Origin of the sequence: Neisseria sp. P0020.S003, assembly GCF_051957095.1 — a bacterium.
In the GTDB taxonomy this organism is placed as follows: Bacteria; Pseudomonadota; Gammaproteobacteria; order Burkholderiales; family Neisseriaceae; genus Neisseria; species Neisseria subflava.
The window spans coordinates 1-57,358 of sequence record NZ_JBQCWU010000004.1 but is presented as its reverse complement, the minus strand read 5'-3'; the positions used below and the strand labels follow the sequence as shown (position 1 = coordinate 57,358).

54 protein-coding genes and 3 pseudogenes (1 of these 57 cut by a window edge) are annotated in these 57,358 nt (G+C 50.4%); 25 read left to right on the top strand and 32 right to left on the bottom strand.

Features of this window, described 5'->3' with window-relative positions:
- The 3 genes from ACTHTQ_RS04065 to zwf all read right to left on the bottom strand — a co-directional run.
- Window positions 1–52, bottom strand: the 5' end (the start) of a protein-coding gene (locus ACTHTQ_RS04065; protein ID WP_070632210.1) for a glucokinase. Its footprint begins 929 nt before the window's first position; the window shows 52 of its 981 coding nt (coding positions 1–52); it begins with the start codon at window positions 50–52; the stop codon falls past the left edge of the window.
- Window positions 33–728 carry a 6-phosphogluconolactonase gene (gene pgl / locus ACTHTQ_RS04060; RefSeq protein WP_250601710.1) on the bottom strand — a complete coding sequence of 232 codons (696 nt, stop codon included), beginning with the start codon at window positions 726–728 and terminating at the stop codon, window positions 33–35. Before pgl ends, ACTHTQ_RS04065 begins: the two co-directional genes overlap by 20 nt.
- Window positions 729–791: 63 nt before the next feature.
- On the bottom strand, window positions 792–2,237 hold the full coding sequence (gene zwf / locus ACTHTQ_RS04055) for a glucose-6-phosphate dehydrogenase (protein ID WP_440363166.1): 1,446 nt from the start codon (window positions 2,235–2,237) through the stop codon (window positions 792–794).
- 481 nt (window positions 2,238–2,718) lie between these two features.
- On the opposite strand from zwf, the gene edd reads away from it, so the two are divergent.
- Both edd and ACTHTQ_RS04045 read left to right on the top strand, forming a co-directional pair.
- Window positions 2,719–4,554: a phosphogluconate dehydratase gene (gene edd, locus ACTHTQ_RS04050; protein WP_440363165.1), complete on the top strand. Its 1,836-nt coding sequence runs from the start codon at window positions 2,719–2,721 to the stop codon at window positions 4,552–4,554.
- A gap of 89 nt (window positions 4,555–4,643) precedes the next feature.
- A complete protein-coding gene (locus tag ACTHTQ_RS04045; protein WP_003745733.1) occupies window positions 4,644–5,282 on the top strand; it encodes a bifunctional 4-hydroxy-2-oxoglutarate aldolase/2-dehydro-3-deoxy-phosphogluconate aldolase in 639 nt (212 codons plus the stop codon).
- Between the two features lie 69 nt (window positions 5,283–5,351).
- Here ACTHTQ_RS04045 and ACTHTQ_RS04040 read toward each other — a convergent pair whose 3' ends face one another.
- The 9 genes from ACTHTQ_RS04040 to ACTHTQ_RS04000 form a co-directional block, all read right to left on the bottom strand.
- Window positions 5,352–6,956 (bottom strand): NAD(P)-binding protein, encoded by a 1,605-nt coding sequence (locus ACTHTQ_RS04040; protein ID WP_440363164.1) that lies wholly within the window; start codon window positions 6,954–6,956, stop codon window positions 5,352–5,354.
- Between the two features lie 67 nt (window positions 6,957–7,023).
- Complete coding sequence (locus ACTHTQ_RS04035) at window positions 7,024–8,610, bottom strand: DUF4178 domain-containing protein (RefSeq protein WP_440363163.1); 1,587 nt, start codon at window positions 8,608–8,610, stop codon at window positions 7,024–7,026.
- Window positions 8,611–8,914: 304 nt separating this feature from the next.
- Window positions 8,915–9,127, bottom strand: a complete 213-nt coding sequence (locus ACTHTQ_RS04030; protein WP_283119002.1) for a hypothetical protein — start codon at window positions 9,125–9,127, stop codon at window positions 8,915–8,917.
- Window positions 9,097–9,405, bottom strand: a complete 309-nt coding sequence (locus ACTHTQ_RS04025) for a hypothetical protein (RefSeq protein WP_283119001.1) — start codon at window positions 9,403–9,405, stop codon at window positions 9,097–9,099. The genes ACTHTQ_RS04030 and ACTHTQ_RS04025 overlap by 31 nt, the downstream gene beginning before the upstream one ends.
- 78 nt (window positions 9,406–9,483) lie before the next feature.
- The gene (speD, locus tag ACTHTQ_RS04020) at window positions 9,484–9,867 is read right to left on the bottom strand and encodes an adenosylmethionine decarboxylase (protein ID WP_440363162.1); all 384 of its coding nucleotides are present in this window, start codon (window positions 9,865–9,867) and stop codon (window positions 9,484–9,486) included.
- Window positions 9,864–10,010, bottom strand: a complete 147-nt coding sequence (locus tag ACTHTQ_RS04015; protein WP_168164757.1) for a hypothetical protein — start codon at window positions 10,008–10,010, stop codon at window positions 9,864–9,866. Before ACTHTQ_RS04015 ends, speD begins: the two co-directional genes overlap by 4 nt.
- 1 nt (window position 10,011) lies before the next feature.
- Entirely contained in the window at window positions 10,012–11,532 is a 1,521-nt protein-coding gene (locus tag ACTHTQ_RS04010) for a DUF4178 domain-containing protein (RefSeq protein ID WP_440363161.1), read from the bottom strand.
- Window positions 11,533–11,735: 203 nt separating this feature from the next.
- Window positions 11,736–12,749, bottom strand: coding sequence for an SPFH domain-containing protein (locus ACTHTQ_RS04005; RefSeq protein ID WP_440363160.1), 1,014 nt, complete (start codon window positions 12,747–12,749; stop codon window positions 11,736–11,738).
- Between the two features lie 50 nt (window positions 12,750–12,799).
- Window positions 12,800–13,198, bottom strand: a complete 399-nt coding sequence (locus ACTHTQ_RS04000) for a DUF350 domain-containing protein (protein ID WP_208648077.1) — start codon at window positions 13,196–13,198, stop codon at window positions 12,800–12,802.
- A gap of 204 nt (window positions 13,199–13,402) precedes the next feature.
- Here ACTHTQ_RS04000 and ACTHTQ_RS03995 point away from each other — a divergent pair, with 204 nt between their 5' ends.
- Window positions 13,403–14,155: a CPBP family glutamic-type intramembrane protease gene (locus tag ACTHTQ_RS03995; protein WP_283121145.1), complete on the top strand. Its 753-nt coding sequence runs from the start codon at window positions 13,403–13,405 to the stop codon at window positions 14,153–14,155.
- Window positions 14,156–14,228: 73 nt separating this feature from the next.
- Here ACTHTQ_RS03995 and ACTHTQ_RS03990 read toward each other — a convergent pair whose 3' ends face one another.
- Window positions 14,229–14,576 carry a hypothetical protein gene (locus ACTHTQ_RS03990; RefSeq protein ID WP_283121146.1) on the bottom strand — a complete coding sequence of 116 codons (348 nt, stop codon included), beginning with the start codon at window positions 14,574–14,576 and terminating at the stop codon, window positions 14,229–14,231.
- A gap of 174 nt (window positions 14,577–14,750) precedes the next feature.
- On the opposite strand from ACTHTQ_RS03990, the gene ACTHTQ_RS03985 reads away from it, so the two are divergent.
- Together ACTHTQ_RS03985 and ACTHTQ_RS03980 are read left to right on the top strand one after the other, a co-directional pair.
- Entirely contained in the window at window positions 14,751–15,641 is an 891-nt protein-coding gene (locus ACTHTQ_RS03985; protein WP_440363159.1) for a DMT family transporter, read from the top strand.
- Between the two features lie 18 nt (window positions 15,642–15,659).
- Window positions 15,660–16,016, top strand: coding sequence for an STAS/SEC14 domain-containing protein (locus tag ACTHTQ_RS03980; protein ID WP_003686136.1), 357 nt, complete (start codon window positions 15,660–15,662; stop codon window positions 16,014–16,016).
- Between the two features lie 158 nt (window positions 16,017–16,174).
- Here ACTHTQ_RS03980 and argS read toward each other — a convergent pair whose 3' ends face one another.
- Window positions 16,175–17,893 carry an arginine--tRNA ligase gene (argS, locus tag ACTHTQ_RS03975; RefSeq protein ID WP_314052158.1) on the bottom strand — a complete coding sequence of 573 codons (1,719 nt, stop codon included), beginning with the start codon at window positions 17,891–17,893 and terminating at the stop codon, window positions 16,175–16,177.
- Window positions 17,894–18,046: 153 nt separating this feature from the next.
- Between argS and ACTHTQ_RS03970 the strand changes: the two genes are divergently transcribed.
- Window positions 18,047–18,583, top strand: coding sequence for an isochorismatase family protein (locus tag ACTHTQ_RS03970; RefSeq protein WP_250590383.1), 537 nt, complete (start codon window positions 18,047–18,049; stop codon window positions 18,581–18,583).
- A 13-nt stretch (window positions 18,584–18,596) separates the two neighbouring features.
- A complete protein-coding gene (locus ACTHTQ_RS03965) occupies window positions 18,597–19,097 on the top strand; it encodes an N-acetyltransferase family protein (protein WP_440363158.1) in 501 nt (166 codons plus the stop codon).
- A 56-nt stretch (window positions 19,098–19,153) separates the two neighbouring features.
- On the opposite strand, the gene tehB is transcribed toward ACTHTQ_RS03965, so the two are convergent.
- Window positions 19,154–20,023, bottom strand: a complete 870-nt coding sequence (tehB, locus tag ACTHTQ_RS03960; protein ID WP_440363157.1) for an SAM-dependent methyltransferase TehB — start codon at window positions 20,021–20,023, stop codon at window positions 19,154–19,156.
- A gap of 12 nt (window positions 20,024–20,035) precedes the next feature.
- Entirely contained in the window at window positions 20,036–20,425 is a 390-nt protein-coding gene (locus tag ACTHTQ_RS03955; protein WP_003678731.1) for a PH domain-containing protein, read from the bottom strand.
- Window positions 20,426–20,544: 119 nt separating this feature from the next.
- Between ACTHTQ_RS03955 and rnhA the strand changes: the two genes are divergently transcribed.
- The 3 genes from rnhA to ACTHTQ_RS03940 all read left to right on the top strand — a co-directional run bounded on the left by rnhA (window position 20,545) and on the right by ACTHTQ_RS03940 (window position 22,896).
- Window positions 20,545–20,982 carry a ribonuclease HI gene (gene rnhA, locus ACTHTQ_RS03950; RefSeq protein WP_036473212.1) on the top strand — a complete coding sequence of 146 codons (438 nt, stop codon included), beginning with the start codon at window positions 20,545–20,547 and terminating at the stop codon, window positions 20,980–20,982.
- A 248-nt stretch (window positions 20,983–21,230) separates the two neighbouring features.
- A complete protein-coding gene (locus ACTHTQ_RS03945; RefSeq protein ID WP_049330909.1) occupies window positions 21,231–21,629 on the top strand; it encodes an HIT family protein in 399 nt (132 codons plus the stop codon).
- Between the two features lie 73 nt (window positions 21,630–21,702).
- Complete coding sequence (locus ACTHTQ_RS03940; protein ID WP_440363156.1) at window positions 21,703–22,896, top strand: LD-carboxypeptidase; 1,194 nt, start codon at window positions 21,703–21,705, stop codon at window positions 22,894–22,896.
- A 64-nt stretch (window positions 22,897–22,960) separates the two neighbouring features.
- Here the strand turns inward: ACTHTQ_RS03940 and serC are convergent, their stop codons facing one another.
- Window positions 22,961–24,067, bottom strand: coding sequence for a phosphoserine transaminase (gene serC / locus ACTHTQ_RS03935; RefSeq protein ID WP_440363155.1), 1,107 nt, complete (start codon window positions 24,065–24,067; stop codon window positions 22,961–22,963).
- 343 nt (window positions 24,068–24,410) lie between these two features.
- On the opposite strand from serC, the gene rimP reads away from it, so the two are divergent.
- The 5 genes from rimP (at window position 24,411) to ACTHTQ_RS03910 (ending at window position 30,648) form a co-directional block, all read left to right on the top strand.
- Window positions 24,411–24,842, top strand: a complete 432-nt coding sequence (gene rimP, locus ACTHTQ_RS03930; protein ID WP_250590388.1) for a ribosome maturation factor RimP — start codon at window positions 24,411–24,413, stop codon at window positions 24,840–24,842.
- Window positions 24,843–24,869: 27 nt separating this feature from the next.
- Window positions 24,870–26,375, top strand: coding sequence for a transcription termination factor NusA (gene nusA / locus ACTHTQ_RS03925; RefSeq protein WP_003678742.1), 1,506 nt, complete (start codon window positions 24,870–24,872; stop codon window positions 26,373–26,375).
- A gap of 11 nt (window positions 26,376–26,386) precedes the next feature.
- A complete protein-coding gene (gene infB / locus ACTHTQ_RS03920) occupies window positions 26,387–29,281 on the top strand; it encodes a translation initiation factor IF-2 (RefSeq protein WP_440363154.1) in 2,895 nt (964 codons plus the stop codon).
- Between the two features lie 519 nt (window positions 29,282–29,800).
- Window positions 29,801–29,980 (top strand): calcium-binding protein, encoded by a 180-nt coding sequence (locus ACTHTQ_RS03915; protein WP_049329809.1) that lies wholly within the window; start codon window positions 29,801–29,803, stop codon window positions 29,978–29,980.
- A 110-nt stretch (window positions 29,981–30,090) separates the two neighbouring features.
- Entirely contained in the window at window positions 30,091–30,648 is a 558-nt protein-coding gene (locus ACTHTQ_RS03910) for a nitroreductase family protein (RefSeq protein WP_283121160.1), read from the top strand.
- A 79-nt stretch (window positions 30,649–30,727) separates the two neighbouring features.
- Here ACTHTQ_RS03910 and ACTHTQ_RS03905 read toward each other — a convergent pair whose 3' ends face one another.
- The 4 genes from ACTHTQ_RS03905 to yajC form a co-directional block, all read right to left on the bottom strand.
- Complete coding sequence (locus ACTHTQ_RS03905) at window positions 30,728–31,609, bottom strand: carbohydrate kinase family protein (RefSeq protein ID WP_440363153.1); 882 nt, start codon at window positions 31,607–31,609, stop codon at window positions 30,728–30,730.
- Between the two features lie 324 nt (window positions 31,610–31,933).
- Window positions 31,934–32,869 carry a protein translocase subunit SecF gene (secF, locus tag ACTHTQ_RS03900; RefSeq protein WP_188213765.1) on the bottom strand — a complete coding sequence of 312 codons (936 nt, stop codon included), beginning with the start codon at window positions 32,867–32,869 and terminating at the stop codon, window positions 31,934–31,936.
- 3 nt (window positions 32,870–32,872) lie between these two features.
- Window positions 32,873–34,726 (bottom strand): protein translocase subunit SecD, encoded by a 1,854-nt coding sequence (secD, locus tag ACTHTQ_RS03895; protein ID WP_440363152.1) that lies wholly within the window; start codon window positions 34,724–34,726, stop codon window positions 32,873–32,875.
- 79 nt (window positions 34,727–34,805) lie between these two features.
- Entirely contained in the window at window positions 34,806–35,072 is a 267-nt protein-coding gene (gene yajC, locus ACTHTQ_RS03890) for a preprotein translocase subunit YajC (protein WP_003678762.1), read from the bottom strand.
- A 178-nt stretch (window positions 35,073–35,250) separates the two neighbouring features.
- On the opposite strand from yajC, the gene ACTHTQ_RS03885 reads away from it, so the two are divergent.
- The 5 genes and pseudogenes from ACTHTQ_RS03885 to copM all read left to right on the top strand — a co-directional run bounded on the left by ACTHTQ_RS03885 (window position 35,251) and on the right by copM (window position 41,306).
- Window positions 35,251–36,309, top strand: coding sequence for a histone deacetylase family protein (locus ACTHTQ_RS03885; RefSeq protein ID WP_440363151.1), 1,059 nt, complete (start codon window positions 35,251–35,253; stop codon window positions 36,307–36,309).
- Window positions 36,310–36,545: 236 nt separating this feature from the next.
- A complete protein-coding gene (locus ACTHTQ_RS03880) occupies window positions 36,546–37,610 on the top strand; it encodes a 2,3-butanediol dehydrogenase (RefSeq protein WP_003686191.1) in 1,065 nt (354 codons plus the stop codon).
- Between the two features lie 118 nt (window positions 37,611–37,728).
- Window positions 37,729–38,871, top strand: a pseudogene (locus ACTHTQ_RS03875) (NADH-dependent flavin oxidoreductase).
- 214 nt (window positions 38,872–39,085) lie between these two features.
- Entirely contained in the window at window positions 39,086–40,681 is a 1,596-nt protein-coding gene (locus tag ACTHTQ_RS03870; RefSeq protein ID WP_415770008.1) for a peptide chain release factor 3, read from the top strand.
- Window positions 40,682–40,922: 241 nt separating this feature from the next.
- Window positions 40,923–41,306: a CopM family metallochaperone gene (gene copM / locus ACTHTQ_RS03865; protein WP_440363150.1), complete on the top strand. Its 384-nt coding sequence runs from the start codon at window positions 40,923–40,925 to the stop codon at window positions 41,304–41,306.
- Between the two features lie 24 nt (window positions 41,307–41,330).
- Here the strand turns inward: copM and ACTHTQ_RS03860 are convergent.
- The 4 genes and pseudogenes from ACTHTQ_RS03860 to ACTHTQ_RS03845 all read right to left on the bottom strand — a co-directional run.
- Window positions 41,331–41,501, bottom strand: a pseudogene (locus tag ACTHTQ_RS03860) (IS3 family transposase); the annotation flags it as partial.
- Window positions 41,488–42,054 (bottom strand): annotated as a pseudogene (locus ACTHTQ_RS03855) (sulfite exporter TauE/SafE family protein); the annotation flags it as partial. The pseudogenes ACTHTQ_RS03860 and ACTHTQ_RS03855, both read right to left, overlap by 14 nt.
- A 119-nt stretch (window positions 42,055–42,173) precedes the next feature.
- A complete protein-coding gene (locus ACTHTQ_RS03850) occupies window positions 42,174–43,124 on the bottom strand; it encodes a bile acid:sodium symporter family protein (protein WP_004519302.1) in 951 nt (316 codons plus the stop codon).
- 205 nt (window positions 43,125–43,329) lie between these two features.
- Entirely contained in the window at window positions 43,330–44,217 is an 888-nt protein-coding gene (locus tag ACTHTQ_RS03845) for a YicC/YloC family endoribonuclease (RefSeq protein ID WP_440363149.1), read from the bottom strand.
- A gap of 138 nt (window positions 44,218–44,355) precedes the next feature.
- On the opposite strand from ACTHTQ_RS03845, the gene rph reads away from it, so the two are divergent.
- Together rph and ACTHTQ_RS03835 are read left to right on the top strand one after the other, a co-directional pair.
- On the top strand, window positions 44,356–45,084 hold the full coding sequence (rph, locus tag ACTHTQ_RS03840) for a ribonuclease PH (RefSeq protein WP_250599877.1): 729 nt from the start codon (window positions 44,356–44,358) through the stop codon (window positions 45,082–45,084).
- 171 nt (window positions 45,085–45,255) lie between these two features.
- Window positions 45,256–46,476, top strand: coding sequence for an aspartate kinase (locus ACTHTQ_RS03835; protein ID WP_440363148.1), 1,221 nt, complete (start codon window positions 45,256–45,258; stop codon window positions 46,474–46,476).
- A gap of 79 nt (window positions 46,477–46,555) precedes the next feature.
- On the opposite strand, the gene ACTHTQ_RS03830 is transcribed toward ACTHTQ_RS03835, so the two are convergent.
- On the bottom strand, window positions 46,556–46,996 hold the full coding sequence (locus ACTHTQ_RS03830) for a DNA polymerase III subunit chi (protein ID WP_440363147.1): 441 nt from the start codon (window positions 46,994–46,996) through the stop codon (window positions 46,556–46,558).
- Window positions 46,997–47,033: 37 nt separating this feature from the next.
- Entirely contained in the window at window positions 47,034–49,520 is a 2,487-nt protein-coding gene (locus tag ACTHTQ_RS03825; RefSeq protein WP_440363146.1) for a heavy metal translocating P-type ATPase, read from the bottom strand.
- 360 nt (window positions 49,521–49,880) lie between these two features.
- Here ACTHTQ_RS03825 and ACTHTQ_RS03820 point away from each other — a divergent pair, with 360 nt between their 5' ends.
- Window positions 49,881–50,006, top strand: a complete 126-nt coding sequence (locus tag ACTHTQ_RS03820; RefSeq protein ID WP_003678791.1) for a hypothetical protein — start codon at window positions 49,881–49,883, stop codon at window positions 50,004–50,006.
- Between the two features lie 67 nt (window positions 50,007–50,073).
- On the opposite strand, the gene hflX is transcribed toward ACTHTQ_RS03820, so the two are convergent.
- From hflX to lptF, 4 genes are all read right to left on the bottom strand, one after another.
- Window positions 50,074–51,234 carry a GTPase HflX gene (gene hflX, locus ACTHTQ_RS03815; protein ID WP_440363145.1) on the bottom strand — a complete coding sequence of 387 codons (1,161 nt, stop codon included), beginning with the start codon at window positions 51,232–51,234 and terminating at the stop codon, window positions 50,074–50,076.
- Window positions 51,235–51,278: 44 nt separating this feature from the next.
- A complete protein-coding gene (locus ACTHTQ_RS03810) occupies window positions 51,279–52,499 on the bottom strand; it encodes a glycosyltransferase (RefSeq protein ID WP_440363144.1) in 1,221 nt (406 codons plus the stop codon).
- A gap of 119 nt (window positions 52,500–52,618) precedes the next feature.
- Window positions 52,619–53,689, bottom strand: a complete 1,071-nt coding sequence (gene lptG, locus ACTHTQ_RS03805; protein WP_440363143.1) for an LPS export ABC transporter permease LptG — start codon at window positions 53,687–53,689, stop codon at window positions 52,619–52,621.
- On the bottom strand, window positions 53,686–54,801 hold the full coding sequence (gene lptF / locus ACTHTQ_RS03800; RefSeq protein WP_250599863.1) for an LPS export ABC transporter permease LptF: 1,116 nt from the start codon (window positions 54,799–54,801) through the stop codon (window positions 53,686–53,688). The genes lptG and lptF overlap by 4 nt, the downstream gene beginning before the upstream one ends.
- Window positions 54,802–54,959: 158 nt before the next feature.
- Here lptF and ACTHTQ_RS03795 point away from each other — a divergent pair, with 158 nt between their 5' ends.
- Window positions 54,960–56,369 carry a leucyl aminopeptidase gene (locus ACTHTQ_RS03795; RefSeq protein ID WP_154954293.1) on the top strand — a complete coding sequence of 470 codons (1,410 nt, stop codon included), beginning with the start codon at window positions 54,960–54,962 and terminating at the stop codon, window positions 56,367–56,369.
- Window positions 56,370–56,470: 101 nt separating this feature from the next.
- The gene (locus tag ACTHTQ_RS03790) at window positions 56,471–56,953 is read left to right on the top strand and encodes a cupin domain-containing protein (RefSeq protein ID WP_107723621.1); all 483 of its coding nucleotides are present in this window, start codon (window positions 56,471–56,473) and stop codon (window positions 56,951–56,953) included.
- 157 nt (window positions 56,954–57,110) lie between these two features.
- Here ACTHTQ_RS03790 and ACTHTQ_RS03785 read toward each other — a convergent pair.
- The coding region (locus ACTHTQ_RS03785) for a transposase (protein ID WP_440363142.1) at window positions 57,111–57,358 on the bottom strand (248 nt) is incomplete at its 5' end.

Genomic DNA, 57,358 nt, shown 5'->3' with positions numbered 1-57,358 from the left:
CGCCGATATCGGCGATCAAACGAGGATAAGCCTCAATGTGCATAGTAGACATGGCAGTTAATTCCTTGGTGATTGAGAATCAGACTGGTCGGATATTCGGTGTCAGCCCTTGCAGCAGCCTTATCGAATACCGCTTTTTTCTCTGCGCCTTGAATAGCCAAAAATACATTCGGCGTTTTGGCAATCGCACCCAAAGTCATGCTCACACGCTCATGCGGTGCGGTAACCGGCGTAGTATGAATCAATGTTGGATCATTAGCTTCATTGATTGCGGCCTGTAATTGAGGCGCTTGAGGGAACAACGACGCCGTATGCCCGTCTCCGCCCATGCCCAACACCAGCACGTCAGGTTGCTTATAATATTTCAATGCGTAAGCAACGACAACTTCAGGTTGTAATTCAGTTTCAGACTTTCCGTCTTCAACAACAGGAATCCATGTGGCAACGGCCGCGTTATTTTTGAGCAGATATTCGCGTACCAAGCCTGTATTGCTGTCGGCATGCGTGGTCGGAACGATACGCTCGTCCACCAAAGTAATGCCGACATTTTGCCAATTTAAATCTTTTTGCGACAAAGCCTCGAAAAACGCAATCGGTGAACGGCCACCGGAAACAGCCAAAACCGCATGGCCTTTCTCATTCAACGTAGCTTGCAATGCGGCGGCAACAGCATCGGCAAGAGCTTGCGCGGCAGTTGCAGCGTTTTCTTGTTCGTGCCAAACAAACATGTTTCGTCCTTTCATGGTTTCAGACGGCCTTTTGTTGGAAAACAAGGCCGTCTGAAAGAAATATTATTGCTCTTCGTGCCACTTGTTGCCGTCACGGGCCAACAGCGCGCGTGCAGCTTCAGGACCCCAAGAATGGGCTTCGTAAGCATGTGGAGGCGTTGTATTGTTCGCCCAGTTTTCCAAAATCGGCATCACATATTCCCAAGCGGCTTCGAGTTCGTCACGACGGTTGAACAAAGCGAGTTTGCCGTTAATCACATCCAGCAGCAGACGCTCATAAGCCTCGGCGCGGCGGCCCTCTACGGCTGTACCCAAGTCCACGCCAATCGGCGTAACTTCAACTTTGTTGCCTGCACCCGGGGTTTTCACTTGGGTGTAAAGGCGGACGGATTCGGTCGGTTGTAGTTCAATAACCAAACGATTCGGCGCAGGTTGGCTGTTGTCAAAAATATGGTTTTGCAGCGGACGGAAATTCAACACGATTTCCGCCACTTTGCCTGCCATGCGTTTGCCGGTACGCAGGTAGAAAGGTACGCCTTTCCAACGCTCATTTTCGATTTCGGCTTTGATGGCGACATAGGTTTCAGTAAAGCTATCTTGCGGAACGTTGACTTCTTCCAGATAGCCGTTCATGCCGTTTGCTGCAACATATTGACCGCGAATAACATTTTCGTTGACGGATTCGATGGTCAGCGGTTTCAGCGATTTGATGACTTTCACTTTCTCGTCGCGTACGGCATCGGCATCCAAGCTCGCCGGTGCTTCCATCGCAGTCATACAAAGCATTTGCATCAAGTGGTTTTGCACCATATCGCGCAACGCGCCGGTAATGTCGTAAAACTCGCCGCGTTCTTCCACGCCCAACTGCTCGGCGATGGTCAGCTGTACGCTTTCAATATATTTGTTGTTCCACAAAGGCTCGAACATCACATTGGCAAAACGCAAGGCCAGCAGGTTTTGCAGGCTTTCTTTACCCAGATAATGGTCGATACGGTAGATTTGCTCTTCTTTGAAATAACGGGCCACATCTGTATTGATTTGCTGGGAGGAGGCCAAGTCCGTACCCAACGGTTTTTCCAAAACCACGCGCACGTTATCGGCATTCAAACCGATTTCGGCAAGGTTTTCACAGGCTTGCGCAAAGAATTTCGGCGCAGTTGAGAGATAGATCGCGACATTTTCAGTATTCTTGCGTGCTTTTACCAAGTCGCCCAAGGCAATGAAATCGCCTTTCTCTGTGACATCGACTTTTAAATACTCGATACGTTGGATAAACGACGCCCACGCTTCATCTGAGAAGTTTTGTTTGACATGGATTTTAGAATTCGTTTCCACTTTAGACAAAAAGCCGGCGGTATCCAATTCGCTGCGGCTTACACCCAAAATACGACCTTCGGGATGAAGCAAACCGGCTACATGCGCCTGATACAGGCAAGGCAAAAGTTTACGCATTGCCAAATCGCCGGTCGCGCCAAACAACACCAAATCAAAATTTGTCTGTGTACTCATCGTTTCATCTCTCGTTGAGGAAGCTTGCTTCAAAACTTTTGGACTGTCGTCATCCATAAAAATCAATTAAAATCAAAAGCCTTTAAGCAATAAGCAGTAAAAAACCAATCGCCCGCACCAAAATTTCAAACAAGCGGGCTAGTGAGTAGTAATACTACACATGACTACAGATTTTGTCCATTCTCATTTTTACAAATTGCTTGATTTAACATAAAAGTTTGATGACTTTTGCAGCCTGCCATTTTACAAATTGACCATACCTCGATTTAAATCAAATTTCTTCCACTTAGCGAATTATTCTGTAACAAAATTACAGAATTTGTACTATAATACGCAGACACTTCGAAGAGAAATCTTCAACATTTCAGACGGCACTCATTATTTATTCCCACAGCTCCAGGCCGTCTGAAAAACACCCAATACAAAAATCAGAAACGCGCAAACAAAATCCCTATCATATCGTTTTGCCAGGAGACAGCACATGAACCCCACTCCTATTCACCCTAAACTCGCCGAGATTACCGAGCGCATCATCGAGCGCAGCCGCCCGACGCGTGAAAAATATCTGGCGAAAATCCGCAGCGCCAAACAAATGGGACGGCTGGAGCGCAACCAGCTCGGTTGCAGCAACTTGGCGCACGGCTACGCCGCCATGCCCAAAAGCATCAAAATCGAAATGCTTCAGGACACCGTTCCCAACTTAGGCATCATCACCGCCTACAACGACATGGTTTCCGCACACCAGCCGTTTAAAGATTTCCCCGACCAAATTAAAGACGAAGCACAGAAAAACGGCGCGACCGCGCAAGTTGCCGGCGGTACGCCCGCGATGTGCGACGGCATCACGCAAGGCTATGCCGGTATGGAATTGTCGCTGTTCTCCCGTGACGTGATTGCCATGAGTACCGCTGTCGGTCTGTCTCATCAAATGTTTGACGGCAGCCTGTTTATGGGTGTGTGCGACAAAATCGTTCCCGGCTTGATGATCGGCGCTTTGTCTTTCGGTCATATTCCAGGCATCTTCGTTCCGGCAGGCCCGATGTCCAGCGGTATCGGCAATAAAGAAAAGGCCCGTACCCGCCAACTTTTCGCCGAAGGCAAAGTCGGCCGCGATGCCTTGCTTGAAAGCGAAATGGGTTCTTACCACAGCCCGGGTACTTGTACCTTCTACGGCACTGCCAACTCCAACCAAATGATGATGGAAATGATGGGCGTGCACCTACCTGCCGCCGCCTTTGTCCACCCATACACCGACCTGCGCGAAGCCCTGACCCGCTACGCAGCCGGACACCTCGCACGCGGCATCAAAAATGGTACCATCAAACCATTGGGCGAAATGTTGACCGAAAAATCCTTCATCAACGCCCTGATCGGCCTGATGGCGACCGGCGGTTCGACCAACCACACTATGCACCTCGTTGCTATGGCGCGTGCCGCAGGCGTAATTTTGAACTGGGACGACTTTGACGAAATTTCCTCCATCATCCCGCTGCTCATCCGCGTGTACCCCAACGGCAAAGCCGACGTGAACCACTTCACCGCAGCAGGCGGCCTGCCTTTCGTTATCCGCGAATTGCTGGACGCAGGCCTGTTGCACGACGATGTCGATACCGTCGTCGGACACGGTATGCGCCACTACACCAAAGAGCCTTTCCTCATTGATGGCAAACTCGAATGGCGCGAAGCCCCCGAAACCAGCGGCAATGAAGACATCCTGCGCAAAGCCGACAACCCGTTCTCCCCAGACGGCGGTCTGCGCCTGATGAAAGGCAACATCGGGCGCGGCGTGATTAAAGTATCTGCCGTGCGCGAAGGCTGCCGCATCATCGAAGCGCCTGCCATCGTGTTCAACGACCAACGCGAAGTGTTGGCGGCATTTGAACGCGGCGAGTTGGAACGCGATTTTGTCTGCGTTGTCCGCTACCAAGGCCCGCGCGCCAACGGTATACCCGAGTTGCACAAACTGACCCCGCCTTTGGGCATCCTGCAAGACCGCGGCTTTAAAGTGGCACTGCTGACCGACGGCCGTATGTCCGGCGCATCCGGCAAAGTTCCGGCCTCCATCCACATGACGCCTGAAGCCCTGATGGGCGGCAATATCGCCAAAATCCGTACCGGCGACTTGATCCGCTTCGACTCCGTTACCGGCGAACTCAACGTCCTGATCAACGAAGCCGAATGGAACGCCCGCGAAGTCGAACGCATCGACTTGAGCGCGAACCAACAAGGTTGCGGCCGCGAACTCTTCGCCAACTTCCGCAGCATGACCAGCAGCGCAGAAACCGGCGCCATGAGCTTCGGCGGCGAATTTGCCTAAACCTTTTCAGACGGCCTTTTAAAACAAACAGGCCGTCTGAAACCATGTTAACGACCCTATTACGATACAGTCCCCAACGGAGACCTAAAATGTCCAAACTGACCCCACGCGAAATCCTGACCGCCGGCGCAGTTGTGCCGGTAATGGCGATTGACGACTTGAGCACTGCCGTCGATTTATCCCATGCCCTTGTCGAAGGCGGCATTCCCACCCTCGAAATCACCCTGCGCACCCCTGTCGGCCTCGACGCCATCCGCCTGATTGCCAAAGAAGTGCCCAACGCCATCGTCGGCGCAGGTACGGTAACCAATCCCGAACAGCTCAAAGCCGTCGAAGATGCAGGTGCGGTTTTCGCCATCAGCCCGGGTTTGCACGAATCTCTCGCCAAAGCCAGCCACAACAGCGGTATTCCTCTGATTCCCGGCGTTGCCACTCCGGGCGAAGTCCAACTGGCTTTGGAACACGGCATCGACACACTCAAACTCTTCCCTGCCGAAGTCGTTGGCGGCAAAGCCATGCTCAAAGCCCTGTACGGCCCTTACGCCGATGTTCGCTTCTGTCCGACCGGCGGCATCAGCCTGGCAACTGCACCCGAGTATTTGGCACTGCCTAATGTCTTGTGCGTCGGCGGCTCATGGCTGACTCCGAAAGAAGCCATCAAAAACAAAGACTGGGACACCATCACCCGTCTGGCTCGCGAAGCTGCCGCTTTAAAACCAAAAGCCTAATCAGGTTGTTATTAAGTTAAAAGAGAAAAGGCCGTCTGAATATGATTTCAGACGGCCTTTTTATATCAATTAAGCCAACACTTTCCGTGCCGCTTCCACACCCCAATACAAAGCCTCTTCAAATACCGAATAGCTGCTTAAGTCACTGTGTGCAAACAATAATCCAGCATTTCGTTTCCTGATTTTTAATAAAGCCTCATCGCTTAAATAGCCGGATTTCGGTACGCTCATGCCATGCCCCCGAACGGTAATGTCAACACGGGAAACGTGCCGCCAAAAGCCTTCGCCGTAAGCGGTAAGCAGATCTTGGGCGGCAAGCTGGAGCAGCTCTTCGTCGCTTGCTTCAAGCAGCTGGCGGCGGACGGCTTGTGGCGTATCGTGGTTGAGCGCGGCGTAGGCGGTAAAAATCGTGCGTTCAGGACGGGCAACCCGGATAAGCTGGTTGGTCGCAACAACATAGCCCAGCCCTTGACTGCCGTAAACCACATTGTCCCACGCAAGTTCGCTGTTGTTTTTTTCTTTCGGGAAGCTGTGCAGTTCAAAATTGGAAACCAGCCATGGTGCGTATTCTGGGATGTCCAGACCAAATTGTTCAGGAGATTCAATAATGCGGGCGGCAACCATCAGCGGCATGGCGGAGATAACGTGTTGCGCGGTGACGGCAACGGTTTCCTCTTTTGCATTATCACGCAGCCACACTTCAATCCGGCCGTCTGAAAGCGGTTTGATTTTGACGGCGGAAGCATTAACCGAAGCAGGCTTTTCCAAACGAATACTGCTTTCAGACGGCCATTGCCAGCCTTCCTGCAAACCGGCATGACGGCGCAGGTTTTCAGAAAGATGTGCCAAACCTTCGGGCCAAGTGAGGACGGTTTCCGCGCTGTTGCGGGCGGCAAAATAATGCAGTCCGGCAAAGGCAGAAACTTGCCCAATGCCTTGTCCGTAATCGTCGCGGCAACAATAATCGAGATACCATAAAAGCTCGGGCGAGTTATAACCTTCTTGCTCAAGCCATTGTTTGAACGTCAGATTATCGAGTTTGCGCCATGTCTCATCTGCCGATGACAGCGCAATCGGAATGGCAAAAATTTTCTTACCGTCATCGCCGTAAGCCTGTTTCAGACGGCCTATCAAATCAAAAAACCGTTTAGAATCAGCATCTTCTTTCGGAAATAAATGTTCCACCCATTTATCCTGATATAAGAGACGCGATTCGGGCGCATAGACCAAATCGGTTTCCCTAAAGCTGCCATCCGGCTGCAAAATACCGAAATCTGCCAGCATCTCGCGCACATACACGCTTTCTTTCGACGGCAAAGCCAAATAATGCGCACCGCTCGGCGCTTTCAGGCCGTCTGAAGACGTATAGGCGGCATTGTTGCCATTGCGTTCAAACCCTTCTGCCAACAATACATCGCGGTGATTATGCTTCGCCAAATACCACAACGCCCCCAAACCAGCCGCACCGCCACCGAGTATCAAGGTATTGCATTCATAACGACGGGTCGGCTGATTGATCAATTCTCCGTCGCGCAACAAATGCCCCAACGGCAAGCCGACACGGTTAATAGAAACCGGAGGTTTGCGGTTGAGGTATTTATAAGTCTGCCAAGAGAAAGCAGAGGCAGCGCCAAGCGCGGCGGTATAGCTGAAAAATTGACGGCGAGTTAGCATGTTTTATAAAAAGGTTGTCTGAAAAAATAAAAATAAAACGGTACAACGAGGTTAAGCAGGTCTCGCGTTATTTATGCCCTGCCGAATAACCATGATAGGAGCTGCCGGAATGCGATGAGTCGCTATCTTCCGCTTGGACATAGTTGAACAAGACGGTAAGAAAAATGATGAAAGCAAAGAAAATAATCGTCCCTACCCGTTCTTCTTCGTAATCACGATCATTTTTATATCTGTCAGAAATCCATATCCATACCAACACACACAGACTGACCGCTATACCGACAGGGCTACGTAGATGCGGCGACAGCCAGGCCGGAAGGTTGACGATGATAAGAATCAGCATAGCAATGATACGGGCTACATTATCTCTGCTCCCAACATTTCTATTGTCGCCCTTCAGCCAGTAAGAGAGCATCTTCTTAGTATCAAAAGACAGGCCGAATGCCTTTCTCATTTGACGGTAAGACACAGGACTGCTTTTACTCCAGACTATTTCATCCTTGCTCTGCTCAGAACACAGAATGACATTCCGGCCATAACTTTTCTTGCCGCTATATTCCTTGTAATGAAGCAAATCGCCTTGTTTGACTTTCCAATAAAACGCATCAGCCGCTGCCTCGACCTGCCCACGGTAATAATCAATCAACATTTCACCGGCAGGATTGCCACTTGAATCAAAGTCCGGCCATGTGTGTAAGGTTTCTGACAACCGCCAGCGTTTTCCAGACTCAATTAGCCAGGCAAACCCTTGCTGCGTGTTATAAAGCAGATATTCCGTCCAGTATTCAGACTGATTTTGGTTATAAGACGGTATTTCGGCAAATCTTACAGCCCCGATAATCAGATATTCTGTATCGTTCAGACGGCCTTTCGTACCTATGGAAAGTGTGAACAGGTTTTCTTGTTCTTTCCTTTGGGCATTTGCCTCCATCAACGCAACAGTATCTTTTGTCGTGTTCAAACTACTGCCGCAAGACTGACATAAAAGGAAAGAAGTAACACCACCTGGCCAATGAACAGGAGCGCCGCAATGAGGGCAGTTTTCAGAAAGAATCTCTCCTTTCAGACGGCCTGCACTTTCACGGATTTCATCATCACTGCGCTTATTTTCCAGCTTCAAACTGTCCAAACTGACTATGCGTCCGAAGTAGGAGTCCATTGGAAAAGCCGAATAATCCAAGGTCAAAAACAAATTGCCCTGTCGCCAGTCGCAAACCTCGCCTGTCGCTTGATTCCCAGATAAATTGAACGGCAACTCGCCTTGCGCATCGGTATTACAGTAATGTATGGTGCGGACGTCTGACGCAATAAAGGTTTGGCCATTAAAGATCAACGAACTGGAACCGGCTTTCACCGACTTAAAATTTTTCGGCCCCCGTCTCCTCTTCTGAGCCAGCAAACAAGTCATCGCATATAAATTGCCAACCTCGGAAAGCCAGCCGGTCTGCCCGTCATCAAACAAGACATACCATTCATTCCATGTGCCGACATCGTAATGCACCTGCAATCGCCCAATCAGCGTAAATTTCCGATCATCAAAAACGCCTCTCGTTCCAATCTGTAACGGACTGAAATCTTCCAGCAACGCAGAATCACGCCCTGCATTGGCAACAAAATATCCGCTCCTCCCCTTACCGCTTCTAGCAACCAGCATACTGCGGCAATGGCCACACACCAGCGTCACGGCAGTAGCGGAGTACGCCTCCACAGACGCACCACAGCTTGGGCAATCGGTTTTAAAAAAAGGCGTTTTTCCATATAGCGTCAATATTTCAGTTTAATCAGTACAAGGTTTAAGGCCGTCTGAAAACGGATTGAATATGCTTTCAGACGGCCTGTCTTTTAATAAAGAATACTTTATATTGTTTTTTGAGTGTTATGCCATACGATGAACTTGTTTTCTTTAACAAAAGCCAAGTTTATTAATCAGCAAAAAATTGTACATCTCTCTCTTTTACTCATCCAGTCGGGCAAACGCCTTTTGCGAAAATAAGCAACTGACCTTCATCATCAACATGAGTGGAAAGACGGCATTTTTTGCCTTTAGGCGGTTTGATTTTCCATTCTGTTGGGAAATCGGTAGGTTTGGTGCAGTTGTCAGGTAGGCTCATATCATGGCAACTGATTTGGTTTTCTTTGATTACCAAAGGTACTTTTTTACTTTTATCCAAGAGTATCCTTTTTCAGTATTTTTGCTGTCATTACCGATAACACAAAGATATTGCATATAGTGCAATTGAGCGATTGAAGATGCCTTATCGCCTGGCTGAACTTGTAGGGATGTGCCTTGGTTATTACTGACATAAACTTGATTACGACAATACTCGGTACGCTCGTGTGTTAATTTTTTTGCTTCGGCACTTTCCACCACAAGCAAAAACAAACCTGCAAGCAAGTAAATAACCAATAGCAAACTTCTGTTTCTCTTCCAATCTTTTATTTTAAGCATTTTGTTTAAAAGCCTTTTTATACAAAATTTGTTATCTAATTTGCTATCAGCCGATTTTTTCAGACGGCCTTATAGATTTTATTGTTCAACCGATGGTTGTATATCGTCCAGTATACCTTCGCCACGTCGCGCAACCGTCCAAACAGCCCTTTCTGCCGCCAATTCCCTGCGCAAGATTTCCTTCACTTTTTCCAATTTCATACCGCCGCAAATAAATGCGTCTATAGCGGCGAAATGGTGTTCCGGCCAAGTGTGGATACTGATGTGGGACTCGGCGAGCAGTAAAACGCCGGTTACGCCGCCTGCGCCGCTGAATGTGTGGAAATGTTCATTCAATATGGTGGCTTCTGCAGCCTGTGCGGCAGCTACCAAAGCGGTTTTCAGACGGCCTTCATCTTTTAAGATGGCTTCATCGCAGCCGTATAAGTCTAATAGGCCATGGTTACCGGGGGCATGGGTCATTTATGGCCTCCGGAATAACCCCTGCCGCCGTAATAACCGCCGGAGTGCATACGCGAGCCGTCGGAGTCGGAAGAGCCGTAGCTAATGATCATGGAGATGACGATGATGATGGTGCTGAAAATGATGTAAGTGATTCTCGACATGTTAATCCTCGTCCTCGTCTTTTTTACCCATAGTCCACAACAACCAGCATCCTATAAAGATGACGGTAAGTGCAGTAGAGCTGTCACCGGTCAGAAGCGCAGGGAGGTTGACGACAACCAAGATGGCGGTCATTATGATTCTTAATGATTTATCAATACCGTCTGCCGCCATGTTTGCAGTGTAATGCGGTGCGCGGCTGGTCAGATTAAACGCATCTGCAATTTCCCGATAAGCAATGGGGGTACTTCTACTCCATGCCATTTCGCGACTGTTTAGTTCGGAACCAAGCTTACGGCTTTGTCCGTCTCGGTAATCGCTGTAATAGTTCAAATCACCGCTTCGGACACGCCAATAGAAGGCGCCGGCAGCGACTTCTACCCTGCCTCCATAGTCATAAAGTTTGCCATAGCCTTGCGGTTGGCGGTTTCGGTCGAGGCGCGGCCAATCGTTCAAGGTTTCAGAAATATTCCAACCTTCATCAGCTTCAACCAGCCATAAGAAACCCTGAGTTGGGTTGTAAAGCAGATATTCCGACCATTGGCCTTCGGGTATGAGCACGCGGTTGGCTCCGTTGAACAGGTTGTCGAACGTTTCCTGTGCGTCAGTTTCGGCGTATCTGATCGCTCCCATAACGTAAAATTCGCGTTTTTTCAGACGGCCTGTCGAGCCGACAGGCAAAGTAAACATCGTATTTTGCGACAAACGCAGATTATTGGCGGTAATAAGCTCCGCTTTATCTTTGCCGACTGCCAATTCGCTGCCGCAACTTTGACAGTTCAGATGGGAAGTCAGACCGTTCACCCAATGAATGGATGAGCCGCAGTTAGGACAGTTTTCTGAAGTAATACTGCCTTTCAGACGGCCTGCACTTTCTTTAATTTCATCTTCGTGGCGCGTGTTTTCCAGCTTCAAATCATCTAGGTTTACCATGCGCCCGAAGAAGGCTTCGGGTGTTTTATTGTTGTAATCGAGCGTGATGAAAAGGTTTTCGCAACGCCAGTCGGAAACCCGATTTTCTGTATCCTCTTTCAAAACAAACGGCAATTCGCCCTGCGCAGCCGCGCGTTTCAAGCTGATTTTGCGGACATCGGAGGCAATATAGCGCTTATCTTGAAAAGTCAGCTCGCTAAATCCGGCTCGTGTGTCTTCAAATTTCGGCGGATTATCGATTTCGACCGGCATGGTCATCACATATAAATCGCCCGCCTCAGAAAGCCAACCTGCCCTGCCGTCGTCAAATAGCGCATACCATTCATTCCACGCGCCATCGTCGTATTGCACCTGAAGCCGCCCGACCAAGGTAAAGCGTTGAGCGACAAATGTGCCGCTGGTTCCGATTTGCAACGGACTAAAATCTTCCAGCAATGCGGAATCGCGGCCGGAATCGACAACGCCGTTATCTTGCCGCACCAGCATGCTGTTGCAATAGCCGCACACCAGCGTCACAGCAGAAGCAGAATGCGCTTCGACAGGTGCGCCGCAGCTTGGGCAGTCGGTTTTGAAGAAAGGAGTTTGAGACATGGATTTGCTTTTTCAGAATGGGTTGGAATGTTTCAGACGGCCTTAACGTTTATATCAACTGGTTTTATCAATGATTTCAGATTAGAAACAAACCAAATCGCCGAATAGACTCAATCAAATGATTCAAAAGGCCGTCTGAAATCTTTTCACAGAAGCAGCTCAACGCTTCTTTGAATGATATTTTTCAGACGGCCTTCAATTGATTAACCAATCAACTGTTTCAACACTTCAGCCTTGGCTTTATCGAAATCTTCTTGCGAAATCAAACCGCCATCCAGCAAAGACTTGAGTTTCACCAATTTCGCCTGCGGATCTTCGGCAGCCGGCTGAACATTTTGCTGAGCCTGTTGCGTATTCGGCTGCATCATGCCAGACATGGCTCCCGCCATCGCCTGACCAATACCGGCACCTACGCCCAAACCTGCACCGATTCCGGCAAGTCCGCCTTCATTTTGAGCCGCAAGCGGGATGGATTCGGCAGTTTGATATTGGGTGTAGCGTCCCAAATCGCCGATAACGCCCATCGAAATTTTCTTATCCAACGCAGCCTGAATAGACGCGGGCAAGGTAATGCTTTCAACAGTGAAGTTTTCCAGCGCCAAACCCAGCTTGGCAAATTCCGCACCGAGCAATTCGCCGATTTTTTGCGACAGCAAAACTTGGTTCGCCGCCATATCCAAGAATGGAATACCGGAGCTGCCAAACGCGGCCGCCAATTGGGTGACTGCAATATTGCGCAGCTGGTTTTCCAAGTCTACACCGCTGTATTGCGCCGCCACGCCGCTGACTTCTTTGAAGAATTTTGCCGGATCGCTGATGCGGTAAGAATACATACCGAACGAACGCAGTTGCACCGCGCCAAACTCGGCATCACGTACGGTAGCAGGTTGGGACGTACCCCATTTTCGTGCGAGCTGTTGTTTGGTATTGAAAAAGTAAACATCCGATTTAAAAGGGGATTCAAAAAGCTTGTCCCAGTTTTTCAAGTTGGTCAGCACAGGCAACGTTTGCGTATTGAGTGTGTAACGCCCCGGACCAAACACGTCGGCGGTTACGCCTTCATCGACAAACATCACCATCTGCGCCTCACGCACAGTCAGGCTCGCACCGTTTTGGATTTCCTCATCGGCAATTGGAAAACGCCACATCAGCAGGCTGTCGTCGGGATTCGGCCATTGAATGACGTCGATAAACTGTTTCTTGATAAAATTGAACATTTCAGTTCCTTATAAAATAAATCGGGATACAAAATTCAAGGTATGGGTATTCAAGTCAAGCAAGCAGCGTTCAAAATGCCGATCGAGATGGACACTGCACCAAACAACGCGCCGACGGCGACATTGTTGCCGATAAGTTCTGCGGTAGCGCCTTTAATCATCATTGTTGCAGCGAAATAGACAAAAATCTGAATCACTGCTGCGGCAAGTCCCCACAGGATAAAATCGATGAAGCTGATACTGTGGGCAATGCTTGAGGCAAGCGTCAGACAGAAACCGACCAATGCGCCGCCAAACGACAAGGCGCAGGCAAGGTTGCCGTTTTTAATCAGGCGCAATTCTTCGGCAGGGGTAATCCGCAGATATACGGCACCGAAAACTACAGTCATGGCAACACCTGCCAACATATATTGCAGGTAAAGCAGATATTGGGACAGAGAAATACTCACGATAAGATTCCTTGTTTTGCAATAAAGTGATTATGCCATATTTTTGAAGATAAACCCTTCGGAAATATGGCATTTTTAGAAGCGCTTCAGGCCGTCTGAAACGGTATGATTTTTAATTTATGTTTTATTGTGATAATTGTTGACGATTTTTGTATATTTATGTAACTATTGCGCACCGCTATTTATTAGAGTAACGAGGAGAATATGAGCATACTCGCCGCCATCCGCCCTAAAGAGCCTTTGCGCCATCTGCGCTGGTTTGACATGCTGATTGTGACCGCCATCCTGTTCGGTCAATTTGCCTACCGTTCTACCCAACTTTATATCGCCAGCCTGATGCCGCAAGTGGAAACAGCCGCTGCTACCGAAGAAGTGCGCGATACTGCGGTAACCGGCGTGGCTTATTCGGAAAACATGAGCCTGCAGCTGACGCTGCTTGCTATTGCTCTGGTTTACCTCGTTATCCGCCGTTTCGACTTCAAACAGTTGCCGATTCGCTTTAATTTAGGCGTATTGTTTTGGACGCCTGTAATTTTTATCCTGATGGGTCTGACCGCCGATGCGGTGACTTCGTTAAGCGGCGGCTACAATTACTTCACCACTGAAATTTTCCAATACATCAAGCCATTATCCATCTTCGACAAATTCGCCGCCCTTGCGCCGATGGCCATCCTCTACGGCCTTTTAAACGGCTTTTATGAAGAATTCTGTTTCCTCGGTCTTTTGACCTGCGTGGAAGACAAATACAAATGGCAGGCATTGGCCTATTCGATCTTGGTGCGCGTCTCCTTCCATACTTACCAAGGCATGCTTTGGGCGACCGTTATCGGCGTTGTTTTCGGCTTGATGTACTACTTCTTCTACAAATACAAAGTCAAAAACCTGTTGCCGTTTTTCCTGGTTCACGCCTTGGCAGATATCTTCGGCTCCGGCTTCATCTATTTGATTTGCGCTTAATAGCAACGGTTGGATGAATAAACAAGGCCGTCTGAAACATTATTTTTCAGACGGCCTTTTATCATCTATCGGTTTACTTAATCAAAGTAATTGCCACATCCGCATCTTTGGTTGCAACTGCCTCAATCACTGCATCGCCGCCAAACCTCAACACCGAGCCTGCGCCGACCGTATGCTTTTCAGTCTGATTCAACGTCACGTCAAAGCTTCCTTTTCCAACGGCAAAAATCAGCGTTTTAAAACCCGGATGATCGTGCGGTTTAATCTGCTCCCCTTTCTTCATGTCTTTCTTAACAACAATGTAATTTTCGCCGCTGAAAATTTTACCGTTTTCGGAAGAAACCTCTCCCAAAGGCGCGGCAGAAACGGCAATGGAAAACAAAGCAGACAGCAATACAGCAGGAATATTAGATACTTTCATGACAAGCCTTTCTTAAAATAGGGCTTCCATTCTATAAAAACCCGCTTTATTATTCCATAACAATTCTCATTTCCTAATAAAAAGGCCGTCTGAAACCCAACGATATTTTTCAGACGGCCTGATTGACCTGTATAATATTTTCTTATTAATAAAATCGCTTTACATACCCATCAAATGGAAACCATCAGAAAAGATCCGCTCGGCTCGGCATGGGTGGTTATTGCCACGCTCGGCTTTACCGTCATGAACCTCTCCGTCAAAGCCGCCTCTACACATTTCGGCTTTTCCAGCGGCGAGCTGGTCTTTTGGCGCATGCTGGTCTCCACCCTGTTCTTAGGCATCATGGCCAAAGTGCAAGGCAACACATTTTCCACGCCGCATTGGAAAACCCATCTCAACCGCAGCGTCATCGGCACGCTTGCCATGATGTGCACGCTTTATTCCGTCATACATCTGCCGCTGGCAACAGGCGTCACGCTCAACTACACCTCCTCCATCTGGCTTGCCATCTTTTCATTTTTCATTTTAAAAGAACGAATTACGCTTTATACCCAAGCCATTCTGGTTATGGGCTTTATCGGCGTTATCCTGTTGCTCAATCCATCTTTTCAAGGCGGACAGGAATTTGCCGCACTGGTCAGTTTGGCAGGCGGCGCCATGTCAGGCTGGGCGTATTTGCAAGTGCGCGAACTCTCGCTTTTGGGCGAACCGGGCTGGCGCGTGGTGTTTTATCTGTCGCTTACCGGCCTGATTATGTCCGCCATTTGGAGCTGCTTTACCGGCTGGCATCCGCTGACCGTGTCTTCCCTGCCCTATCTGGCCGGCATCGGCATCTCCGCCATGATTGCCCAACTGGCCATGACCCGCGCCTACAAGGTCGGCAAGAAATTTACCGTTGCCTCGCTTTCCTACCTGACCGTCGTTTTCTCCGCCCTGTCCGGCGTACTGCTTTTCGGCGATAAAATCACTTGGCAGGAAGCTGTCGGCATGGTTATCATTGTTGCAGGCGGCGTGTTCAGCAGTTTTACTCCGGCCTCAATCAAAAAATTTCTGATGAAGCAATAATTTAACAAGGAGAACACCATGATTTCCATCCGCGAACAATCTTACGGCTTAAACGTAGCGCTGTACAACGAGTTCACTTTGGACGATTTCCGCCAATTGGAAGAAGCCTTGTTGGCCGCGAAACAAAAAGTTCATCTGCCCGACATCCTGTTAGATTTATCCATGCTGAAAGACTTCACCATCGATATGGCGGTCGAGCAAATCAAATTCCTCAACCAACACGAAACCGACTTCGGCCGCGTTGCCGTCATTACCGACGACATTTGGATCAAACTCGGCGCGCGCCTTTCCAGCCTATTGACCAACCAACACCCAAAATATTTCAGCGATGCCACCGAAGCACAGGCTTGGTTGTTGGCAAGCAATTTGAAATAAAGACAAGGCCGTCTGAACGCATTACCTGAGCAAATTCAAAACCGCTTAGGCTCAAAATCAACGGCATCACAATATTTTTCAAAGCATAAAAAAAGGCCGTCTGAAACCTTGCAACCTGCAACGTTTCAGACGGCCTTTCATCGTTTTTATTCAAAAACTTACATGACATCCAATACATCAATACCCAACAACTCCAAGCCTTGTTTCAGCGTATCGCCGGTCAGCTTCGCCAGTTGCAGGCGGCTGTTGCGGGTTGCGCCTTCTGATTTCAGGATTGGGCAGGCTTCGTAGAAGCGGCTGAACAAAGTGGCGATTTGGTAGAGGTAGGCGGCGAGGTAGTGCGGATATGCCGTGTCCGCCACGCTTTGCAGTACGTCTTCAAATTTCAGCAGCTCGGCGGCAAGCTGTTTTTCCAGCGGTTCGGTCAAAACGGTTGGCGCGGTCGCGTCCCATTCGCCGGCTTTGCGGAACACGCTTTGCACGCGGGTGTAGGCGTATTGCAGGTAGGGGGCGGTGTTGCCTTCAAACGAAAGCATGGCGTCCCAGTCGAACACATAATCGCTGGTGCGGTTTTTGCTCAAATCGGCGTATTTGACCGCGCCGATGCCGACGGTTTTACCGATTTTGGCGGCTTCGTCTGCACCCAATTCAGGATTTTTCTCTTTCACCAAAGCGGTGGCGCGCTCGACGGCTTCGGTCAGCAGGTCAACCAGTTTTACGGTATCGCCGCTGCGCGTTTTGAACGGTTTGCCGTCTTTGCCCATCATCGTGCCGAAGCCGATAAACTCGGCTTTTGCATCTTCAGGCAGATAGCCTGCTTTGCGGGAAGTGGTGAAAAGTTGTTCGAAGTGCAGGGCTTGGCGGTGGTCGACGACGTACAGCAGGCGGTCGGCATGAAGCGTGCCGACACGGTAGCGCAAACACGCCAAGTCGGTGGAAGCATAAAGGAAGCCGCCGCCTTGTTTTTGTACGATAAATGCGGCAGGTTCGCCGTCTTTGTTTTTGAACTCGTCCAAGAACACGACTTTTGCGCCATCATCTTCGACTGCCAGACCTTTTTCGACCAAATCATCGACTACGGGTTGCAAATCATCGTTGTACTTCGATTCGCCCGCCACATCTTCAGGACGCAGTTTCAAGCCCAGCGTGTCGTAAACGGCTTGGGCGTGCGAGAGCGAAATATCGACAAACTGTTTCCACAACGCCAATACGGTTTCATCGCCGCCTTGCAGCTTCACAACGTATTCGCGCGCGGTGTCGGCAAAGGCGGCATCTTCGTCAAAGCGCACTTTGGCGGCGCGGTAAAACTGCTCCAAGTCCGCCAGTTCAAATGCGGCATTGTCTTTCTGCTGCTCGACCAAATAAGCGACCAACATGCCAAACTGCGTACCCCAGTCGCCGACGTGGTTTTGACGGATAACGGTGTTGCCCATAAATTCCAACACGCGCGAAATGCTGTCGCCGATGATGCTGGAACGCAGGTGGCCGACGTGCATTTCTTTGGCCAGATTAGGCGAAGAATAGTCGATAACGACGGTTTGCGGTTGGGCGGTTTTTGCTACGCCGAAATGCGCGTCGTTCAAGGCCGTCTGAATGTTTTGGGCGAGGAAATCAGGACGCAGGCGCAGGTTGATAAAGCCAGGGCCGGCTACTTCCGCGCTTTCAATCACGGCATTGTCGGCCAATGCTTCGGCCACTTTTTGCGCCAATTCGCGCGGATTTTGTTTGGCTTTTTTCGCCGCACCCATCACGCCGTTGATTTGGAAATCGCCAAAGTCGGGATTTTTCGCCGCCTGCAATACAACGGGGCTGTCGGACAAACCGGCAGCGGCAAAGGCTGCTTGGGCTTCACGTTCGACGGTTTGGTATAAATTCATGTTGTCGGTCTCTATCAATTCAAATCAGGCGGTATTTTAAAAGAATTTCGGGCTTTAAAACAGGGCAAGCTGCAATACTTTTCCAGCGGCTTGTTATATGATTGCATTCTGATTCAACGATTTTGCTGTCAAGGCAGTCTGAAAGGAAAAGCCATGAACCCCAAAAATACGCTTTGTCTGATTGTCGATATTCAAGAACGCCTGCTGCCCGCCCTTTCCGGCGCGGATGAAATGGTGAAACGCTGCCGCCTGCTGATTCAAGGTTTGACGGCTTTAGACGTATCCTTTGCCGTAACCGAACAATATCCGAAAGGTTTGGGCAACACCGTATCCGCCGTATCGCTGCTGTTGCCTGAAGGCACGCCTGTTGTCGAGAAAACCCGATTTTCGGCGTTTTTACCTGAAATTCAGGAAATATTACGCAAAAACGACATTAAAAACGTTATTTTGGTGGGTGCGGAAGCGCATATCTGTATGCTTCAGACGGCCTTGGATTTGAAAGCGCAAGGTTACGCCGTATCCCTGCCTTTTGAATGCACCGCCTCGCGCACAACGGCCAACCGCGACAATGGTTTGGCGCAACTGAGCCGTCAGGGCATTACCGTTTCCAATGTTGAAAGTATTTTGTTCCAACTGCTCGGCGATGCCAAACATTCGGCCTTTAAGACTATCTCCAAACTGATTCAATAACAGGCCGTCTGAAATGCAATACACCATCCGCCCTGCCCTGCGCCAAGACTTGCCCGCCATCGTCGATATTTACAACAGCACCGTGGCCACGCGCCAATCCACTGCCGATTTGTCGCCGACCACGGTTGCCGAGCGTGAAATGTGGTTTGCCGCACACACGGACAAACGCCCGATCTACGCCCTTTACGATACCGACGGCACCGTATTGGCCTGGGGCAGTTTCAGCGACTACCATCCGCGCTACGCCTACCACATCAGTGCGGAAGTCAGCATTTATGTCCGCCACGATATGCGCGGCGCGGGCGTGGGCAAAATTCTGTTGCGGCACATGCTCGAACGCGCGCCGTCCTTAGACATCCACAACGTCATCGCGCTTGTGTTCGGCCACAACTATCCGAGCCTGAACCTGTTTCACCGTTTCGGTTTTGAAGAATGGGGGCGGCTGCCGCAAGTCTGCGATTTGGAAACCATGTTGGCAGACTTGGTGATTTTGGGCAAAAGGATTGTGGATTGATGACGACAAAGGCCGTCTGAAAACTGAATTTAGACGGCCTTTTTACGGTAAAACCTTTATTCCGGTTTCTTCGCCAGCATGGTGACGAATTTAAACTGAATCGGATTGCCGAATTCGTCTTTCGCGTGCATCGAACCCAGCTCTTCCTTGTATTCCACCAATTCCCAATCCTTATAGTATTCGCGCAGCTCGCCCTCGCCAAACTTGAACGGGAACAGCATCGGGCAAGGGAAATCTTCCGTATCCATCGCAGACACGATCAGGTTGTAGCCGCCGGGGTTGGTGTGTTCCTTCATATTGGCAATCACATCAGGAACGTAACGCGGCATCAGGAACATAAACACCACGGTCGCCACCATATAATCGAAGTTTTCCTGAATATTGGCGGCATTGAGGTCGTATTCAAACGCGCGGACATTCAGTTCTTCGATACGCGCCAGCTCTTCCACGTTTTGAACCGCGTTCGGATTATTATCGACAGCGGTAACGTCAAAACCTTTCAAACCCAGATACAGCGCATTGCGGCCCTGACCACAGCCCATATCCAAAACCTTGCCGACAGGCACGATGCCTTCGGCGGCGCGGACGGCCGAATGTGTCGCACTCATGCCGTATTTCTTATTGAAATAGTCAGCCGCCTCGCAGTAAAACGACAGTTGGATTTCCGTGTCTTGCGTTTGCGGCGCGATAAAGTGCCATGCTTGCGGATGGATAATCCAATCATCGCTTTCAGGCGTCAGCTCGTGCGTGGCCGTAATATTGCCCGCCTCGTCCACTTCGTTGAAGTTCAGACGGCCTTGGAGGACATTGAGGCAGCCCCAAGTACCGGCGGCGGTATTGTGTTTGGACAACAAGGCTTCGGGGATCTCGTCCGCCGTCCATACCGGCATCTGTTTGTAACAAAACAATTCTTGCTGTTCGCTCATCATGTTTCCTTTCTATTTTGACGGTTTCAACACAGCTTCTGCCAAGGCTTTCTGAATGGCAATCACGCTCTTGTCGCTTTTAAATTGCAGGGTTTCGGTCGGTGCCTCGCCGGAAGAAACCCAAATCTTCAGCTCGGCATCCAAATCAAAATGACCCGAGGTTTCCACCGAAAAGCGCGACACGGAACGGTACGGAATCGAACGGTAAGACACTTTCTTGCCGGTCAACCCCTGCTTGTCCACCAACACCAGCCGATATTCGGTAAACACAATCAAATCGCGCACCAGGCTGAATGCCATTTTTACCTGTTCGCCATCAATCAGGATATTCGCCAAATCGCGTTCGACCGCATCGGCGTCTTTTTGCGAAGCATTGCCCAAAAGGCCGCTGAACAATCCCATATCTACCTGCTTTCTATACGAGTGATAAGTGCAGGGTATTTTACACGCGCAAACCGTATTTGCCGATATTTCAGACGGCCTTATGTTATGATACCGCCTTATTCGACAAAGACATGCCCATGGATAAACCCGTTTACCTCTACACAGACGGCGCATGCAAAGGCAACCCCGGCGCAGGCGGCTGGGGGGTATTTATGCGCTACGGCACACATGAAAAAGAACTGTTCGGCGGCGAAGCCGAAACCACCAACAACCGCATGGAGCTGACCGCCGTCATCGAAGGACTGAAATCCTTAAAACGCCGCTGCCAAGTCGTCATCTGCACCGACTCGCAATATGTCAAAAACGGCATGGAAAGCTGGATACACGGTTGGAAAAAAAACGGCTGGAAAACCGCCGCCAAAAAACCGGTTAAAAACGATGATTTATGGAAAGAGCTGGATAGTTTGGTTCAACAGCACGATGTCCGCTGGACGTGGGTAAAAGGCCACGCCGGACATCCTGAAAACGAAAAAGCCGACGAGCTTGCCAATCAGGGGGCTGCAAAATTTGCATAACACTTCACCCATGACTGTACTCAAATATCTCAAACCATTCTTTTGGATTGCCATCATTGCATTGATTTGTGTGACCACGTTAAGAGTGCCGAAGAATGTGACGACTTAATCACGCCCGCCTATTTATTTTGGTGGTTTATACCCAAACCGTGGTTTTTCACATTCATCACACTGACTGCTATTTACCTCGTTCTAAAAATCCTGATTGAAATCATCCGATTCCTATTCAGACTGAGAAAGAAAAACCCATGACCTGCCCCATCTGCACTGCCGACAACGAAGACATTTTGCTGCAAACGCCAAACCTGCGCGTGATCGCCGTCCACAATGAAGCCGGCGCACCGGCATTCTGCCGCGTTATTTGGAATGACCATGTTTCCGAGATGACCGACCTTTCCCCTGCCGAACGCAACGAAATCATGGAAATGGTGTATCAGGTTGAAGCCGCAATGCGCCAAGTCTTCCGCCCGGCCAAAATCAATTTGGCCAGCCTCGGCAATGTTGTGCCCCACTTACATTGGCACGTCATTGCCCGCTTTGAAAACGATGCCAACTTCCCCGCGCCGATTTGGGCCGCGCCCGTCCGCGAACACGGCATGACCTTGCCCGAAAATTGGCCGCAACAAATCAAAAACTTAATCGCTTAAACTTTCAGACGGCCTGTAAAGACCGACACACCAAGTTCAGGCCGTCTGAACATATAACGAAAGGAAAACCTCAATGAACTCTACCACGCGCCGCCATTTCCTGCGTACCTGCTCTGCCGCGGCAGGCGCAGGGTTGTTGCAAGCCTGCGGCACAGGCACGACCACCACGCCGCAAACCAAAACCACTTCTACCACCGCGAAAGCCAAAACCGTGCAACCTAAGCAACCCCATCCGCCACGTTCCGGCGACAACCTCCTGCGCGTTGTTGCGCCGTCAGGCTTCGCCGAAAACCCCAACCGCGTGACCACTGGCCTGACTCGCCTCTACAACGCAGGCTTTACCGTGACCAACCAACAGGCAGGCAGCCGCCGTTACCAACGCTTTGCCGGCAGCGACGCCCAACGCGCCGCAGACTTTCAAGACGTTGCCAGCGGCCGTGTCGAAACGCCCAAAGTCTTGATGGGCCTGCGCGGCGGCTACGGTGCAGCACGCATCCTGCCTCAAATCGACTTTGCCTCACTCGGCGCCAGAATGCGCGAACGCGGCACATTGTTCTTCGGCTTCAGCGACGTATGCGCCGTCCAACTTGCCCTGTTAGCCAAAGGCAATATGATGAGCTTTGCCGGCCCGATGGTATACAGCGAATTCGGCAAAGCTGCCCCCAGCGTCTTTACCATGGATTCTTTCATCCGCGGCACGACCAACAATGTCAACATCGTTGATGTCCCAACCATCCAACGCGCCGATGTCAACGTCGAAGGCACATTGTGGGGAGGCAACCTCAGCGTTCTCGCCTCCCTCGCCGGTACGCCTTACATGCCCGATATTCAAGGCGGCATCCTCTTTATCGAAGACGTCAGCGAGCAACCCTACCGCATCGAGCGCATGCTCAACACGCTTTATCTGTCAGGTGTTTTGCAAAAACAACGTGCCATCATCTTCGGCGATTTCCGCATGGGTACCATCCGCGACGTGTACGACTCCAGCTACGACTTCTCCGCCGTCGTCAACCACATTTCACGCACTGCCAAGATTCCTGTGTTGACCGGTTTCCCATTCGGCCACATTACCAACAAAACCACTTTCCCGTTGGGCGCGCATGCCAAAGTCCGCAGTACCGGCAACGGCGGTTATTCCGTCACCTTCAGCGGCTATCCGACACTGAACCCGTCCGCGCTGACACTCGACAACCTGCTGCCGCCTCCTGTTCCGACTTACGACAGTACTATCTACCGCGACAGCATCACTGAAGAAGTCACCGAATAAGGCTTGTTCAAATCAAAAAGGCCGTCTGAAACCCAGTTTCAGACGGCCTTTTTATATCTTCATCTTAACCGTAACGTCGTTGGAAATCTTTCATAAAGTCAGCCAACGCGTTCACACCTTCAAGCGGCATCGCATTGTAAATGCTGGCACGCATACCGCCGACGGTTTTATAGCCCTTGAGCAGGCACAAGCCCTGCAACTCAGCTTCCAACACAAAACGGCGATCCAAGTCTTCGCTTGCGGTTTTAAAGACCACGTTCATTTTGGAGCGCGCATCAGGATGAATATCGTTGATGTAAAAACCGCCGCTGCCGTCTATCATCTCATACAAGGTTTGCGCCTTTATTCGATTGACCGCTTCAATTTTTTTCACACCGCCCTGCGTTTGCAGCCAGCGGAACACCAAACCCGACATATAAATCGCATAAGTGGAAGGCGTGTTGTACATACCATCGCGGTTGATGTGCGAACAGTAGTTGAACACATCGGGAATATCGTTCGGACAACGCTCCAGCAAATCCTCGCGGATAATGACCACGGTCGCACCGGCAGGGCCGATATTTTTTTGTGCGCCGGCATAAATCAAGCCGTAATCGGATACATCAAACTCACGCGACAAAATCTCGCTCGACATATCGCACACCAGCGGCGGCAGGCCGTCTGAAAGTTTGGGGACGTTTTGATACTGCAAGCCGTTGACGGTTTCATTAATCGCAAAATGAACAAACGCGGAATTCGGGTTCACATCCCAATCCTCCACCGCAGGTAGGTTTTTATAGGCATATTGCTCGCCGCCATGCGCGGCCAAACGGATTTCGGCATTGCTCAAACGGCTCATCTGTTCATAGGCAATACGGCTCCAGTTGCCCGTTACCACCGCATCGGCAGTCGTAAAACCGTGCGCTAAATTCATGGTCACCATATTGAATTGCGTGGTCGCACCGCCCTGTAAAAACAGGATTTTATAGTTGGACGGAATATTCAAAAGCTGGCGCAAGTCTTGTTCGGCATGATGCAGAATGCTCAAAAACATATCCGAACGGTGGCTCATCGCCATCACGGGGAAACCCGTACCGTTGTAGTCGAGCATTTCCTGTTGTGCGGTATGTAATACCGCTTCCGGCAATACGGCAGGACCTGCGGAAAAATTGTAAATCGGGTGTGCGGACATGGCGGTCTTCTTTCTTATTCGGAGAGTATAAGGAAATTGTAGAACCGCCTTGCACATTGTGCAAGCACGAAAAATCAGAAAATCCAAGACCGTCTGAAAACAAAGCAACACCAATTCTTTGTTTTCCAAAATAATTTCAAAAACGCTATATCAAAACTTGTCAACAATTTCCTTTTCAGACGGCCTCGACCCTACCCTTTACATTTAAGCAATCACTTCAAAAAATCCACGCCAAATCAACACTTTTCTTTTATCTTGAAAACAGTTATAATAGGCCAATTTTTCAAATCACACGAAAAATGGCCGCGCGGCCATTTTTTTGTTTATGTACTTCTGGAGAAGCATGGATATTCAAAGCATTCTTGATAAAACCCTGCCCGGCTTGGGCTACGAGCTAGTCGATTTCGAACTGACCGCACAAGGAGATTTGCGCGTTTTCATCGATAAAGAAGGCGGCATTACCGTCGAAGACTGCGCCACTGTCAGCAACCATCTGAGCCGCGTGTTTATGGTTGAAGACATCGACTACAAACGTTTGGAAATCTCCAGCCCGGGCCTTGACCGTCCGTTGAAAAAAGCCGCCGACTTCGTGCGCTTTACCGGCCAGAACGCCAAAATCAAAACACGCCTGCCGATTGATGGTCAGAAAAACTTCATCGGCCGCATCGAATCTTGCGAAAACGACATCGTTACCGTCTCTTTCGACGGCAAAACTGCCCAAATCGAATTGAGCAACATCGACAAAGCCCGTTTGCGCCCCGAATTTAAATTTTAAAAACCGATTACTTGGAGATTCTAGAAAATGAGTCGCGAAATGTTACAGCTGGCCGAAGCGCTGGCAAGTGAAAAAAACGTTGAAACGGAAGTCGTATTCAAAGCCCTTGAATTCGCCCTCTCTACTGCTGCCAAGAAAAAAGCCGACCGCGAGCACATGGACGTGCGCGTCGAAATCGACCGTGATACCGGCGAATACCAGACCTTCCGCCGCTGGCTGATTGTTGCCGATGAAGACTACACCTACCCTGATGTAGAAAAAACCATCGAGGAAATCCAAGAAGAAATTCCCGGCACTACCATCCAAATCGGCGAATACTACGAAGAGCAGCTGCCAAACGAAGGCTTCGGCCGCCAAGCCGCGCAAACCGCCAAACAAATCATCCTGCAACGCATCCGTGATGCGGAGCGCGAGCAAAACCTGAACGAGTTCCTCGCTTCTAAAGAAGACATCGTTTCCGGTACGGTAAAACGCGTCGAGCGCCACGGCATCATCGTTGAAGTCGTCGCAGGCAAACTGGACGCACTGATTCCGCGCGAAGAAATGATTCCGCGCGAAAACTTCCGCAGCGGCGACCGCATCCGCGCCCTCTTCCTGCGTGTGGACGAAATCGGCAATACCGGCCGCAAACAAGTCATTTTGAGCCGTACCAGCGGCGACTTCTTGGCCAAACTCTACGCCAACGAAGTGCCTGAAATTGCAGACGGCCTGTTGGAGATCCGCGAAGTAGCACGCGATCCCGGCCAACGCGCCAAAGTTGCCGTTAAAGCCAACGACCAACGCATCGACCCGCAAGGTACTTGTATCGGCGTGCGCGGTTCCCGTGTTAACGCCGTGAGCAACGAATTGTCCGGCGAACGCATCGACATCGTATTGTGGTCTCCTGAGCCAGCCCAATTCGTGATGAATGCGCTGTCTCCTGCCGAAGTAAGCCGCATCGTGATTGATGAAGACAAACATGCTGTTGACGTAATCGTTGATGAAAACCAACTGGCGCTGGCCATCGGCCGCGGCGGTCAAAACGTCCGCCTGGCTTCCATTCTGACCGGCTGGCAGCTGAACATCATGACCGTTGAAGAAGCCGACGAGCGCAATGCCGCAGAAGACGCGGTTATCCGCAACCTCTTCACCACCCACTTGAACATCGACGACGAAACCGCCGATATCTTGGTGGAAGAAGGCTTTGCCACTTTGGAAGAAGTCGCTTACGTTCCAGCGGCAGAATTGCTCTCGATTGACGGTTTTGACGAAGAAATCGTTGAAACCCTGCGCAATCGCGCACGCGATGCGATCCTGACCATTACCATCGCCGCAGAAGAAAAACTGGGTGAAGTGTCTGAAGACATGCGCAATTTGGACGGCGTAGATTCCGACATGTTGCGCAAACTGGCTGAAGCCGGCGTTACCCAACGCGATGATCTGGCCGAATTGTCTGTTGACGAATTGGTCGAAATTACCGGTGTTGACGAAGAAGAAGCCAAAAAAGTGATTTTGGCTGCACGCGAACACTGGTTTACTGAAGAAAATAACTAAGGGGGTACTGAATGAGTAATACAACCGTAGCGCAATTTGCCGCCGAACTAAACCGCCCCGTCGATGATTTGCTTAAACAATTGAAAGAAGCCGGGGTCAACAAAAACAGCGGTAATGACAGCATAACCACTGACGACAAACAACTGTTGACTGCTTACCTGCAAAAGAAAAACGGCAGCAACAGCGGCACCATCAGCATCCGCCGCAAAAAAACCGAAGTCAGCACTGTTGACGGCGTAAAAGTGGAAACACGCCGCCGCAGCCGTGCCGTTACCATTCCTTCTTCCGAAGAATTGGCAGCGGAAGCCAAAGCCAAAGTAGCAGCGAAAAACCAAAAAGCCGAAGCAGAAAAAGTAGCCACTCAAGCCGCCGAAGAAAAAGCCAAAGCTGAAGCAGAAGCTGCCGCAAAAGCCGAAGCCCGCGCCAAAGCAGAGGCTGAAGCAGCCAGACTGAAAGCAGCCAAAGCCGCACCAAAAGCGGAAGATAAGCCTGTCGCAGCGAAAAAAGAAGAAGCCAAACCGGTTGAAACCGTAGAAGCCAAGGCCGAAGCAAAAGTTGAAGCTAAAGCAGACAACAAGCCGTCTGAAAAATCCGTTGAAGCTGAAAAACCAGCCGAAGCCAAAAAACCTGCCAAAGCCAAACAAGACAAAGGCGGCAAAGGCAAAGAAGCGAAAAAGACCGCCAAACCTGCCGCTCCTGCCGTACCGCAACCTGTCGTCAGCGTGGAAGAACAGGCTCAACGCGATGAAGAAGCCCGTCGTGCTGCCGCCCTGCGTGCGCATCAAGAAGCCTTGTTAAAAGAAAAACAAGAGCGTCAAGCACGCCGTGAAGCCATAAAACAACAGGCCGAGAAAGACTCAAAACCTACTAAAGAAGCCAAATCAGGCGAACGCAATAAACCTGCCGAGAAAGCCAAAGCAGCATCCGGCGAAGGCAAATCCGAACACAACGCGCGCGGTAAAAAAGAAGACCGTCGTGACCGTGACGAAGAAAACCAAGGCCGCAACGCCAAAGGCAAAGGCGGCAAAGGCGGCCGTGACCGCAACAATGCACGCAATGGCGACGACGAACGCGTACGCGGCGGCAAAAAAGGCAAAAAACTCAAACTTGAGCCAAACCAACACGCCTTCCAAGCGCCGACCGAACCTGTCGTACACGAAGTTTTGGTGCCTGAAACCATTACCGTTGCCGACTTGGCACACAAAATGGCCGTTAAAGGCGTCGAAGTGGTTAAAGCCCTGATGAAAATGGGCATGATGGTAACCATCAACCAATCTATCGACCAAGACACTGCCCTGATTGTGGTGGAAGAACTCGGCCACATCGGTAAACCTGCCGCCGCCGACGACCCTGAAGCATTCTTGGATGAAGGCGTTGAAGCAGTAGAAGCCGAAGCATTGCCGCGTCCTCCGGTTGTTACCGTGATGGGTCACGTTGACCACGGTAAAACCTCCCTGCTGGACTACATCCGCCGTGCCAAAGTGGTACAAGGCGAAGCGGGCGGCATTACCCAACACATCGGTGCATACCACGTTGAAACCCCACGCGGCGTGATTACCTTCTTGGATACTCCGGGTCACGAAGCATTTACCGCCATGCGTGCGCGCGGTGCGAAAGCAACCGATATCGTGATTCTTGTGGTAGCAGCCGACGACGGCGTAATGCCTCAAACCATCGAGGCGATTGCCCACGCTAAAGCCGCGGGCGTGCCTATGGTGGTAGCGGTAAACAAAATCGATAAAGAGGCGGCCAATCCCGAGCGTATCCGCCAAGAGCTGACTGCGCACGAAGTCGTGCCTGACGAATGGGGCGGTGATGTACAGTTCATCGACGTTTCCGCTAAAAAAGGCCTGAACATCGATGCATTGCTCGAAGCTGTCTTGCTCGAAGCCGAAGTTTTGGAACTGACTGCCCCAGTCGATGCACCTGCCAAAGGCATTATCGTTGAGGCACGTTTGGACAAAGGCCGCGGCGCGGTTGCCACCCTCTTGGTACAAAGCGGTACACTGAAAAAAGGCGATATGCTGCTGGCCGGTACTGCATTCGGTAAAATCCGTGCAATGGTTGACGAAAACGGCAAAGCCATCAATGAAGCCGGCCCGTCTATCCCTGTCGAGATCCTCGGCTTGTCCGACGTACCGAACGCAGGCGAAGATGCAATGGTATTGGCCGACGAGAAAAAAGCGCGCGAAATCGCCCTCTTCCGTCAAGGCAAATACCGCGACGTGCGCTTGGCCAAACAACAGGCCGCGAAACTGGAAAACATGTTCAACAACATGGGCGAAAACCAAGCCCAATCCTTGTCCGTCATCATCAAAGCAGACGTACAAGGTTCTTACGAAGCTTTGGCTGGCAGCCTAAAAAAACTGTCCACCGACGAAGTGAAAGTGAACGTGTTGCACAGCGGTGTTGGCGGTATTACCGAATCTGATGTCAACTTGGCCATCGCTTCCGGCGCATTCATCATCGGCTTTAACGTCCGTGCAGATGCTTCCGCACGCAAACTGGCTGAGAATGAAAACGTGGAAATCCGTTACTACAACATCATTTACGATGCCATCGACGACGTGAAAGCCGCCATGAGCGGTATGCTCTCTCCTGAAGAGAAAGAGCAAGTAACCGGTACGGTCGAAATCCGTCAGGTTATCTCCGTTTCCAAAGTCGGCAATATTGCAGGCTGTATGGTTACCGACGGTGTGGTCAAACGCGATTCCCATGTCCGCCTCATCCGCAACAACGTGGTTATCCATACCGGCGAGCTGTCTTCTTTGAAACGCTACAAAGATGACGTCAAAGAAGTCCGCATGGGCTTCGAATGTGGTCTGATGCTCAAAGGCTACAACGAGATTATGGAAGGCGACCAACTCGAATGTTTCGACATCGTCGAAGTTGCCCGTACTCTGTAATCAGACAGGCCGTCTGAAAAAAGAAGCAGGTTTTGCAATGCGAAACCTGCTTCTTTTTTCAGACGGCCTTTTTACAACCATTCATAGTTTGAAACTATGAAAATTGATGTGTGGTATATAAGAAACAAAACAGCCGCACAAGGCAAAGCCATTTGGCAAAAGAATAGACGACAAACTAAGCCTAATAAGGCTCTCTATATATTGTCATATCTTAATGTTTCTGTTGTTTTTATCAAATTTCGGCACTAGTATATACAGCCTAAACACAATACAAATTAAGCAATACCGGCCATATGCCGGATACGTTTACTTCCTTGTTACTCTCATCAATATCTAAAGAAAATATCATGACAATCAAAAAAGCAATGCGCAATTTGAATTACGACATTTAGAGCAATTACAGCCATCCTCCCTTGCACAAGCAACAACAGGCACGTCGGGAGATGACGTTTATTATGTAACCCGCAGCGACGATAAAATCATTGAAAACCCAAATGGCAGAGATGATACGGTTTACAGTTGAAAACCGGCGATGATTGGGTCTTAACCATCAAAGATACAGGCGACACCCTGACCATCCATGACATTGTCAACAATAATGTCGACAGCTTTGTATTCGGAAACGGTAAGAGCTACACCGCCGATGAAATCAGCAAAGCACTGATTACAGAAAATACACAAAACAACGGTATCCTGTAAAACTCAAAGGCCGTCTGAAAGCTTAATTCAGACGGCCTTAGTCCTTTGCTGATTTATTTATCGTTCTGCTATATAATTATTCTCATTCGAATTCACAAGAAAGAATAAAAATGGATGCCTTAAATCTCCTCACCACGCGTCGCTCTTCCAAAAAACTGACTGCTCCTGCACCCAATACCGAGCAACTGGAACAAATGCTGCAAGCGGCAACACAAGTTCCTGATCACGGCAATATGCGCCCTTTCCGCTTTACCGTTATTCAAAGCGAGGCCGGCTTACAACGTTTCCGCGAGCTGTTGAGCAAGACCGTTACCGAACTCAACTTCGGCGATGATGCCATGAAAAAGGCCGAACGCGTAGGCAACATGGCGCCCATGATTATCGGCGTTACATTTACGCCGAACCGTGAAGTGGCAAAACCCAAACCTGAATGGGAACAAATGCTGACTGCCGGCTGCGCCGCCTACGCGTTGCAACTGGCTGCTTCTGCTCAAGGCTTCGACAATGTTTGGATTACGGGCATGTGGGTCAACAGCCCATTGTTGCGCGAAGCATTTGAGTGTGCCGACAAAGACAAAATCATCGGTCTGATGATGATTGGTTCGGCGACCGAAGAAGGCGGCGGCCCGAAAAATACCAACTTGGAATGTTTTACAACTTATTGGTAAAGCCTGAAAACACTAAGGCCGTCTGAAAACCTGATTTAATGGTTGTTCAGACGGCCTTTTTATATCTATTATCGAAGCATCAAGCCGGATACATAAACGCTTCAATTTCTTCCAAAGAAATATCCGCCGTCGCGCCATGACGTGAAGCCACCAATGCACCCAACGCACAAGCAAAAGCAATGGCTTCTTGAGGAGGCGCATTGTTCAGCAGTTTGTAAGTCAAACCGCCAAGGAAGCTGTCGCCGGAGCCGACAGTATCCACCACTTTGACGCGGAAACCGCAATGGCGGTATAACTCGCCGTCCTTATACAAAACCGCGCCATGACTACCCAAAGTCACACACAAGATTTTGACCCCTGTCAGCTTAACAAGGTAGCTGATATTTTGTTCGATACTGTGATAAGGAGAGCCGTAAGCCGCAGCCAATTCATACAACTCATCATCATTGAGTTTGACCATATCGGACTGTTTAATGGTCTCCAACAAGCGGGCAATATCGTAATGGGGCTTGCGCAGATTAACGTCAAAAATTTTGAATTTGGCTTCTTTCAGCAAAACTGCCAAGCTTTTACGCGAAACTTCATCACGGGTTGCCAAGCTGCCAAAAACGAACGCATCGGATTCTGCCACACGTTTGATTGCCGCATCATCAACCGCAATCCTGTCCCACGCGCAAGGATAGACAATCTCATAAGACGCACTGCCACACTTATCCAAATGTACTTTCACCAAGCTGGTCGCACATTCATGACAAACCTGCAAATAATCAGTGTTGACGTTTTTGCTTTGAATCTGGCGTAGCAATTCTTCGCCATCGGCATCATCGCCACGACGGCTGATGATGGCAGTATCGATACCCAAAGACTGCAAACGAACGGTAACATTCAGGGGTGCACCACCGAATACCTTTCCGTTTGGAAAATCGTCCCACAGCACTTCGCCGAAACTGGTTACTTTCATTCTTGGCCTTCCTTTTTTGAGGTTGATTGGCAGGGTCTGCACGCCCAACAGATTTTTTGCAAATCATGTACTTGTAGTAAAACTCCAGCATCGGGGGCAAAAGTATTATGTTTTAAAATATTGGGACTGACAAGCAATTAAGGGCATATCAGACAATAAACTTGATTCATCACAAAATTATATTGTTCCTATTTTTTCTTTTTCTTTCACATTTATCTCCTCCTATTTCATTAAAACAAAATATTCTGAAATTTAAATACAAAAGGCCGTCTGAAAACTGATTCAAACAATTTTCAGACGGCCTTTATCGAATTATTGCAGTGTTTAGACTACAACTTCTTCTTTTTTCTTCACTTCTTTGGCAATGTTCTCACGACTCAAGCCAAACATCAGCAAGAGCGGGCTGGCAACCAATACGGAAGAGTAAATACCGAACACGATACCGATGGTCAGCGCCATAGAGAAACCGTGCAAGGCTGCACCGCCGAACACCAGCATAGAAACAACCATTGCCTCGGTCGAACCGTGGGTAATGATGGTACGGCTCATGGTTGCAGTAATCGCGTTGTCGATGACTTCCGGCACAGTGTGGCCACGCATATGCGGCTTACGGAAGTTCTCACGAATACGGTCAAACACAACCACTGATTCGTTCACGGAATAACCCAAAACTGCCAAAATACCTGCCAAGACAGTCAGAGAGAATTCCCATTGGAAGAAGGCGAAACAGCCAAGAATAATCACGATATCATGCATATTCGCAATAATTGCGGACACTGCAAAACGCCACTCAAAACGCATGGACAAGTAAATAATAATACCTGCCACCACGAAGCTCAATGCCATCAAACCATTGGTAACCAATTCTTCACCAACCTGAGGGCCGATGAATTCGACTTGGCGCAAGGTAACGTCAGGATTGTCTTTTTTCAGCAAATCCATCACTTGGTTGGACAGCTGGGCAGACGTTACGCCTTCTTTGTTCGGCAGGCGAATCATGATGTGTTTGTTCGTACCTAATGCCTGAACCTGTACATCACCCATTTTCAACGTATCGAGGCGTTCGCGCGTTTTATTCACATCCACGCCCTGCTGATATTGGACTTCCATCACCGTACCGCCGGTAAATTCGACGGAGAAATTCAGGCCTTTGGTTACCAAAAAGAACACGGCAGCGATAAACGTAACCAACGAAATAAAGGTCGTCAGTTTGCCGTAGCTCATAAACGGAATATCGCGTTTGATTTTAAATAATTCCATGTTTTACTCCTTGCCTTCTGCCATTTCAGCTTTCGGCTTCCATACCGCACCAATGGAAATATTCCGCAATTTGCGACGGCGGCCGTACCACAGGTTGACCAAAGCACGGAACACGACCACAGACGAATACATCGAGGTCAGAATACCGATACAGTGTACAACGGCAAAACCGCGTACAGGACCGGAACCGAATACCAACAAAGCAATACCGGCAATCAGAGAGGTCAAGTTAGAGTCGACAATGGTTGCCCAAGCATGTTGGAAACCCAGATTGATTGCCTGCTGAGGTGGTATGCCTCCGCGTAATTCTTCACGGATACGCTCGTTAATCAATACGTTGGAGTCAATCGCCATACCCAATGTCAATGCCAACGCGGCAATACCCGGCAAGGTCAACGTTGCCTGCATGGCAGACAAAATGCCCACCAAAAATAAGATATTGGTACTCAAAGCGATGGTAGAGAAGAAACCCATCAGGCGGTAGTAAACCACCATAAATGCAGCAACGGCGGCAAAGCCCCACAAGGTGGAATTGAAGCCTTTTTCAATGTTTTCTTTACCCAAAGACGGGCCGATGGTACGTTCTTCGACAATCTGCATAGGCGCAGCCAGCGAGCCGGCACGCAGCAACAATGAAGTATCGTTGGCTTCGGCAGTTGTCATGCTACCGGAAATCTCCACACGGCCACCGGTAATGGCGGAGCGGATGACAGGCGCAGTCACAACTTCGGATTTACCTTGGTCGATCAACACCATAGCCATACGTTTACCCACATTGGCCGAAGTCAATTCGCCAAAAATACTGCCACCCGCGCTGTCCAAGCTCAGGCTCACAGCAGGAGCGCCCATTTGGTCAAAGCTAGGTTGCGCGTCGTTGATGTTGTCGCCGGTCAGTTCAACTTGTTTGTTGACCAAAATAGTTTCCGGATGATCGCCACCGCTTGACAGCAACTCGTAACCAGTCGGTACATTACCGTTCAAGGCTTCTTGCAGTTTAATCGGATCGTCTTCCACCATGCGCACTTCCAAAGTCGCGGTACGACCAATAATGTCTTTTGCTTTGGCAGTATCTTGTACACCCGGTAGCTGTACAACGATGCGATCAAGACCGGATTGCTGGATAACTGGTTCTGCCACACCCAATTCGTTCACACGGTTGTGCAAAGTGTTGATGTTTTGTTTTACCGCATCAGTGCGTACTTTATTGATCGCCTCTTCAGACAGAGTCAGCACGATATTGTTGCCGTCTGCAAGCAAAGTGGCTTCAGGGAACATTTTTTGCAACTGAGGCAAGGCCTTTTGTACATCGGCGGCATCTTGCAGAGGTACGGTCAGACCGTTTTCAGCCTGATGCACCGTACCGGTACGGATTTTTTCGCGACGCAATTCGCGGCGGATGTCGCCGGCGTAACGTTCAAACGTTTTCTGCATCGCGGCTTTCATATCCACCTGCATGGTGAAATGCACGCCGCCGCGCAAGTCCAGACCCAAGAACATCGGATTAGCTTTAATTTTCGCCATCCACTCAGGACTGTCCGCCAAAAGGTTGAGCGCGGTAATATAGCCTTCGCCCAAAGTGTTTTCGATGACATCACGCGCTTTCAGTTGCGTTTCAGTATCTTTAAAACGCACTTTCAGCGAGTTATCGACAATGAACATACCGTCCGTCTGAATACCTGCGCTTTGCAACGCAGAAGACACTTTAGACTGGGTTTGCTCATTGATAACGATGGCTTGTCGGTTGGTCGATACCTGTACGGCAGGCGTTTCACCAAAAAGGTTGGGCAGCGAGTAAACAGCCGCAACCACAATTGTGAACGCAATCAGCAGGTATTTCCATAAAGGATAACGGTTCATGGTAAACCTTTGCTTTATTTATAAAGGCAAACAGCCGCACTCGGAAAATGAGGCGGCTTTTCGCAAAAAAAAAAACGGATTATTCGGCTTTCGCGGCAATCGCGTTGCGTTCCACTTCTACTTCGATTCTCGCACCTTGGCCGATGTCGACAGTGTAGAATTGCTCGCCGACTTTGGTCACGCGGCCTTTGAAACCTGCAGCCAAAACGACTTTATCGCCTACTTTCAAAGCAGCCAGCATAGCTTGGTGTGCTTTGAATTTCTTTTGTTGAGGACGCATAATCAGGAAGTAAAACACCACCATAATCAGCAGTAAGGGGGCAAATTGAGCCACAGCTTGATTCATAATATATCCGTTCTTTTGAGTTTTAAGATAAAGTAAAAAACTGCATACAGCCCAAAACGCAGTTGGTCGGACTGTAAAATTGAGCTATTCTAAAGGCCGTCTGAAAAATTTCCAAGCATTTCCGTATTTATTAACCATATTTAGCAGTCTTTACGACTTGTCCGACACATACTGTTCCATGTTCAAAAAAATCCTTTGGCGCATCAGCACCCGCCTACGCCGTTTGTTTGGCAAAAATGCCCGCACCGTATGGATTTCCCATCCTATATTTCTGCAGCACCAGCCGGGCACCAACCACCCCGACAAGCCAGAACGCATCAGCGCCATTCAAGCCGCCTTAAAAAAGGAAGGCATTTGGCGTCATCTGCAAACCGCTGAAGCACCCGAAATAAAAGATGCACAACTGGCATTGGTCCACTCGCGCAACTATCTGCACGAATTAGAGGCCGCACAGCCGCTCCCCGGCAAAATCCACCGCATCGATGACGATACGGTCATCAGCCACGACTCCCTCCAAGCCGCCCGCTTTGCAGCTGGAGCCGTTGTCAAAGCAGTCGATATGGTGATGAACAAAAAGGCTTGGCATGCTTTTTGCGCCATCCGCCCACCCGGCCACCATGCCCACAGCAACAGCGCCAGCGGATTCTGCCTCATCAACAACACCGCCGCCGGTGTGATGCACGCCATTGCCCAATATCGCTTGCGACGCATCGCCGTCATCGATTTCGACGCCCATTTCGGCGACGGTACGGCGGAGATTCTCCGAGACGATCCGCGCGTGATGTTTTTCAACCTGTTTGAAACCGACATCTTCCCCTTCCCGGAGGCGGAACAATACGCCGGCAGCAAAAATATGCTGCATACGCCCCTCAAACCGGGCACAGGCAGCCGTATCTTCCGCACGACCATCCGCGAACAATGGCTGCCCAAGCTCACGGCTTTCCGTCCCGAGTTGGTGTTGCTTTCAGCCGGTTTTGACGGACACAAACAAGACGAAACAGGCCGTCTGAACCTGCATGAAGCCGATTTTGCCTGGCTGACGCACAAAATCGTCCAAGCAACGGCAAGCTGTCAGGGACGTGTCGTTTCCGTACTGGAGGGCGGATATACCTTGGAATCCCTGTCCAAATCCGCCGCCGCCCACATCCGCGTATTGGCGGGCTTGAGCAAGGCCGATTACGTCATCGCCTACCAAAAGCATTTGAAGCGCGGCAAAAGTAACAATCCTACGCAATAACGCATTTAAACTATCGACCCAGGCCGTCTGAAAACACATCATCCGTTTCAGACGGCCGGCCTTTTTTTCATTTACACACGTTAATTTGAGCAAAGACAAACCATTTCCATATTATCAGTAGTAAAATAACAAAAATAAAACGGACAAATAAAAATAGTTCACACACCTCACTGCTACCCTTTCCCCAATTGACCGTCTTTTTCAGACGGCCTCCATTTAAAAAAAGGAGCGTTACAATGAAAGCAGCACGTTTTTACAACAAAGGCGACATCCGCATCGAAGACATTCCAGAGCCAACCGTCGCTCCGGGTACTGTCGGCATTAATGTTGCTTGGTGCGGTATCTGCGGTACCGACCTGCACGAATTCATGGAAGGCCCGATTTTCATTCCACCTTGCGGCCACCCACACCCAATCTCAGGCGAGTCTGCACCAGTCACCATGGGTCACGAGTTCTCCGGCGTGGTTTATGCCGTAGGCGAAGGCGTGGACGACATCAAAGTCGGCCAACACGTTGTTGTCGAACCCTACATCATCCGCGACGACGTACCGACCGGCGAAGGCAGCAACTACCACCTCTCCAAAGACATGAACTTCATCGGCTTGGGCGGCTGCGGTGGTGGCTTGTCTGAAAAAATCGCCGTCAAACGCCGTTGGGTACACCCTATTTCCGACAAAATCCCATTGGACCAAGCCGCTTTGATTGAGCCTCTGTCCGTCGGCCACCACGCTTATGTCCGCAGCGGCGCGAAAGCAGGCGACGTCGCATTGGTCGGTGGCGCAGGCCCGATCGGTTTGCTGCTTGCCGCCGTGTTGAAAGCCAAAGGCATCAAAGTCATCATCACCGAATTGAGCAAAGCGCGCAAAGACAAAGCCCGCGAATCCGGCGTTGCCGACTACATCCTCGACCCGTCCGAAGTCGACGTCGTCGAAGAAGTGAAAAAATTGACCAACGGCGAAGGCGTAGACGTCGCATTCGAATGTACCAGCGTGAACAAAGTTCTGGATACTTTGGTTGAAGCGTGCAAGCCCACGGCCAATTTGGTTATCGTCTCCATCTGGAGCCACCCCGCCACCATCAACGTCCACAGCGTCGTGATGAAAGAGCTGGACGTGCGCGGCACCATCGCCTACTGCAACGACCACGCCGAAACCATCAAACTGGTGGAAGAAGGCAAAATCAACCTTGAGCCTTTCATCACCCAACGCATCAAACTGGACGAATTGATTTCCGAAGGCTTCGAGCGCTTGATCCACAACAACGAATCCGCAGTAAAAATCATTGTTAATCCTAATCTTTAATCCTAGGGCTTAAAGAATAAACAGGCCGTCTGAAACTTTTCAGACGGCCTGCGTACTTGATAAATTCCCGAATGGCCCAATTCTATGCCGACCATTCACTTATCAAGAGTAAAACTCCATGAATCCAAAATAGGCCACACTCTTTCAAACATACACCCTCAATAACGGCGTAACCATCAAAAACCGCCTTGTCGTCGCCCCCATGACCCATTTCGGCTCACAAGCCGACGGTTTGATCAGCGACCAAGAGCGTACCTTCCTCAGCAACCGTGCAGGCGATATGGGCTTGTTTATCACTGCCGCCACTTTGGTTCAAAAAGACGGCAAAGCCTTTCACGGCCAACCTGAAGCCACAGGCGAACACTGCCTCGACAGCCTGAAAGAAACCGCACAAATCCTGCAACAACAAGGCGCAAAAGCGATTTTACAAATTCATCACGGCGGTTCCAAAGCCATGAATGACCTTTTGGACGGTCTCGACAAAATCAGCGCTTCCGCCAGCGAAGCCGAACACGCACGCGAAGCGACCGAAAAAGAAGTCGAAGCACTCATCGCCTCTTATGCGCAAGCCGCCGATTTGGCGCTTCGTGCCGGTTTTGACGGCGTGGAAATCCACGGTGCCAATGCCTATCTGATCCAACAGTTTTACTCCGCCCAAAGCAACCGCCGCAACGACCAATGGGGCGGCAGCTTGGAAAACAGAATGCGCTTCCCGCTCGCCGTCGTCGATGCCGTGGTTGCCGTCCGTGAAAAACACCAGCGCGACGACTTCATTATCGGCTACCGCTTCTCTCCCGAAGAGCCAGGCGATGACGGCTTGACCATGACTGAAACCGGCGCACTGATTGACGCGCTGGTACAGAAGCCGCTGCAATACCTGCACGTTTCCCTGTGGGAATTCGACAAAAAAATCCGCCGCGGCGGCGATACGGCGCAAACCCGTATGCAGTTCATCCACGACCGCATCAACGGCAAACTGCCGCTTATCGGCGTGGGCAACCTGTTTACCGCCGACCAAATTTTGGCTGCCTATAAAACCGGCTGGGCAGAATTTATCGCATTGGGCAAAACCGTGATGATTAATCCGTACATCGCCACACAAATCCGTGAAGGCCGCGAAGATGAAATCGAAACGCAACTCGATCCGACGCGCGCCGACCATTACGGCCTCCCCGACACTTTATGGGGATTTGCCTCCAGCGGTACACAATCATGGCTGCCGCCGGTAAAAGGTGCGGAATGGAAACCGATGGATATTTAATCATCGATTCATAAACAAAGGCCGTCTGAAACTTTTCAGACGGCCTTTGTTTTGGCGCAAACATTGAATTATCAAGCATTTTTTTGTACAATTCCGCATCTTTCAATCTATTGCAGGGCGTGTTGCACACGCCCTTATTTTAGCCTGTTTTCCAACACCCATATCCTTCAGGCCGTCTGAAAAAACGGCCTGAACCTTTTTGCAAAGAAAGCCCATGTCCCAAGAAATCCTCGACCAAGTGCGCCGCCGCCGCACGTTTGCCATCATCTCCCACCCTGACGCGGGTAAAACCACGCTGACCGAAAAACTGCTGCTGTTTTCAGGCGCGATTCAGAGCGCGGGTACGGTAAAAGGCAAGAAAACCGGTAAATTCGCCACTTCCGACTGGATGGAAATCGAGAAGCAGCGCGGCATTTCCGTCGCTTCATCAGTGATGCAGTTCGACTACAAAGACCATACCGTCAACCTCTTGGACACGCCGGGACACCAAGACTTCTCCGAAGATACCTACCGCGTATTGACCGCCGTCGACAGCGCGTTGATGGTCATCGACGCGGCAAAAGGCGTGGAAGCGCAAACCATCAAACTCTTGAACGTCTGCCGCCTGCGCAACACGCCGATTGTCACGTTCATGAACAAATACGACCGCGAAGTGCGCGATTCTTTGGAATTGCTGGACGAAGTGGAAAATATTTTAAAAATCCGCTGCGCGCCCGTTACTTGGCCTATCGGCATGGGCAAAAACTTCAAGGGCGTGTACCACATCCTGAACGATGAAATCTATCTCTTCGACGCAGGCGGCGAACGTCTGCCGCACGAGTTCGACATCATCAAAGGCATCAATAATCCCGAATTGGAACAACGCTTTCCTCTGGAAATCCAGCAGTTGCGCGACGAAATCGAATTGGTGCAGGCGGCTTCCAACGAGTTCAATCTCGACGAATTTCTCGCCGGCGAACTCACGCCCGTGTTCTTCGGTTCGGCGATTAACAACTTCGGTATTCAGGAAATCCTCAATTCATTGATTGACTGGGCGCCCGCGCCGAAACCGCGCGACGCGACCGTGCGCATGGTCGAGCCGGACGAGCCGAAGTTCTCCGGATTTATCTTTAAAATCCAAGCCAATATGGATCCGAAACACCGCGACCGCATCGCCTTTTTGCGCGTCTGCTCCGGCAAATTCGAGCGCGGCATGAAGATGAAACACCTGCGTATCAACCGCGAAATCGCCGCTTCCAGCGTGGTTACATTCATGTCGCACGACCGCGAGCTAGTGGAAGAAGCCTACGCGGGCGACATCATCGGCATCCCGAACCACGGCAACATCCAAATCGGCGACAGCTTTTCTGAAGGCGAACAACTGGCGTTCACCGGCATCCCCTTCTTCGCGCCCGAACTGTTCCGCAGCGTCCGCATCAAAAACCCGCTTAAAATCAAGCAACTGCAAAAAGGTTTGCAACAGCTCGGCGAAGAAGGCGCGGTTCAAGTCTTCAAACCGATGAGCGGCGCAGATTTGATTTTGGGCGCGGTCGGCGTGTTGCAGTTTGAAGTCGTTACCTCGCGCCTCGCCAACGAATACGGCGTAGAAGCCGTGTTCGACAGCGCATCCATCTGGTCGGCGCGCTGGGTATCGTGCGAAGACAAGAAAAAGCTGGCGGAGTTTGAAAGAGCCAACGCGGGCAACCTCTCCATCGACGCAGGCGGCAACCTCGCCTACCTCGCGCCTAACCGCGTGAATCTGGGACTCACGCAGGAACGCTGGCCGGACATCGTGTTCCACGAAACGCGCGAGCATTCGGTTAAACTGTAAAATGCAAAGGCCGTCTGAAACATTCAGACGGCCTTTTTTTCATTCGATATCAACCCAATAAATCCCAAGCAAACTTCCCAATGGTCAGGCACAGCAGCAACATAAATCCGTAACGCAGCTCAAATATTGTCTTATTTTAGCTTTTAGCACCTCACCAAACATTTTCGGAATAAATGTTGACTTTAACCTTCGGTCAAAGTTTATGATTTGTGCTCCTTTAGTTATCACATAGGCGAAAAACATGAAAAAACTTATGACTTTTATCACACTTAGCGCTGTTGCAATTTCAAATTATGCCCAAGCTAATGAACAACCGCATCAAGCACACATGAATATGCCAATGTCGACAGATTCTGCAATGCAACAAGAATTAATGCAAGGTATGAATCAAATGAATCAAGACATGATGGCAGCTGCGCAATATAAAGATCCTGATGTTGCTTTTGCAGCAGGTATGTTGCCACACCATATTGGCGCAGTAAAAATGGCGGAAGTTGAATTAAAATACGGAAAGGATCCTGAGATGCGTAAGCTTGCTGAGGATATTATTAACGCACAACAAGCGGAAATTGAACAAATGCAAAAATGGCTTAAAGCACACAACAAAAAAAACTCCGTAAAATGATCTGACCCCAAAAGTTAGACTGATTTAGTTCAAGGACTGAGTTCTGTAATTCACAGAGCTCAGTCCTTTTAGTTTCCCCTGAATGCGCTCATGGTTGTAATAATGAATGTACTCATGAATCGTTTTTTCCAGTTGTTAGAACGTCTCAAATCATTTACCGTAATAACATTCCATTTTTAATCGTCCAATTGATGACCTTTGCCGAGGCGTTGGCCGCTAAAAAATCATAGCCGTAAAAGCGAACGAACACAAAAGCCAGCAGGCTGCCTGTTCCCGGCCCGAACACACCGTCGTAAAACCAGATTAACGCGCCGAAAAATAAGCCCCATAAGGTTTCGCGGCGCGTCAGCTTTTCAGTGCGCACCGTCTGCCCCAAGTCTTTTTTCAAAAAAGTGTACAGACACATAGCAATCATGATGACCAACATCGCCGGTTTCATGTATTGCACGGGGAAATACACCACCGTTTTCGCGCCCAAATATGAAGCAGCAAACGCCAACGCCGCCGCAGGCAACAGCATTTTCCACGGCACTGGGATTCGGCGCAGATATTGCCCCGTCGCGGTTAGCGTGCCGCAACAGGAAGCAAATTTATTGATACCCATCACTGAAGCCACAGGCGTAGCGTTTGGCAATAGGTTGAACAATCCGGGAATCTGCAACAGCCCGCCGCCGCCAACGGCCGCATCCATCAACCCGGCAGCAAAGCCGACCAATACCAGATAATAAAAAAACGAATCTGCAAGCATAATGTCCATCTCTAAAAAGCAAAGCGATTTTGCGCGTGTTTGCCTGTCCTGACAACCTACAAGGCCGTCTGAAAACCATACGTTCAGACGGCCTTTTGTTATCTGGCAATGTTTACAGCTTATTGCTTGCGCTTGTCCCACCAGGCAAACAAGTTACCCAAAACCGTTCCCGATACAGAGTGCCAAACGCAGGCAACGGCGGCGGCAACGGCAGACTCGGCATTACCGGGAAAGAATTTAGCGCTCAAACCGGTGGCAAGTCCGGCATTTTGTACACCGACTTCGATGGCAAGGGTGCGTTTTTTGGCGGTATTCATGCCAGTCAGCGCGCCGCTGTAATAGCCAAGAATATAGCCGCCAATGTTGTGGGCAGCGATGGCGAGTACCATCACGAAGGCGGATTCGGCGAAACGATGGCCGTGAACGGCAGCAACGCCGCCGACAATACAGGCAAATGCAACAACGGCAACGGCAGGCATAATCGCGCGCACGTCTTCAAACCAATGTTTTTTATGCAGCAAGATATTGGCGGCAGAGCCGATAACGACAGGCAGCAGGGTAACAAGCAACATAAACTTGAACATACCCCAGCCGTCCATTTCGACGGTTTGTCCGACCAAATAAGTCATCCACAACGGCGTCATCACAGGAGCAAGGACGGTGGAAACAGTGGTCATGCCGACCGAAAAGGCAACATCGCCTTTAGCCAAAAAACTCATAATGTTGGACGAAACACCGCCCGGACAAGTACCGACCAAAACCAAACCCAGCGTCAATCCGGGCGACAGGTCGAAAGCTCTGGCAATACCAATGGCAAGCAGCGGCATGATGGTATATTGGGCGATGGCACCGATAAAAATATCGAGCGGACGTTGCGCCAAAATTTGATAATCTTCTTTGCCCAAAGTCATACCCATACCCAGCATGATGATGCCGAGTACGACGACTTGCGTATCGCCTTTTACCCACGAAAAAGTGGCAGGTTCGATAAAGGCGATGATAGAAGCAAGGACGATGATCAGGGCGGTGAAGCGGGTCATTTGCCGACTGATGGCGGTCAGAAAGTTCATTATTTTTCTCCTGTGTATGTTTTTATCATGACAATAATTACCATAATTTAACACATGTTAACTCTTGTGCGCAATTACAGTAGCGTAACAGGAAACCTACCATCCAATAATGTTTAAAAACAAACCACACCGATTCCACCCAATATCAACACAAAGGCCGTCTGAAACTTTTCAGACGGCCTTGTTTTATCTGTTCGTTATCGATTTATTCGATATTTTGAACCTGTTCGCGCATTTGCTCGATCAAGACTTTCAGTTCAACAGAAGCTTGCGTGCATTCGGCGGCGATGGCTTTGCTGCCCAAAGTGTTGGCCTCACGGTTCAACTCTTGCATCAAGAAATCCAAACGTTTACCTGCGCTGCCCTTGCCTTCGGTAACAATGCGGCGTACTTCGGCGATATGGGTGCGCAAACGGCTGAATTCTTCATCCACATCGGATTTTTGAATAAACAAAGCAAATTCTTGTTGCAAGCGGTCGTTGTCGATATTGCCGACGGCTTCTGTCAAACGGGCTTTGACTTTGTCCATATGCGCCTGCAGCAGGCTTGGGAACAATTCATTCAAAGCATCCACAATCTCTTCCATAGCAGCCAGACGTTGCAGCAAATGTTCGCCCAGTTTTTTACCTTCGCGTTTGCGGGCGGCTGTGAACTCTTTCAACGCGCCGGTCAATAAATCTTTGACACCTTTCGCCAAGGCCTCGGAGTCTTCGCTCTGACCTGCCAAAACGCCGGGGAAACGCAAAACGTCGGCCACGCTCAGCTTGCCGAAATTGTGTTCCTTGCGCCATTCTTTGTTTAAATGCGCCAGTTGTGCGACTAAATCCTGATTGACTTCCAAAGTCTGACCGCCCGAAGCCGCATCTTGCAGCTGAACACGGCATTCCAATTTACCGCGCGCCACGGCCGCGGCAATCTGCTCGCGCAACGCGCCTTCCAAATAGCGCAACTCTTCCGGCATACGGAATTGGACATCCAAATAACGATGGTTGACCGCGAGGATTTCCAAATTAATCCGCTTGCCGCCGCATTCGCCTGCGGCATTGGCAAAGCCGGTCATGCTGTGGATTTGAATAGTTCGTCTTGTAGCCATGGTTTTACTCCGTTTCCAAATACGAGTGAAAGTATGGACACTATAACACACCCGACCGACGATTTTCAGACGGCCTTTGATGCCAAATTCCTCTATAATTCAAGGTAACCTGTTTTTTATTCTCCCAAAAGGACCATCATGAGCGACTACACCCGCACCGACCGCGCCGCCAACAGCCTGCGCAACATCAAAATCACCCCCAATTTCCTGCCACACGCCGACGGCTCCTGCCTTATTGAGTGTGGCAACACCAAAGTGATTTGCACTGCCTCCATCGATGAAAACGTTCCCCCTTTCCTACGCGGTAAAGAACAAGGCTGGGTAACGGCCGAATACGGTATGTTGCCGGCCTCCACCGCCTCCCGTATGCGTCGTGAAGCCGCCGCAGGCAAACAGTCCGGCCGCACACAAGAAATCCAACGCCTGATCGGCCGCTCACTTCGCGCCGTCGTCGATATGGAAAAACTCGGCGAACGCCAAATCCTGATTGACTGCGACGTTATCCAAGCCGACGGTGGCACGCGTACCGCCTCCATTACCGGTGCCTACGTTGCCCTGCAAATCGCCGTGGACAAACTCCTTTCAGACGGCCTTATCAGCGAAAACCCCATCCGTGAAGCCGTTGCTGCCGTTTCCGCCGGCGTGGTGGGCGGTGTACCGCTTTTGGACTTGGACTATCCCGAAGATTCAGGCTGCGACAGCGACGTTAACATCATCATGACCGCATCCGGCAAAATCATCGAAATCCAAGGTACGGCTGAAGGCGCACCGTTTAGCATCGAAGAATTGGGCAAGCTGATTGCCTTGGCGCACAAAGGCATTGCCGAATTGGTTCAACACCAGCAGGCTGCCCTTTTAGACCGATAATCAGCAAGGCCGTCTGAAAGCTTTCAGACGGCCTTTTTCAACAAAATCCTTTTATGCGCATTTACTCAAAAAAGCGCGTTCCATCCTTGAATTCCATGTAAAAAATAGTAATAATAACCCTTTTTCCAGCAAACCAAGCTGCCCGACAAACCCCACAAGAAAGCACGAAACATGGCGTTAATCGTACATAAATACGGCGGCACATCAGTAGGCTCGCCCGAACGCATCAAAAACGTAGCCAAACGTGTCGCCAAAGCCCGCGCCGAAGGACACGACATCGTAGTCGTCGTATCTGCCATGAGCGGCGAAACCAACCGACTGGTCGCACTGGCGCACGAAATGCAAGAACATCCCGATCCGCGCGAACTCGACGTCGTTCTCGCTACCGGCGAACAAGTGACCATCGGCCTGCTGGCCATGGCCCTGAAAGACATCGGCGTTGACGCCAAGAGCTACACCGGCTGGCAGGTCGCCCTCCAAACCGACACTTCCCACACCAAAGCCCGCATCGAAAACATCGACGACGAAAAAATGCGTGCCGATTTGGCCGCCGGTAAAGTCGTTATCGTAGCCGGTTTCCAAGGCATCAGCAGCGAAGGCGATATTTCCACGCTCGGACGCGGCGGTTCCGACACCTCCGCCGTTGCGCTCGCCGCAGCCCTCAAAGCGGACGAATGCCAAATTTACACCGACGTGGACGGCGTTTACACCACCGACCCGCGCGTCGTACCCGAAGCGCGCCGCATGGATACGGTTACATTTGAAGAAATGATCGAACTGGCAAGCCTCGGCTCGAAAGTCTTGCAAATCCGTTCCGTAGAATTCGCCGGAAAATACAAAGTGCGCCTGCGCGTACTGAGCAGCCTGCAAGACGGCGGCAACGGCACCTTAATTACCTTTGAAGAGGACGACAACATGGAAAGAGCAGCCGTAACCGGTATCGCATTCGACAAAAACCAAGCACGCATCAACGTACGCGGCGTACCTGACAAACCCGGCGTTGCCTACCAAATCCTCGGCGCAGTGGCCGATGCCAACATCGAAGTCGACATGATCATCCAAAATGTCGGCAGCGAAGGCACAACCGATTTCTCCTTCACCGTTCCACGCGGTGACTACAAACAAACCATCGAACTGCTGCAACAACGCCAAGACAGCATCGGCGCCGCCTACATCGACGGCGATGACACCGTATGCAAAGTCTCCGCAGTCGGCTTGGGTATGCGTTCACACGTCGGCGTAGCCGCCAAAATCTTCCGCACCCTCGCAGAAGAAGGCATCAACATCCAAATGATTTCAACTTCCGAAATCAAAGTATCCGTCCTGATTGACGAAAAATACATGGAACTGGCTACCCGCGTTCTGCACAAAGCATTCGACTTAGGCAACTAATTCCAGCCTATTAAAAAGGCCGTCTGAAAATTTATTTTTTCAGACGGCCTTTTATATTAAAACTTTGCTGTTTCAACACTCAATCCTTCCCTTCTCTCGAAAAATGCTCAATCTCAAATCCGCTCTGACGATAAGCTCGGAAACGGTCTCGGGCTTCGGCCAAATCTTCCAAGCTGTTGCCCACAATTTCAAGGATACGGTTTGGAATGGCCGGGGCTTGGCTCCAAAAATCGGCAGACAGGTTCAAAACCGTGCAATTCTGCGGAATATTCGGCAATGCATTTCCAAACGCAAGCAATACCGGCGTTTCAGACGGTATGGGGTCGGTAGGCAGCCAGACTTCATGCGGAATAAAGTTTTCGGGAATCTGCTGCCATAAATCAACGTCTAGTTGCTGCACTGCCGCAGCAGAATCCGACCACACCAAAATCTGCCCGCCATCGCGTATGGCGCGCGCAATCAGGCGGCAGGCAAAGGCGGCCGGCTGGGAGACGTGTGTATAAAAAGTGGCTTTAGGCATGGCGTATTCTTTCGTTTGAGCAATGGATTTGCCGTTTTCAGACGGCCTTTTTGGTTTTCAACAATCTCAAGGCATTGCCCAACACCAGCAGCGAGCTGAAACTCATGCCGAGCGCGGCGATCCACGGGGTAACGTAACCAAACACGGCCAATGGAACGGCAACCAGATTGTATGCGCTCGCCCAAGTCAGGTTTTGACGGATGATTTGATGGGTGCGGCGTGCCTGTTCCATCATCACGGGCAAAACGTTCAAATCATCATTGAGCAAAACCACATCCGCACCGTCTCGCGCCACATCGGCACTCGTGGCCACGGCTGCCGATACGTCGGCTTGGGCAAGGACGGGGGCATCGTTGATACCGTCGCCAATCATCATGACTTTACGCCCTTGTTTTTGCAGATTTTCCACATAAGCCAGCTTGTCTTCAGGCGTGGCTTCGGCACGATAGGCATCCAAACCCAGCTCTTGCGCGACTTGGGCTACGGCAGCCTGACGGTCGCCGCTTAAAAGGTGCAGACGGATGCCGTGCTGTTTCAGGTTTTGCAACATTTCAGCGGCGCTGTCTTTGATTTGGTCTTCCAGCAAAAAGGCCGTCTGAAAACCGCTTTGATTGCCCAAGAAAATAATGCCGCCTGTGTAGTCGATATGTGCAAATGCTTTGGGCAGATTACCGGCAATTTCCGAAATAAATGCCGCTTTGCCCAAAGCCCAAACTTGGGTTTCGCCATCAAGTTCGATTTGCGCGCTGACACCGTATCCGATACGGTTGACCCGTTGCTGCACTTTCACATCAAGCGCGGATACCAGGCCGTCTGAAAGCGTATGGTTCAAAATGGCACGGGCGATGGGGTGTTCGGATTGCTGTTCCAGTGCTTGGGCGATAGCAAGGGCTTGGGCTTCGTTCAGACGGCCCACGGACAACATACGGCTGACGGAAAGCTGCCCTTTGGTCAGCGTACCGGTTTTATCGAACACGACATCGTCAATTTGGGCAAGCGTTTCCAGGCTTTGTTTGCCGCTGATGAGAATGCCGTCTTTGGCAAGCGCACCGGTCGAAGCAGCCAGCGCGGTCGGAGTGGCAAGCGACAAGGCACACGGGCAGGTAATGACCAACAGGGCAACGGTAATCCACAAGGCGGTGTGTGCATCTGCATACCACGCCCAGCCGATAAAAACAGGAACCGCAAGCAAGAGTTCGCCAAACACAAAACTGGACGCGTATTTTTCGGCCAACTCGGCGGCACGCGGTTTTTGTGCCAGCGCACGGTCGAGCAGTTTAACGATATGGGACAAACGCGTGTTGCCGCCGGTATGATCGGTGCGGATGATTAAAGGGCTGCTGGTGTTGAGTGTACCGGCGGTTACTTTTTCAGACGGCCTTTTCACGATGGGCAGGCTTTCGCCGGTCAACATGGCTTCGTTAACTTCGCTCTCACCGGACAAAACCGTACCGTCCACCGGAATGACTTCGCCGGGTTTCACAACAATCGTATCGCCGATATTGAGGCGGACGACTGCGGCTTCCTCGATGGCTTCGCTTTCAGGATAAGACGGCAAACGGTGGCAGAATGCCGGAACCAATTTAACCAACCGCTCCGCCGCATCGCCGGCTTTGCGTCGGGCAATCTGTTCCATAAAACGCCCGCCCAACAGAAAAAACAGCAACATGGCAATGGATTCAAAATACATGCCCTGCCCTGCATTGGTAGCCAGGCTGTAAATACCGGCGATAAAGGTCATCACAATGGCAATGGCAATCGGCGTATCCATGCCGACACGGCGGTTTTTCCAGTCGCGCCAGGCGCCGCGGTAAAACGGCAACGCGCTGTAAAACACAACGGGCAACACCATCAAAAAGCCGCCCCAATGCAGGATTTCCAAATAAAGCGGCTCGATGTCGCCGCCGTAAAAATAAGTCGGCAGGGCAAACATCATCGTTTGCATCATGCCCAGACCGGCCACGGCCAATCTGACGATAAACTGTTTGCGTTCCTTCTGCGCCTGCGCTTCGATTTTTTGCGCATCATAAGGCGCGGCGGTATAACCGGTTTGGCGGATTTTCAGCAAAATGTCCGACAATTCGATGTGGGCGCTGTCCCACACCACGCGGCAGCGGTGGGTACTGTAATTCAAATCCACGCGCACCACGCCCTTCATGCGCAACAACTGCTGTTCAATCAGCCACACACACGCGGCGCAGGTAATGCCGCCCAGCATCAACACCGCCTCGCGCTCATCCCCTGCGCCAACCTCGACAAAATCAGCCTGCACTTCGGGCAAATCATATAGCTTTAATTGCGACAACACTTCCGGTGGCGGCAATTCGGATTTTTCCGCGTCTGCGGTACGCTGTTTGTAATAATTGCCCAAACCTGCATCGATGATACTCTGAGCCACCGCTTGGCAACCGGCGCAGCAGGTTTCGTGTTCTTCGTCTTCAAAACGAACCGTCAGATGCAGATGTTCCGGGACTTCAAGTCCGCAATGAAAGCAGTTTTTTTGGGAATGTGTGGGAGATGTCATAATGTGTTCGATTTATTTTTCAGACGGCCTGAAACAATCATCTCAGGGTGTTACATTTTAGCAAAAAGCGTTTTTCCGCCTCATTTCATTTACTTTTGAATTAATAGACTGTCGAATTTTATAAAAAACATAAAAAACAAAGTATTGACCGTTTGTCAAATGATGAACGGTAACATATAAACACCGTTTATCTTTAAAAACTTCCAATTATTTTAATGTAAAAATGGAACTTTTTTAAAAAATCCAATATATTTTTTATTGACCTCAATCCACTTAAGCAGCATACTTTAGGCATTCCGCGAAGACGGAAATAAAAAACACACATTTACTTATAAAACTAACTTATTGGGAAACCTCACCATGATTGATCGCCTTATGCCTATCTTTGCCGTTATCGGCATTTTGTCCAGCACCGTATACCTGAGCCTCGCCGCTTGGATGCTTTACGAAAGCGTGTTCAAAAAGAAAAGCCCTCTGTCGGCATAATCCTCGGATTTAAAATTTTACGGTAAGGCCGTCTGAACATTCAGACGGCCTTGTTTCATTCCAACTATCAAGCACTTTTCTGTACGGCTAATTCAATCATCGCTTCGCGCAAACCATCCAAGCCCAAACTTTCGGCAACGGAAACATTCACGCCGACGGCATGCCCAGAGTTGTCGCGCAAAATGCCTGCTTCACGCACACCCGACGGCAGCAAATCGATTTTGTTGTACACCACCAATTGCGGAATTTCATGCGCACCGATTTCTTCCAAGACTTCGTTGACATCGTCCATCTGCCGTTCAAAATCGGGATTGGACGCATCAACGACGTGCAGCAGCACATCCGCCATCGCCGTCTCTTCCAAGGTAGCGGAAAACGCCGACACCAGCTTATGCGGCAAATCACGGACGAAGCCGACGGTATCGGTCAAAATCACGCTCGCCTCGTGCGACAGGAACAGCCGTCGCGCTGTGGTATCCAAAGTGGCGAACAACTGGTCTTTCGCCAATACGTCCGCTTTGGTCAGGCGGTTGAACAGGCTGGATTTTCCAGCATTGGTATAGCCGACAATGGCAAAGGTTTTCAGACGGCCGCTCATGCGCGATTTACGGCGTGTGGCACGTTGTTTGCGGACATCGGCAAGCTGTTTTTTCAATGCCGTGATTTTTTGTCCGATTAAACGGCGGTCGGTTTCCAACTGGGTTTCGCCCGGCCCTTTCAAGCCGATACCGCCCTTCTGGCTTTGCAAATGTCCATAACCGCGTACCAGCCGTCCGCTCAAATGGTTCAACTGGGCCAACTCCACCTGCAACTTACCTTCCTGCGATTGGGCGCGTTTGGCGAAAATCGCCAAAATCAAACCCACTCTGTCGAGTACGCGGCATTGAAGCTCTTTTTCCAGATTACGCTCTTGTGTCGGCGTGAGTTCGTGGTTGAACACGACCAGCCCGACATCATGCTGCTTGACCACTGCCGCCAACTCTTCCGCCTTACCCGTACCGACAAACAAAGCCGGATGCGGTTTGTCACGGCGTGAAGTTTCGATAGAAACCAAATCGCCGCCGGCCGCACTTACCAATTCTGCCGCTTCGGTCAAGGCCGTCTGAAAGCCGCGCTCGCGCGTTTCGTTTGCGCCGGAATAGTCCGCCGTCAGCATTACGCCGACCAAGAGGACGCGTTCGGGCTGCTCCAAAGACTTATCGACGGAAAACAGATTGCGCTTGCTCAAAAAATTTCCTTTCAGACGGCCTTATGGCTGAGTCAAAGTCCTGATTAACTGTTTTTCAAAATATCGGCGAAATATTCGGTCACTTCTGCCAAACGTCCGCCCTGCGCGGCATAAGGCTGCATTGCGGCCACCAGCTGCTCCAACACTTCGCGCGTTTCGGTTTGCGCGTGTTCGCGGTAGAGCCACATATTTTGCATGGTTACCGTGGTCAATGCTTCGCGTACATTAAGCAAGAGCAAGTGGCGGCAAGACTCGTAGCCTTGGCGCAAATCGCCGGCCGCATAGGCGGTAACCGACAATTCATAGTCGATGTCCAACTGATAAACATTGCTTTGGACAAAAAGAATATCGTCTGTTGGGAACGGAATGCGTTTCGCCATCAGGCCGATTGCATGGGAAATGCGGTATTTCCCTTCCTGACGCAGCATGGTTTGCGCAAGGTAGAGACACTCGGCACGGCGCGGATTGTAATCGTAGCCTGCCAACCAAGTCGCCAAGGCTTCATCGCGTTTGCCCATTAATTTGTAGCACTCGCCCAGCTGTTGGTAAGAAACCGTCACTTCCTCGATCCAACCGCCTAACTCGATGCGTTTTTTAAACCATTCGCTCGCACGCTCGGGCATATCAGAATCCCAATAAGAACGCGCCGCATAAAAGGCGTAACGCGGTTTCAGGTCTTCATCTTCAGGACTGTAAAATGCTTTTTCCAAAGAAACCGCGTCAAGCAGGTATTTGTTCGCCATATTGCTGCGCGCGCCGAAACGGCCGCTGAGAACCGTATAGTCGCCATGAAGCGTGGCTTCGCTGGTATCTTGTTTGTCGGTTTCGATAAACTCGTGCAACACGCCGCGCCAGTAGAATGTACCGTCATTGCGCAATAACAGCGGACGGTAATAAACCACGCTGCCCATGGCGTTTCTCATGCGGAGGCGGTAGCGGTCGGCGATCAGTTCGGGTAATTCCAATTTGCCTTCAAAGCGGTCGTCCGCATCAAAAATCAACACGTAATCGGTTTTGCCTTTTGCGTGTTTCAACGCCTGATTGCGGTTGTATGCAAAATTTTGCCAACCATCATGATGAATCTCGCCCGCGATGCCTTTTACATCGAAAAAGCGACGGATTACGCCGACGGTATCATCGGTCGAGCCGGTGTCGCTGATGACATAGTAGTCAAGTTTGATGTGGTCGGTGATGTTGGCCAGTGTTTCTTCGATGATTGCCGCTTCGTTTTTGACAATCATATTCAAGCAGATGGTTTGGAACATTTTCAATAGCCGCATTGGTTTGGAAAGGTATTATTTTACTTTAGCATTTTGTTTTTTGCACACAAAATACTCAGGCCGTCTGAAGATTGCCTTTCAGACGGCCTGAAGTTTATTTTGCCTTATCTTTTTTCCTGACGACGTATCAGATACACCGCCAACAATGCAAACAAAACCGTCGGCAAGGCGCCCGCCAAAAACGGCGGCACGCCGTACAACTGGCTGGTAAAGCCGAAGAGCCTTCCGGCAAAGTGGAACAGCAAACCAAGGCAGATACCGCCGAAAAGTTTCAAGCCCATATTGCCGTGGCGCGTGGTTTGCGGGATAAAGGCAAAGGCAACAAGCGCCATTACCCATGCGGCAACGGGATACACCAGCTTGCGCCACCATGCAATGGCATAGACTTGGGTATTTTGGTTGTTTTTTTCCAGATGGTCGATGTAGGTGGTCAATTCGCCGACAGACATTTGGTCAGGCTTGACGAGCAATACATCCATCAGGTTGCGTTTGACGGAAATCGGCCAGTTTTCTTCGGCGGCAGTAGAGACTTCGACTTTATCTTCTCCCAATATGCTGCGGCGGATATTTTTCAGCTGCCAGCTGCCGTCGGGATTTAAAACGGCTGATTCGGCTTCTGCCGCTTGGGTCAGTTCGTTTTTATCGTTGCGCTGCCAAATTTTGATGCCCAAAAGCGTATGGTCGGGCAACATTTCGCGCACGTTGATAATGCTGTTTTTTTCTTTCAGCCAAAGGCCGGTATTGCCGGTACTGATTTTGCCGTTGATGGCGGCGGCTTTGATGTTTTCGGCTTTTTGACTCAGCGTGGGGGCAACCCATTCGCCAAGAGCAACGGTGGCAATGGCGAAAATCAAACCGAACTGCGACAGAATCAACAGCAGCTTTTTGGTACTCATGCCGCTGGCTTTGATAACGGTCAGCTCGCTGCCGGAAGCCAGTTGGCTGAGGGAAATCAGGCCGCCGATCAAAACAGCAAGCGGCATCAGTTCATATGCGCGCGCAGGCATCTGCATTAAAACATACTGCCCCAATTTTGCGCCGTTATAGCTGCCCTTTCCAAGATCGCCGACTTCGTTGATGATTTCAAAAAAGCTGTACAAAGCGAGGAAGGCAAGGAGGGCGTAAACCGCCATAACCGCCATTTGACGGATGATGTAACGTGAAATCAGGTTCATTTTCCGCCTTTCAATGTCAGACTTTTGGCAACCGCCTGCCAGAAGGGTTGGCTAGGCATACTGCGCACGCGCAGCAGGACGACGGCAATCACAAACATGATGATGTGCATAGGCAGCAGTCCGATCCAGAAATGGATTTTGCCGTCTTCCACAGCATTGCGCAGAAAGGTCAGCCCGTTTTGGTAAACCAAAAACAAACCGATGGCAATCAGGATATTGTAGGTATGGCCGCTGCGCGGATTGAAATAGGAAAGCGGCACAGCAAGCAGGCACAACAGTAAAACGCTGACGGTCAAGGAAATACGCCACATCAATTCCGCCTGGTGTTGGGGATTGCTACTGCCAATCAGTTGGGCGGTCGGAATGGTGCGGCGGTGTGAAACAGGGTCGATGAGTTTGGGCGTGGTGCTGATAATCAGACTGAGGTGTTGGAAAGAAACGCGGTTGTAATCGGCTTTGCCGGGCGTACCGCTGTAACGGTAGCCGTCGCGCAATTCAAGCGTGCGTTTGTTGTCGGTCAGCGAAAAATTGCCCTCTTTGGCAAAAACGATGTTGTCGTTGCCGTTTTTATCTTGCTCACGCAGGAACAGGTTTTTCATGATGCCGGATTCGGTATCGAAGGTTTCGACAAAATAAACTCTGCCGTTGCGCTTGCCCAAGTTATTGAACTCGCCGGCTTCTACCAAAGACAACTCCTGTTTCTGCTTCAAAATTTCGGCATATTCGCGGCTGCGCAACTCTGCCCACGGCATTACCCAAAGCTGCATGACGGCAATCAAAATGGCAAACGGCACGGCAAACTGCATGACCGGGCGTATCCATTGTTTCAATGCTAATCCGCAGGAGAGCCAGACCGACATTTCGCTGTCGCGCCAGTAGCGGGTCAATACGGTCAACGTACTGATAAATGCGGTCAACACCAGCAAAAGCGGGGTCATGCCGATTACCCAGAAGCCGACCAAGGCCAGCACTGCATCGATGGCGACACGACCGTCGGCTGCGCGGCCAAGCAAGTTGATGGCCTGCGTGGACACCAATACCGCCAAGAGGACGACAAAGATGCCGACGGCGGTAAAGGAAAGTTCTTTAATAAAGTTTCTTTGGTAAATCATAAGATTGAGCGTGGTATACGGTTTATGGGAAACCTATATTTATTAATAAGGCTTCAGACGGCATGACACAAATGGAGTACAATGATTTTCATCTGTTCGGACGGTTGGTCAACATGCCGTCTGAACAACCGACAACCGTTCCAATCAGGAGAATAAACGTGAAATTTAGCACAAAAGCCGAAACTTTGCAGGCTCAACAGGCAGGTGCGCAATTATTTGTCTGCGCCGAAGCATCGCAACTGAGCAACCCGACTGCCCTCGCCCTCTTCGCTTCCCTTGAAGAAGGTCAAAATTTCGCCGACACCAAAATCCCGACGGACAACGGTTTGCAAGCCATTGCCGTTGCCCGCCTCGCTAAAACCGACCGCGCCGCATTGAACAAAGCCGCAGCCGAAGCCGCCAAATGGGCGCAAAATCAAGAAACGGTCAATGTGGACGTTCATGCTTTCGATGAAGCACAAGCAGCAGCTGTTGCCGAAGCGTTTGCGATTGCGTTCGGCAATGCCGCCTACCGTTTCGACCGCTACAAAAAAGAAGCCAAACCGGCCAAATTTGCGGAAGCCGTGTTCCACAGCGCACACGAAGCCGCCGTCAAAGAAGCCCTGCGCGTTGCCGAGGCGCAGGTTTACGGACAAAGCCTCTGTCGCGACTTGGGCAATGCCGCACCCAACGAATGCACGCCTGAATTCCTCGCGCGTACTGCCAAAGCCGAAGCCGAAAAATTGGGCGCACACGCTAAAATCATCGAAAAAGACTACATCAAAGAAAACATGGGTTCGTTCTGGTCTGTCGCCAAAGGCAGCGTCGAAGACCCATATTTGGTCGAATTGAGCTATTTCGGTGCAGCCGATAAAGAAGCCGCGCCTGTAGTATTGGTCGGCAAAGGCATCACCTTCGACACCGGCGGCATTTCCCTCAAACCCGGTCTGAACATGGACGAAATGAAGTTCGACATGTGCGGCGCGGCAACCGTCATCAGTACCTTCTGCGCCGCCGTCAAACTGCAACTGCCGATCAACCTGATTGCCATCGTCGCTACTTGTGAAAACATGCCTTCCGGTGCGGCCAACAAACCGGGCGACGTCGTAAAAAGCATGAAAGGCTTGACCATCGAAGTGTTGAACACCGATGCCGAAGGCCGTCTGATTTTGTGTGACGCACTCACTTACGCCGAACAATTCAAACCTAAAGCCGTTATCGATGTCGCCACCCTGACCGGCGCGTGCATCATCGCCCTGGGTCATGACGTCAGCGGCGTGATGGGCAACAACCAAGATTTGGTCGACAGCCTGCTGGCCGCTTCACGCAACGTGGACGACAAAGCATGGCAACTGCCGCTCTTTGAAACCTACAAAGACCAACTCAAATCCAACTTTGCCGACATTCCAAACATCGGCACGCCGGGTGCAGGCACGATTACCGCCGCAACATTCTTGTCTTACTTTACCGAAGACTATCCATGGGCACACCTCGACATCGCAGGTACCGCATGGAAATCCGGCGGTGAAAAAGGCGCGACCGGCCGTCCTGTTCCTTTATTGTTGAACTATCTGCGCAATGTGAAATAAATCTTGGGGGGAAGCCTGCGGGATTAATCGTTTCAACCCCGCAGGCCGTCTGAAAACGGAATCCGCATTATCTGACTCAACCTGACAAACGGAGAACCACCATGAAACCACTATTTGCCGCATTATCTGTCGCCCTTCTGCTCGGCACATCCATAAGCGCTCAAGCTGCCGAACAAACCACCCCCACCGACCGCAGCATCCAAGTGTACAAAAAAGCCGACTTAGCAGAATGGAACCGCGAAAACGCAGCCGGTGGCCAAGGCCCGCTGCTCGGCAGCTTTGCCTTCACGCGCCATCAAACCGCCGACCAAGACGCATTCAAAGAAATCGGCTGGCTCACTCTTCCGCCTGGCGCTTCCATCGGCCAACACAAACATACCGGCAATGAAGACGTTTACATCATCGTATCCGGCAAAGGCCTGTTTACCGATAGCGAAGGCAAACAAACCGAAGTCGGCGCCGGCGACATTACCATCGCCCGCCCCGGTCAGTCCCATGCACTCAAAAATATCGGCAAAAAGCCGTTGGTATTCTTAGATTTGATTGCAGAGACCGCTGGCGCTAAAGCCGCCGAAACCAAGTAATACTTTCAATGAAAGCAAACAATCTGCCATGACTTTCTGCCTTACCCAAACCAGGCAGCAGAGAGATTGTTCCGTTTTCATTTAAACCTGCATACAAGCTAAAGGCCGTCTGAAAACTGAACTGGCCCCCAAATCTTGGACACTCATAAAAGCCTATTCAGGCACTCTGTGCAAGCTGGGTTCTGTATGCGACAGGACTCAGCTTTTTCAATTTCAAACTGCAATGCTCCCGGTTGTAGTAATCCATATAGTCATCTATCTGCTTCATCAATTCGTCCACCGTCAATTCACCTGCGTTATAGAAACACTCCGTCTTCAACACCGCAAAGAAGCTTTCCATCGGCGCATTGTCCCAACAGTTCGCCTTTCGCGACATGCTTTGAACCATGGAATGCTCCGCAAGCA

Excerpts from the sequence above, each read along its gene's own strand:
- ACTHTQ_RS04045 (WP_003745733.1), top strand. The coding sequence starts at position 4,644 with ATGTCCAAACTGACCCCACGCGAAATCCTGACCGCCGGCGCAGTTGTG.
- infB (WP_440363154.1), top strand. The coding sequence starts at position 26,387 with ATGAGTAATACAACCGTAGCGCAATTTGCCGCCGAACTAAACCGCCCC.
- ACTHTQ_RS03985 (WP_440363159.1), top strand. The coding sequence starts at position 14,751 with ATGGAAACCATCAGAAAAGATCCGCTCGGCTCGGCATGGGTGGTTATT.
- ACTHTQ_RS03820 (WP_003678791.1), top strand. The coding sequence starts at position 49,881 with ATGATTGATCGCCTTATGCCTATCTTTGCCGTTATCGGCATTTTGTCC.
- ACTHTQ_RS03945 (WP_049330909.1), top strand. The coding sequence starts at position 21,231 with ATGACCTGCCCCATCTGCACTGCCGACAACGAAGACATTTTGCTGCAA.
- ACTHTQ_RS04005 (WP_440363160.1), bottom strand. The coding sequence starts at position 12,749 with ATGTTCAATTTTATCAAGAAACAGTTTATCGACGTCATTCAATGGCCG.
- rph (WP_250599877.1), top strand. The coding sequence starts at position 44,356 with ATGAGCGACTACACCCGCACCGACCGCGCCGCCAACAGCCTGCGCAAC.
- ACTHTQ_RS04015 (WP_168164757.1), bottom strand. The coding sequence starts at position 10,010 with ATGTCGAGAATCACTTACATCATTTTCAGCACCATCATCATCGTCATC.
- ACTHTQ_RS03845 (WP_440363149.1), bottom strand. The coding sequence starts at position 44,217 with ATGGCTACAAGACGAACTATTCAAATCCACAGCATGACCGGCTTTGCC.
- ACTHTQ_RS03835 (WP_440363148.1), top strand. The coding sequence starts at position 45,256 with ATGGCGTTAATCGTACATAAATACGGCGGCACATCAGTAGGCTCGCCC.
- ACTHTQ_RS03880 (WP_003686191.1), top strand. The coding sequence starts at position 36,546 with ATGAAAGCAGCACGTTTTTACAACAAAGGCGACATCCGCATCGAAGAC.
- secF (WP_188213765.1), bottom strand. The coding sequence starts at position 32,869 with ATGGAATTATTTAAAATCAAACGCGATATTCCGTTTATGAGCTACGGC.
- ACTHTQ_RS03810 (WP_440363144.1), bottom strand. The coding sequence starts at position 52,499 with ATGTTCCAAACCATCTGCTTGAATATGATTGTCAAAAACGAAGCGGCA.
- ACTHTQ_RS03870 (WP_415770008.1), top strand. The coding sequence starts at position 39,086 with ATGTCCCAAGAAATCCTCGACCAAGTGCGCCGCCGCCGCACGTTTGCC.
- ACTHTQ_RS03910 (WP_283121160.1), top strand. The coding sequence starts at position 30,091 with ATGGATGCCTTAAATCTCCTCACCACGCGTCGCTCTTCCAAAAAACTG.
- edd (WP_440363165.1), top strand. The coding sequence starts at position 2,719 with ATGAACCCCACTCCTATTCACCCTAAACTCGCCGAGATTACCGAGCGC.
- serC (WP_440363155.1), bottom strand. The coding sequence starts at position 24,067 with ATGTCCGCACACCCGATTTACAATTTTTCCGCAGGTCCTGCCGTATTG.
- ACTHTQ_RS04035 (WP_440363163.1), bottom strand. The coding sequence starts at position 8,610 with ATGCTGGTTGCTAGAAGCGGTAAGGGGAGGAGCGGATATTTTGTTGCC.
- ACTHTQ_RS03965 (WP_440363158.1), top strand. The coding sequence starts at position 18,597 with ATGCAATACACCATCCGCCCTGCCCTGCGCCAAGACTTGCCCGCCATC.
- lptF (WP_250599863.1), bottom strand. The coding sequence starts at position 54,801 with ATGATTTACCAAAGAAACTTTATTAAAGAACTTTCCTTTACCGCCGTC.
- copM (WP_440363150.1), top strand. The coding sequence starts at position 40,923 with ATGAAAAAACTTATGACTTTTATCACACTTAGCGCTGTTGCAATTTCA.
- rimP (WP_250590388.1), top strand. The coding sequence starts at position 24,411 with ATGGATATTCAAAGCATTCTTGATAAAACCCTGCCCGGCTTGGGCTAC.
- ACTHTQ_RS03825 (WP_440363146.1), bottom strand. The coding sequence starts at position 49,520 with ATGACATCTCCCACACATTCCCAAAAAAACTGCTTTCATTGCGGACTT.
- ACTHTQ_RS03955 (WP_003678731.1), bottom strand. The coding sequence starts at position 20,425 with ATGGGATTGTTCAGCGGCCTTTTGGGCAATGCTTCGCAAAAAGACGCC.
- ACTHTQ_RS03830 (WP_440363147.1), bottom strand. The coding sequence starts at position 46,996 with ATGCCTAAAGCCACTTTTTATACACACGTCTCCCAGCCGGCCGCCTTT.
- ACTHTQ_RS03970 (WP_250590383.1), top strand. The coding sequence starts at position 18,047 with ATGAACCCCAAAAATACGCTTTGTCTGATTGTCGATATTCAAGAACGC.
- argS (WP_314052158.1), bottom strand. The coding sequence starts at position 17,893 with ATGAATTTATACCAAACCGTCGAACGTGAAGCCCAAGCAGCCTTTGCC.
- ACTHTQ_RS03940 (WP_440363156.1), top strand. The coding sequence starts at position 21,703 with ATGAACTCTACCACGCGCCGCCATTTCCTGCGTACCTGCTCTGCCGCG.
- speD (WP_440363162.1), bottom strand. The coding sequence starts at position 9,867 with ATGACCCATGCCCCCGGTAACCATGGCCTATTAGACTTATACGGCTGC.
- secD (WP_440363152.1), bottom strand. The coding sequence starts at position 34,726 with ATGAACCGTTATCCTTTATGGAAATACCTGCTGATTGCGTTCACAATT.
- ACTHTQ_RS04010 (WP_440363161.1), bottom strand. The coding sequence starts at position 11,532 with ATGTCTCAAACTCCTTTCTTCAAAACCGACTGCCCAAGCTGCGGCGCA.
- ACTHTQ_RS03905 (WP_440363153.1), bottom strand. The coding sequence starts at position 31,609 with ATGAAAGTAACCAGTTTCGGCGAAGTGCTGTGGGACGATTTTCCAAAC.
- ACTHTQ_RS03790 (WP_107723621.1), top strand. The coding sequence starts at position 56,471 with ATGAAACCACTATTTGCCGCATTATCTGTCGCCCTTCTGCTCGGCACA.
- yajC (WP_003678762.1), bottom strand. The coding sequence starts at position 35,072 with ATGAATCAAGCTGTGGCTCAATTTGCCCCCTTACTGCTGATTATGGTG.
- ACTHTQ_RS03850 (WP_004519302.1), bottom strand. The coding sequence starts at position 43,124 with ATGAACTTTCTGACCGCCATCAGTCGGCAAATGACCCGCTTCACCGCC.
- lptG (WP_440363143.1), bottom strand. The coding sequence starts at position 53,689 with ATGAACCTGATTTCACGTTACATCATCCGTCAAATGGCGGTTATGGCG.
- zwf (WP_440363166.1), bottom strand. The coding sequence starts at position 2,237 with ATGAGTACACAGACAAATTTTGATTTGGTGTTGTTTGGCGCGACCGGC.
- ACTHTQ_RS04025 (WP_283119001.1), bottom strand. The coding sequence starts at position 9,405 with ATGCTTAAAATAAAAGATTGGAAGAGAAACAGAAGTTTGCTATTGGTT.
- ACTHTQ_RS03990 (WP_283121146.1), bottom strand. The coding sequence starts at position 14,576 with ATGAAAGTATCTAATATTCCTGCTGTATTGCTGTCTGCTTTGTTTTCC.
- ACTHTQ_RS03995 (WP_283121145.1), top strand. The coding sequence starts at position 13,403 with ATGAGCATACTCGCCGCCATCCGCCCTAAAGAGCCTTTGCGCCATCTG.
- ACTHTQ_RS03980 (WP_003686136.1), top strand. The coding sequence starts at position 15,660 with ATGATTTCCATCCGCGAACAATCTTACGGCTTAAACGTAGCGCTGTAC.
- ACTHTQ_RS03885 (WP_440363151.1), top strand. The coding sequence starts at position 35,251 with ATGTTCAAAAAAATCCTTTGGCGCATCAGCACCCGCCTACGCCGTTTG.
- rnhA (WP_036473212.1), top strand. The coding sequence starts at position 20,545 with ATGGATAAACCCGTTTACCTCTACACAGACGGCGCATGCAAAGGCAAC.
- ACTHTQ_RS04040 (WP_440363164.1), bottom strand. The coding sequence starts at position 6,956 with ATGCTAACTCGCCGTCAATTTTTCAGCTATACCGCCGCGCTTGGCGCT.
- tehB (WP_440363157.1), bottom strand. The coding sequence starts at position 20,023 with ATGAGCGAACAGCAAGAATTGTTTTGTTACAAACAGATGCCGGTATGG.
- nusA (WP_003678742.1), top strand. The coding sequence starts at position 24,870 with ATGAGTCGCGAAATGTTACAGCTGGCCGAAGCGCTGGCAAGTGAAAAA.
- pgl (WP_250601710.1), bottom strand. The coding sequence starts at position 728 with ATGTTTGTTTGGCACGAACAAGAAAACGCTGCAACTGCCGCGCAAGCT.